The following is a 51,358-nucleotide window of genomic DNA, read 5'->3' on the forward strand; positions in this document are numbered from 1 at the left end:
CACCACCATCAGCAACCTCCGGCCGAAGTGCCGCAGGCACCACCGGATGAAGCACGAATCCAACTGGAAGTGCGAAAACCTCGAAGACGGACGGCACGTGTGGACCACACCCAACGGGAAGACCGCCGAGACCGAAGCGGAACCGATCGCGGAACCCGCCCCCTTCTAGGGCCTCAATAGGCTGCGGACATGGAAGCGGCGTTGGCGTGGGCGGAAAGCGCGGTCGGCCAGCGGGTGGTGGATTCGCGAGGTCTCCGTGAAGGCGGTGCGCCGTGGTTGCTGCGGTTCGACGACGGCGCGGAAGCGGTGCTGCGCGGCGGGGACGGGTTCGACACCGAAGTGGCGGCGCTGCGGTTGGCGGAAGAGAACGGAGATCCTGGCGCCGAGGCTCATCGCGGTCGGCGAAGGGCTGATGCTGCTGACGGTGGTGGCGGGTAGCAGCCGGATTCCGGCGGTGGAGGGGCTTCGCGAACCAGCGTCGGCGCGGGTGTTCGTGCACGGGGATCTTACGTCCATTGTGGACTGGGACTGTGCGGGAGCCGGGCATCCCGGGGTGGACCTGGGGTCACTGCGGTGCGACGTGGAACTGATGTTCGGCAGCGGAGCGGCGGAGGTCGTGTCGGCGGGGTGGCGGGAGCGGGCCGGGCTTGCCCCCGGCGGACGAGCCCTACTGGGACGTGGTGGCGGCGCTGGCCACGCCCCCGGACCTGATCGACTGGGAATCGACGATCCAGGACCAGGGGCGCGACGACCTTGACGGCGCGACGCTGACCGCCCGGCGGGACGCGTTCCTGCGGGCGGCGCTGGACCGGCTCGACCGAGGAACGACGTGACCCGAGCTACCAGGTGACCGGCAGCGACGCGAGGCCGTAGACGATCGAGAACGTGCGGAACTCCACCTCGTCCACGGGCACGGCGGGACGCAGCTTCGGGAAGCGCCGCAGCAGCGCGGGGTAGGCGACGCGCATCTCCATCCGGGCCAGCGGCGCGCCGAGGCAGTGGTGCACGCCGTGGCCGAACGCCAGGTGCGGAGCGGTCTTGCGGCCGATGTCCAGGGCGTCCAGGTTCTCGCCGATCGCCGGATCGCGGTTGCCCGCCGGGATCGAGAACACCACCAGGTCACCCTTGGCGATCCGCTCGCCGCCCAGCTCGGTGTCCTCGACCGCCCAGCGCGGAGCGATGGAATGGGTGATCGACATGTAGCGCAGCAGCTCCTCGACGGCCGCCTCGATGTGCTCGTCGGACTCGGCCAGCGCGCGCTGGTCCGGGTGCTGGAGCAGCTTGAGCGTGCCGAGGCCGAGCATGTTCGACGTGGTCTCGTGCCCGGCGAGCAGCAGCAGATCGGCGACGCCCACCAGCTCGGCGTCGGTGACCTTGTCGGCGTGCTCGCGGATCAGCATGCCGATCATGTCCTCGCCCGGCGCCGACCGCTGCCCCTCGACCAGCTTCGCCATGTAGGCCAGCGAAGCCCTGGTCGCGGCGATCCGCTCCTCCATCGGCAGTGACATGTCCAGCCGCAGGCCGCTCAGCCGCTGGAAGTCGTCGCGGTCCTCGTAGGGCACGCCCAGCAGCTCGCAGATCACCAACGAGGGAATGGGCAGCGCGAACGCCTGCACCAGGTCCACGGGCGGCCCGGCCTGCTCCATCGCGTCGAGGTGCTCCTCGACGATCGCCTCGATCCGCGGCTGGAGCCTGCGGATGCGCCGCACGGTGAACTCCGGGGTGAGCAGCCTGCGCAGGCTGGTGTGCTCCGGCGGGTCGTAGTTGAGCAGCATGCCCGCGGAGCTCTCCGGCTGCACGAAGGGCGGAACCTCGACGGCGTGGCGGGCGTTGTTGGCGAACCGGGCCGCGTCGCCGAGCGCCTCCCGGATCAGGTCGTATCGGGTGACCAGCCACGCTTCGCCGCCCCACAGGGTGCGGATCTTGCTGACCGGGCTCTTCTCCCGCAGCTCGGCCAGCTCGGGGACGGGGTCGAAGGCGTCGCGCCGGATGTGCACGGGCGCTTCGGTCATGGCGGACATGGTGCTCTCGGTCATCGCGGTCCCGTTCGTGTGGAGGGGTCAACCGCTAATCCGATATGGAACTCTCGGTTAGCTCCTCCCCGAAGCTAGCACAACTGATAGCCAGCTCTCATCTGATACCGTGCCGCGCATGAACGACCCAGGTCAGCGCCCCCTCCGCGCGGACGCCCTGCGCAACGCGGAACGCCTGGTGCTGGCGGCGCGGCAGGCCTTCGCCGAGGACGGGCCGGAGGTCTCGCTGGAGGAGATCGCGCGCCGGGCCGGGGTCGGCGTGGCCACGCTCTACCGCCGCTTCCCGAGCAAGGACGACCTCGTGCGCGCGGTGCTGCTGTGGCGCTACGAAGAGCGGGTCGCCCCGGTGCTGGAGACCGCGCTGGTGGACCCGGACCCGTGGCGGGGAGTGGTGTCCTCGCTGGAGGCGGCGATGGGCCTGGCCTGCGAGGAGCAGTGCACGTTCCTCGCGGCGAAGAGCATGCACAACCTCGCCGACGGCATCCAGGACCACTACTTCGCCAACTTCACCAAGATCGTCGCGCGCGCCCAGGCGGCCGGTGCCGTCCGCGCCGATCTCACGCCGGAGGACCTGCCGCCCATCGCCTACATGCTGCTCGGCGCGCTGCGCATCGTGCGCGCGCCGGACTGGGATTGGCGCCGCTACCTCGGGTTGCTCCTCGACGGGCTGCGCCCGGAAGGCGCGACGCCGCTGCCCGAGCTGCGCGGCTAGCGGGCGTCCAGCTCGGCCGCTTCCTCCGGGGTCGGCGCGGAGCCGCCGAGGTGCGCGGGCTGCCACCACGTCTGGTCCGGCGCGGGGGTTTCGGGGTAGCCGCGCTGCGCCCTGTCCAGCAGCTCCGCCATGCGCGCGCGCAGTTCGGCGGTGACCTCGTTCGGGTCCTGCTCCGGGGTCGGGTGCAGCGGCTCGCCGATCAGGATGGTGATCGGCAGGTGCCGCGTGCCCAGCGCGCGCGGGCGGCCCTTGGTCCACATCCGCTGGGTGCCCCAGACCGCCATCGGGATCAGCGGGGCGCCCGAGGCGGCGGCCATCCGGACCGCGCCGGACTTGATCTCCTTCACGGTGAACGAGCGGCTGATCGTGGCCTCCGGGAAGACGCCGATCACCTCGCCGGAGCGCAGCGCGGCCAGGGCCTGGTCGTAGGCGGCCTCGCCGGCCTTGCGGTCGACCGGGATGTGGTGCATCCCGCGCATCAGCGGCCCGGCCACGACGTTGTCGAAGACCTCCTTCTTCGCCATGAAGCGGACCAGCCGGTTCGCCGGTTGGGCGCCCAGGCCGCAGAAGATGAAGTCCAGGTAGCTCACGTGGTTGCTCGCCAGCACCGCGGCGCCCTCGTTGGGGACGTGCTCCGCGCCCTCGACCTTGATCCGCAGGTCGAGCACGCGGAACAGGGTCTTCGCCAGTGTGATCACCGGGGGGTAGACGATCTCAGCCATGTGTGTTTGTCGACCGATCTGGAGCAGGGGAAACCGGACATCACGAAGTTAGGGTGTGCTGAGCCGCGTGCACTATGGCCTGGGTCACGTTACCGCCAACCCCGAACCCCCGGCGACGTCCACTGATCGTGGAATCCAAGACTCGCAAGGTTGTCGTCGTGGTCTGCGCGGTGGCGCTCGTCGCCGTGTTCGCGCTGGTCATGGTACGGATCGCCGGGCTGGACGCGGGCACCTCGCTGGCCCTGCCCGTCTCCGGCCTGCCCTACGCGGCGGTCGGAACCTTGATCGTCTTCCCCGCGGTGCTGGCGGTGCGCGCCCGGTGGCTCACCCTCGCCGCGGCGGCCCTGGTCGCGCTCCAGGTCTTCTGGCTCGCACCGCGGTTCGTGGCCAACGGCGCGGAGATCGCCGCCGACGCGCCCCGGCTCCGAGTGGCCACCAGCAACGCCCTGCGCAGCAACGTGGACATGCGCGCCTTGGTCGAGCTGGTGCGCGCGCAGAAGGTGGATGTCCTTGCGGTGCAAGAACTCGGGCCGAAGGGCGTCGGCATGCTGGACGACGCGGGGATGCGTGAGCTGATGCCGCACCGCGAGCTGCACCCGGACATCGACACGTCGATCTACTCGCGGCTGCCGCTCACCGCGGGCGGTCTGGTGAACCAGCCGACGACCTGGCCGCAGACCACCGCGACGGTCGTGGTCGGCGGGCACCCGGTGCGGATCATCGGCGTGCACACGCTCTGGCCCGTGGAGAAACCCGCGGCCTGGACGGCTGATCTCCGCGCGCTGCGCGCCGAGGCCGGGCCGAACGTGGTGATGCTGGGCGACTTCAACGCCACCTTGGACCACACGCCCATGCGCGAGCTGCTCGCGGCGGGTCTCGTCGACGCGCACGCCGAACTCGGGCGGGGGTGGGCGCCGACGTGGCCCGCGGATCGACCGGTGATCCAGATCGACCACGTGCTGCACGGGCGGGCGCTGCGCGCGGTGTCCGCCTCCGAGCACACGCTGCCCGGGACGGACCACCGCGCCGTGGTCGCGGAGCTGGCCTACCAGGCCGAGGGCTCGTAGTCCTTCATGAAGCAGCCGTAGATGTCCTCGCCCGCCTCACCGCGCACGATGGGGTCGTAGACCCGCGCGGCGCCGTCCACCAGGTCCAGCGGCGCGTGGAAGCCCTCCGTGGCGAGGCGGATCTTGGTGGGGTGCGGGCGTTCGTCGGTGATCCAGCCGGTGTCCACCGCGGTCATCAGGATGCCGTCGTTGTCCAGCATCTCCTGCGCGCTGGTCCTGGTGAGCATGTTCAGCGCGGCCTTGGCCATGTTCGTGTGCGGGTGGCCCGGCCCCTTGTAGGCGCGGCTGAACTGGCCCTCCATCGCGGAGACGTTGACGACGTACTTGCGCCGCGCGGTCGAGGCGGCCATCGCCGGGCGCAGCCTGCTGACCAGGATGAACGGCGCGGTGGCGTTGCACAGCTGGACTTCGAGCATCTCCAGCGGCTCGACCTGCTCCACCTTCTGCGTCCAGCTGTTGACCTCGTGCAGGTCCGGGACCAGCCCGCCCGCGTCGATCGCGGTGTTGTCGGCGATCCGCTCCAGGGAGGCCGAACCCGCGCGCAGCGCCAGGCTCGTCACGTCCAGGTGGCTCCTGCTGGTGAGTTCGGTCAGCGCCAACGGGTGCGCGTCGCTGATGTGGCCGAAGGCGATCATCTCCGGCAGTTCGCCCGCGGGCAGCGGGTCGGACTCGGCCGCCACGAGCGGGGCGTAGGAGCCGGGGGAGCGGCGCACGGTCTGCGCGGCGTTGTTGATCAGGATGTCCAGCGGGCCCTGCTCGGCCACCGAGTCGGCCAGCGCCACCACCTGCGCGGGGTCGCGGAGGTCGATGCCGACGATGCGCAGCCGGTGCAGCCAGTCCGCGCTGTCGGGCATCGCGGCGAAGCGGCGCACGGCGTCGTTGGGGAAGCGCGTGGTGATCGTGGTGTGCGCGCCGTCCCGCAGCAGCCGCAGCGCGATGTACATGCCGATCTTCGCCCGCCCGCCGGTGAGCAGCGCGCGGCGCCCGGTGAGGTCGGTCCGCGCGTCGCGGCGGTCGCGGTTGAGCTTCGCGCACGGCGGGCAGAGCTGGTGGTAGAACGCGTCCACCTCGTGGTAGCGGTTCTTGCACGTGTAGCAGGCGCGGGCGCGCAGCAGGGTGCCCGCGGTCGCCCCGGTGGCGTTGGAGACCAGCGGAATGCCCTCGGTCTCGTCGTCGATGCGCGTGGGGGAGCCGGTCGCGGTCGCGGCGGTCACCGCGTTGTCCGCGGCGGTCACGGCATCGCGCCGGACGGTGCGCTTGCGCTTCTTGACGCCCTTGTAGAGCCGCGATGTCGCGCGTTGGAGCCGGACGACGTCCGGGTGATCCGGCGGCAGGTCGTCCGCCTCCGCCAGGACCTTGAGGCAGTCCTCAAGCCTCGCCGGGTCGATGCCCACCGTCTCCACGTCCGCCGTCGTCATAACCACTTACCGTCGTCTCGAATCCCGTACCTGCCGCAAAGACTGTACGGGGTCCGAGACGACGGCCGTCCAGGTCACGCCGTATGCAGCCTCAGCCCATAGGCGTTGAGCACCTCGGTCAGCGGCTGGAACCAGGTCTCCCCGCCGGAGTTGCAGTCGCCCCAGCCGCCGGAGGTCATGCCCTGGGCCTGGTCGCCGGTGACGAACGAGCCGCCGGAGTCGCCGCCCTGGGCGCATGCGCTCGTCTTGATCAGCTGGTGCACCAGCTGGCCGTTGCCGTAGTTGACGGTCTCGTTCTTGCCCAGCACCTGCCCGCAGCGCCAGTGCGTCGTCGAACCGGAGCGGCAGGTGGAGCTGCCCACCGGCGCTTCCCACTGGCCGCGCACCAGGACGTCGGACACCGCGCCCCAGCCGAGCACGACCGGCACCGTCCACCAGCCGTGGCCGGTGCGGACGAAGGCGTAATCGTTGCCAGGGAAGGAAGATCCGGCGAACTGACCCTGGGTCGACCAGTCCCAGCCCTGCGTGTTGGCGCCCGCGCCCGCGCAGTGGCCCGCGGTCACGAAACCGCCGTGCACGGAGAATCCGATCGAGCAGCGGACATACCCGCCGGACACCGGCACGTAGTACGGATCGCCGCCGACCGTGCCCGCCGCATAGGTTTTCGGTTGCGGCGCGGTCGTTCTGCGCACCGTGACCGGCCCGGCCTTGCGGGCTTCGGTGAGGAACGACTCGACCTCCGGCGTTTCGGCGCTCACGGTCACTACGACGCTGCCCGACTTCGGGTCCGGGTGCCAGCTGTGCACCGCGTCGGGGGCTTTCCTGCTTCTCGCGGCCGCGTCGACTTTGCCTTGTGCGGCATTGAGTTCCGCGGCGGTCCGGCCCACCTTCGTCGCCTCGGCACCCGTGGCGCGCACCGCGTTCGCCGCTTTCTCGTCGGTCACGCCGACGACGAGCTTGCCCTTCGCCGCGTCGAACCAGGAACCGCCGAACGCGGCTCCGGCGGCTCGTTCCGCGTTGGTGTCGATCGCGCGGATCTGAGCTTCTTGGCGGATGCGTTGCCGGGCTTGGAATTCGGTGAGCCCGAGGTCGCGCTGCATCGCCGGGACCAGGCCGGGGGAGAGTTCCTGTGCGTTGGCCGGGACGGTCATCACGGACGTCACGGCCAGTACGGACATGCCAAGGAGAACGTGCCGCTTCATGATGCTCCTCATGTAGCAGGGGATGAGGAGCGCATACCCGGCGCGGCGGCATCACGCCGGGGCTGGCTCGTAGTGGGGAGATTAGCCGCCGAACCTCGTTGGTGGCTACCGAACCAACGACCGAACGATCGACAACGCCTCGGCCACGCGCTCCGGTTCGGTGCGATGGCTGAGCACGCACAGCCGGAGCAGGTACTCACCACGCAAACGGGTGCTGGACAGGAAAACCCTTTCCGTGGCATTGATCTGCTCAAGCAGTCGCCGGTTCTCCTCGTCGCCGCCCTCGCGCAACCGGAAGACGTTGACGGTGAGGTCCGGGTGCACTGGGACGTCCACTTCGGACAGTGCGCTGAGTTCGCGGTGCACCACCTGGGCGAGGTCCAGCTTCTGATCCAGCGCACGGCGGAACGCGGCTACTCCGTGCAGGTGCAACGGCAACCACATGCGCAGTCCGCGGAACTCCCGCGTCAGCTCCGGGCCGAAGTCGCAGTAGTCCGGCGGCCACGGATCACGTTGGAGGTCTTGGAGATAGCTCGCGTCGGCCGTGTGCGCGGCGCGCAGGGTCTCCTGATCGCGCACGAGCAGCACTCCGGTGCCGTAGGGCAGGAACATCGTCTTGTGCGGGTCGATCGTGATCGAGTCCGCGCGCTCGATTCCCCGCAGTTTCGCCCGCCCGCGCTCCGTCAGCTGGAAACCGCCGCCGTAGGCACCGTCGACGTGGAACCACATGCCGTGCCGCTCCGCGATCGCGGCGAGCTCGTCCAGCGGGTCGACGGTGCCCGTGCTCGTGCTGCCCGCCGTGCCGACCAGCAGGAACGGCGCGGGGTCCTTCGCGATCATGTCCTCGGCGGCTTCGGGGTCCATGCGGTGGTCCTCCGTCACCGGCACCACCCGCAGCTGGTCGGGGCGCAGCCCGGCGATCCGCGCGGCCTTCGCGACGCACAGGTGGGTGTGCTCGGTGACGTAGATCGTTCCGGTGCCGTGCTGTTCCCCCAGCCTGCTTTGCCGCGCCGCCACGACCGCCGAGAGCGTGGCCAGGGAGCCGCCCGTCGTGATGAACCCGCCCGCGCTCGCCGGGAGCGCGAACTCCCGGCAGAGCCAGTCGACGACGCTGTCCTCCATCGCCACCAGGTCCGGGGCCATCGACGCCACGCCGGTAAACCTGTTGACCAGCAACGACAAGAACTCGCCGAGCGCCGAGGAGACCAGCCCGCCCACCGGGAAGTACGCGAGGTACCCGGGCCCCGCCGTCTCCACCGCGTTGCCCGCCGCCTGTTTGAAGATCTCCAGCAGCTCGGCGAACTCGCCCGGTTTCTCGCTCGGCGGGTCGAACGGTTTCGTGCGGGGCCGAAGGTTCGACGCGGGCGCGCTGGGCAGCCCTTCGAGGAAGTCGGCGGCGAGCTCACCGACGCCCGCCATCATCGCGGCCAGCTCGGCGCGGTCCGGGTCCCAGGACTCGAAGATCATGCCCGCGAGGCTAGGAACCCCGCGCGCCCGCCGTCTTGTACGTTATTGCGCGGCCGGATTACCGGGGATACTCGACGATCATCGACTTGATGTCGAACTGCTGGTTCTGGCTGAGCATGCCGAAGATCTTCATGAGTTCGACCACCCGCTGGAGCCGACTCTGTTCGAGGTTCATGGGGTAGCTGCCGAAATGCACCAGACTCGCCGTCTGCGGATCGATTTTCGCGTAGTGCGGAAGAACGGCCTCCACTTCCGCGCGGCGGTTCGCGTCCGCCTGCCCCTTCAGCAGCGCGCGTTGGAATGCGGCCACCGTCTTCGGGTTTTCCTTGGCGAACTTCGCGTTGGTGGCATATCCCGCGACCGGAATGTCCTGGGTCGGTCCCGCCGCGGTGTCGACCACCGGAACCGCGCCGATGCTCCGTTCGGCCTGGGTGATGAACGGCTCGATCATGAGCGCCGCGTCAATGTTTTTCCTGACCAGCTGGGCGTGCATGTCCGGATACGGGAACTCCTTGAACGTGACCGATTTCGGGTCGACCCCGTACGCGTCCAGCGTCGAGCGGGCGGTCAGCTCGGTGATGTTGGCCATGGTGTTCAGGGCGATCCGCTTGCCCGCCAGGTCCGCGGGCACCCTGACCGGGGAACCGGGCACGGTCATGATCATGAACATCCGGTGCCGCGCCTGGTAGCCGTCGGAGACCAGCCTGAGGTCGATCCCCTTCGACTGGGCGAGGAAGAAGGACACCCAGTTGCCGATGGAGAAATCGAGACTGCCACCGGCCAGCCCCGGAATACCGGCCGCGCCGCCCTGGATGGTCCTGCTCTCGATGGTCAGGCCCTCCTGGGCGAAATACCCTTTCTTCAGCGCGATGTGCACCGGGGCCACATCGATGATCGGCATCAGGCCGACCGTGATTACGGGCTTCTCGACCTTCGCGGTGCCGTCCTCGGGCGAGTGTGTTGTCCCGGCAAGCAGTCCGCAGCCGGAAATCGAACCGAGCAAGGCGATGGTGCCCGCCAGGCCGAGGGCAAGACGACCACGTCGTCCAAGCATAGTGGATACTCTCCCGATAAGATGCCAGTCGCATTTGCTTGGTCGCTGGCCTCCAGCGGGCTAAGCTCAATTCGCGCATTTATACCGGGTCCGAGCACGGGAGTGGATGTTGGCTCAGTACCATTCCGTCCAGGCGGATACCGTCGCTACGGACATCGTGATCATCGGTGCCGGACCGGCCGGACTCGCGCTCGCGAACCTGTTGCGCGGCACCGGTGTTCGCTGTGTCGTGCTGGAAAGGCAGTCCCGCCACTACGTGGAGAACCGGGCTCGGGCCGGGCTGTTGGAGTACCGCGCCGTGGAGGCACTCCGGCGCCACGGCCTCGCGGATCGGTTGCTGGAACTCGGTGCGCCGCACGGTGTCTGCGAGTTCCGGATCGACGGAAAGCGCTTCACCCTGCCGTACAGCGATCTCTACGAAGGGCGCACGCACTACGTCTATCCCCAGCAGGAGCTGGTCAAGGACCTGATCGCGGCCTTTGTGGACAGTGGCGGCGACATCCGGTTCGAGGCCAAGGACGTTGCCCCGCACGACATCGCCGGACCGAACCCGTCGGTGACGTGGACCGACGCAGACGGCGAACAGCACCGGCTCGGCTGCGAGTTCATCGCGGGCTGCGACGGCTTCCGCGGGGTGTCCAGGTCGAGCATTCCCGCCGGGGGCATCCGGGAGTTCTCGCATCAGCCCGGGATCGCGTGGCTGGGAGTGCTGGCGGAGGTGCCGCCGTCGACGGAGCACGTCATCTATTCGTTGCACCCCAAGGGTTTCGCCGGACACATGCTGCGCAGCCCCACCATCAGCCGCTTCTTCCTCCAGTGCCCCGCCGACGACAGCGCGGCGGCGTGGCCCGACGAACGGGTCTGGGCGGAGCTGCACGAGCGGTTCGCCGTGCCCGGCTCCGACTGGGCGCTCACCGAGGGGCGGATCATCGAGAAGGGCGTGGTCGACATGCGCGGCCACGTGACGGAGCCGATGGCCTACGGGCGGCTGTACCTGCTCGGCGACGCCGCGCACGTGATCACCCCGGTGGGGGCGAAGGGGATGAACCTGGCGCTGCACGACGCAGAGGTGCTCGCGGGGGCGTTGGTCCAGCACTACCAAGGAGATGACTCGGGCCTGGCCGGGTACTCGGAGACCTGTCTGCGCCGGGTGTGGCGGTGCCAGGAGTTCTCGCAGTGGATGACCACGGCGATCCACGGCACCGGGGACACGTTCGGGGACCGGACGGCGCGCATCCGGCTGGAGAACCTGTTCAGTTCCGCCACTTCGGCTGCTTGGTTCGCGGAGAACTACGTCGGGCTCATGTGAGCTCAGCGGCCGCGGAGGTAGGCGCCGGGAGCCACGCCCAGGATGCGGCGGAAGTGGCGGGACAGGTGGGCCTGGTCGACGAAACCGACCTCGGTCGCGGCTTCGGCGGGGCGGCGGCCGGAGTCGAGCAGCGCGCGGGTGCGGCGGACGCGCTCCTGGTTGAGGTACGCGTGCGGGGGCAGGCCGAAGCGTTCGCGGAAGCCTCGGAGCAGCGCGAACCGGCCGAGCCCCACTTCGGCGGCCAGCTCGTCCAGGCTCGGTGGGGCGGCCATGCGGTCCATCAGTACTTGACGGGCACAGTCAAGTACTCGGTTGCCGGGGCGGCTCTGCGAAGCTGCGCGGGCCTGGGTGCCGCGGCTTCGCCACAGCAGCTGAATCGCTTGGTACAGCAGGGTTTCCGAGGTGAGGTGGTCATCATGCTCGGCCGCCCGGTGCGCGCTCAGGAACGCCTCGCCCACGGTGCGGTCATAGCTCGTCTCGCCGGTGAACGCGGGAGTTCCCGCCGGACCACCGAGCTCCCGCACGACCCCTGACACCAGCTCGACGGTCGGGTAGAGCACGCGGTAGGCCCACCCGCTCGCGTCGGCGGCGTGGCCGCCGTGCACCTCGCCGGGGTTGATGCAGGTGATCCCGCCCGCACCGATCCGCCGAGTCCCGGACCCGACCAGCAGCAGTTCGACCCCGCTCTGCACGACGCCGATCGCGTAGGTGTCGTGGCTGTGCCTGGTGAAGGCGTGCCGGACGAACCGAGCGGCCAGCAGGTCCAACTCGGGCACGCTCGGATGCCGCCAGTAGTGCGCGGGCTCGGCGATCGCCATGTGCACACCGTACGTTCGGCGGCCACCGAACCGTTTCCGGCCTACTGTCTCCACATGCTCGTTCTGAGGACATACGACCAGGTCAGCGCCGCTTTGGCGGATGACCGCCTGACCGTACCGCCGCCTCCCGGACGCGACTCCGCGCTCGGCTGGCTGCGCTCCGCCGTGTGCCGCTTCAGCTCCGGGGCCGCGCACTCCCGCCGTCGCGCCCTGGTCGAGGCGCCGCTCCGCGCGCTCTCGCCGGACGCTCTCCGGCGCAGCGCTCGCGGGCGCGCCCCGGAGACCGCGGCCGTGGAGGTGCTGGCCGAAGCGCTCAGCGTCATCGTCGACCCGGCGGTCGTCGTCGCGGCGGCGCGCGCCTACCTGCCGCCGGTCGAACCGACTCCCGCCGACGACGCGGCGGTCGCGGCTCTCCTCGCGGCGCTGGGCGGGGTCCGCGACGAGCCCACCGCCGCGCGCGCCTGCCTGCTCGTCCAAGCCTGCGCGTCGACAGCGGGACTCATCAGGAATGCGTTGCCGTACAAGGACTTCGGTGAACCCGAAGCGGTGTTGGCGGAGACGCTTCGGCATTCGCCGCCGATTCCCGTGCTGCGGAGACAGCGCCCGGACGGCACGCTTGTCGAGCTGGATCTCGTTGCGGCGAACCGAGATCCGACGGTGTTCGCCGATCCTTCGACCTTCGACGTCCGTCGTCCGAGCAACAAGCGGCACCTGACCTTCGGCGTGGGGTTGCGGCCCTGCCCCGGTGACAACCACGCGCTGGCGATCGCCGCCGGTGTCCTGGAAGGGAGTTCCCGATGAGCGCGTTCGCCGACCTGCACCGCCGCGGTGCGCCGCTGTTGCTGCCCAACGCGTGGGACTACGCGTCGGCCGCCGCGCTGTTCGACGCGGGTTTTCCGGTGGTGGGCACCACGAGCCTCGGCGTGGCCGCGGTGCACGGCCTGCCCGATGCGACGGGTGCGGCGCGTGCCGAGACGATCGCGCTGACCGAGCTGATCGCTGGCCTGGGCATGGTCACGGTGGACATCGAGTCGGGGTTCAGCTCCGATCCGGCCCAGGTCGCCGAGCTGGCGGTGCGCCTGTCCGACGCGGGCGCGGTCGGGGTGAACCTGGAGGACGCGATGATGGCGCCGGAGATCCTGTGCGGCCTGATCGAGGCGATCAAGCACAGCGTCCCCGGGCTCTTCGTCAACGCGCGCACGGACACCTACTGGCTCGGCGACTCCTCGCTCGACGAGACCCTGGTGCGCGCTGAGTCCTATGTGGACGCCGGAGCTGACGGGATCTTCGTGCCGGGCATGACCGATCCCGACGAGATCGCCACCGTGGTCGAGCAGGTGGACGCTCCCTTGAACCTGCTTTTCCTGCCGGGCAAGCACACCGTCGCCGAACTCGCCGCGCTCGGGGTGAGCCGGATCAGCACCGGCTCGCTGCTGTTCCGCGCCGCCGTGCACGCGACCGTGGCCACCGCGCTCGCCGTGCGGGACGAACGGCCGGTGGCGCCCGGCGTCCCCGGCTACGGCGACGTCGTGGAGATGCTGGGACTATGACCGGTGTGGGACCGGAACTGGCGGCTTTGGCCGGGCTGCTCGCCGACGAGACGCGAGCAGCCATGTGCCTGGCCCTGCTCGACAAGCGCGCGTGGACCGCGGGCGAGTTGGCCCAGCTCTGCGGGGTCGCGCGGTCGACCGCGAGCGAGCACATCTCCAAGCTCGTCGCCGGAAAGCTCCTTGACGAGCGCCGTCAAGGGCGGCATCGCTACGTCCGCCTCGCCGACGACGACGTGGCGCGCTTGATCGAGACGATGTCCGCGCACGTGCGGCCCGCTCCGGTTTCCGGACTCCGCCAGCACCGGGCGAGCGCCGCGCTGGCCAGGGGGCGAACCTGCTACGACCACCTCGCCGGTCGGCTGGGCGTGGCCATCACCGACGCGATGTCCGCGCGCGGACTGCTGCGCCGCGACACCGGCTTCGCGCTCACCGGCGCCGGGCTGGACTGGTTCGCCGTCCTGGAGATCTCCTTGCCCAGCAAGGAGAAACGGCCACTCGTCAGATCCTGCCTGGACTGGACCGAGCGCCGCGACCACCTCGCCGGTCCCGCCGCCGCGCACCTGTGCCGCGCCGTGTTGGAGCGCGGGTGGGCTGTGCGCATCGGCTCCCAACGCGCCGTGCGCGTGACCCCGCTCGGCCTCGACGAACTACACCGTCACCTCGGCGTCGAGCCTGCCGAGCTGTAGGCGATGCCGAGCCGCGATGCCAGTCCCCGCAGGTGTTCCTCGAAGACGGGCGCCATGTCGGAGTAGGCGAAGTCCAGCTGGTGCAGGACTTCCATGCACACCAACCCGTAGAGGCCGCTCCAGCAGGTCAGGACGACGTGCACGGCCGCGGGGGGAAGCTCGCCGCCGATCACCTCGGAGTAGCTGACCAGCTGCTCGCGCAGGCCGGGCGCCAGGTCGGCGAGATCGGGGACGGGGAACGGTTTCTCCCGCCACAGCGCGACCACCTGGTCCCGGATGACCTGCTCGAAGCGCATGCCCGCGGCGTAGCGCGCGGCACCCGCCACGACCGGTCTCGTGAAGATCCACCCGAACTCCGCGGGATGCGCCACCGCCCAGTCGCGCAGCGCGCGGCAGGTGTTCAGGAACCCGTCCGCGGTCCGCAGCTCGTCGGTCAGCTCGTCGAGGAAGGCCACGGTCATCGCGTTCACCAGCTCGTCGTGGCCGGAGAAGTAGTGGTAGAGCGCGGGCCCGCTGATGCCGACCTCGCGCCCGACGGCGTTGATCGTCACGGCTGCGGGGCCCTTCGTGGTGAGCAGCCTGCGCGCGGCGTCGTGGATCTCGTCAAGGGTCGCCTTGCGGACGCGGTCCCGCCTGCTCGTGGTCACGTTGACATCTTAGGCGGTCTATGTTTGCTTAATAGCCCTAAGGAAACCTAGAGGCTCTAAGGGGACACATGAGGGCGGTCGTGGTCGGCGGTGGGATCGGCGGGCTGGCCAGCGCGGTGGCGCTGACCAGGAGCGGGTGGCAGGTCGAGGTGCTGGAGCGCGCGGCGGAGTTCGGCGAGGTGGGCGCGGGCCTGGCGGTACAGCCGAACGCGCTGCGTGCGCTGGACGCGCTCGGGCTCGGCGACGCGGTCCGCGAGCGCGCCTCCACCGAGGCGCCCGCGGGAATCCGGGCTCCCTCCGGGCGCTGGCTCTCCCGCACGGACCCCGGTGAGCTCCGGCGGCGCTACGGGCAATGGGCCATGGTGCACCGCGCTGACCTGCTGGAAATCCTGCACGCGGCGATCCCGGCCGACGCACTGCGCCCCGGCGTGGACGTGCACGAGGTACGGCGCGACGGCACGGTGCTGCACTCGGGCGGCACATCGACCGGGGACCTTGTGGTCGGCGCGGACGGCATCCGCAGCATCACCCGGCGCTCGGTCTGGGGCGAGGCACCGGCGCCGCGCTACGCGGGCTACAGCACTTGGCGGGCGATCTCGAACGTGCCGGTCCGGGAGTCCGTCGAGACGTGGGGGCGGGGCGAGCGGTTCGGGTACTCGCCGCTGCCGGACGGGCGGACCTACTTCTACGCGGTGGTCAACGCGCCGGAAGGCGAAGAGGGCGGTGCCGACGAGCTGCGCCGCCGCTTCGCGCACTGGCACGATCCGATTCCGGCGCTGGTCAACGCGGTGGAGGGGACGGCCTTGCTGCGGCACGACACCTACGAGCTGCCGAACCTGAGCTCCTACGTGGCGGGCAAGGCCGCCCTGGTCGGGGACGCCGCGCACGCCATGACGCCGAACCTCGGGCAGGGCGCGTGCCAGGCACTCGAAGACGCCGTGGTGCTCGCGGCAGCGGACGGGCTCGCGGAGTACGACCGGCTCCGCAGGCCGCGCACGCAGATGGTGGTGCGCCGCTCGCACCGGCTCGGCGTGATCGCGCACTGGGCGGCACCCGCGCTGGTCGGGGTCAGGAACACGGTGCTGCGGATGCTGCCGCGGTCGAGCTTCTCCCGTTCCATGGCGCCGGTGCTGGACTGGGCGCCGTGACGAGAAAGTTCGTGAGTTCCGCGGCTCCAGCAGGCACGATCGGGGCATGTCCCGGAGTGAGTCCTCGTTGCGCGGCCTGGCGCTGGGCGACGCGTTCGGGCAGACGTGGTTCGCGCCGGAGGGCGACCTCCGGCGGCGCCGGGTCGCGCCCGCACCCTGGCCGTGGACGGATGACACGGCGATGGCGCTCGCCCTGTTCCGGGTGCTGCGCGAGCACGGCGCGGTCAACCAGGACGCGCTCGCGGCCGAGTTCGCCGCGACCTACACGGCCGAACCGCACCGCGGCTACGGCGCCACGATGCACGACGTCCTCGCGGCTATCCACAGTGGACAGTCATGGCGGGACGTGGCCCGGCGGCAGTTCGACGGCCAGGGCTCGTGGGGCAACGGGGCGGCCATGCGGGTGGCCCCGCTGGGCGCGTGGTTCGCCGACGACCTCGACGAACTCGTTGTGCAGGCGGGAAAATCGGCCGGAGTGACGCACGCGCACTCGGAAGCGATCACCGGCGCGGTCGCGGTCGCCGTCGCGACGGCACTGGGCGTGCGCGGAGTGGCTGGGGTGGACCTGCTCGGTGAGGTGGTCTCACGGTTGCCGGAGAGCGAGGTGCGCGCCGGGCTCGTGCGAGCGGGGCGCATCCGGTTCGACACGGACTCCCGCAACGCGGGCGGAACGCTCGGCACCGGACGCCGGATCTCCGCTGTGGACACGGTGCCGTTCGCCCTGTGGTGCGCGGCCAGACACCTCGACAACCTCGTGGAAGCCTTGTGGGCCACCGCGGCGGCCGGGGGTGACGTCGACACGACCTGCGCGATCGTGGGCGGGGTCGTCGCGGCCCGCACCGGCCTCGACTACGTGCCGCGGGAGTGGCTGGAGTCGTGCGAGCCACTGCCGCCATTCAGCTGAGGTCCAGCACCGCCCGGACCGCCTCGGGGGTGCGGGCGACGCTGGCCGTGCCGTCCTCGGCGGTGATGATCGGGCGTTGGATCAGCTTCGGGTTCGCGGCCATCGCCTCGACCCACCGCGCCCGCGCCTCGGGAGTCCGCTCCCACGACTTCATGCCCAGCTCCGCCGCGACCGGCTCACCGAGGCGCGCGACGTCCCACGGCTCCAGGCCGAGCCGGTCCAGCACGCGCTCCAGCTCCGCCACGGTCGGCGGGTCCTGGAGGTAGTAGCGCACGGTGTAGTCCGCGCCCTCGGCGTCCAGCAGGGACAGCGCGGAGCGGCACTTGGAACACGCCGGGTTGATCCAGATCTCCATGCTCACACGCGGATACTATTCGCTGGCGCGGTGTTCGTCCGCCGCGCGCTGGACGCGCTCGACGTAGCCGTTCCACCAGTCCTCGCCGCCGACGCCGTCCTGGTCCCGCCCGCCGCGCCCGTCGATCGTCTCGCGGACGATGTCGGCGTGCCCCGCGTGCTGCGCCGTCTCGGCGACAACGCGGACCAGCAGGTGCCCGAACGTGGTCTGCCTGCGCTCCTCCGGCCACCACGGCACGCTCGCCGGCGCGTCGAGGGGGAGAGTGCTGATCGACTCGTCCGCGTGCCGCCACGCCGTCCGGTACAAGTCGGTCAGGTACTCGCGGCTCTCGTCGGCCTTCGCCCACATGTCGCCGTTCTCCCACACCGATCCGTCCTCGTTCCACGGCAGCGCCACCGGCGCCGGGCGGCCGACCGAGTCGCCGAGGTAGCCGAGCTCGATGCCGACGAGGTGCTTGACGAGGCCGAGCAGGTTGGTACCGCTGGGCATCACCGGGCGCCGGATGTCGTACTCGGAAAGGCCGTCGAGCGAGCGGAGCAAGGAGTCGCGGGAGGCTTGGAGGTAGCGCTGGAGGTCGGCTGCGATCGGTGTCATGCGTCGCAGGCTAGCCGCTTTTTCTTGCGGTTGGACCGGGGTCGCGTTTGGCTTTGGACGGGGCAGCCTGGATGGGTTGGGTTGTTTGGCTTGCGTTGCGCTTGGCTTGCGAATGCCTTGGGGCGCCTGGGAATTCATCCTTTAGAGCCATGATCGACTATTCATCCACCATGGAATGTGGTTATGCCCCATGGTGATTTGCTTGATGAAGCATGAGTCCAGCTGACGCTGCGAAAACCTCGACGACGGACGGCACGTGTGGACCACGCCCAGCGGCAGGGTCCACGAAACGGAACCGATCGCCGAACCCGCACCCTTCTGACGCGGACGACGTCATCCGGAGTCGTGCGCCAAAGCTCCCTAGTCCGTGTCCTGCAAGTGGTCCCCAGCAACCGTCACGCCCCCGTGCTCGCCGTCCCAAACATCGCCACCGCAGCCCAAATTCCCGTTTCGTACTCAAAACGGGCTATGGGAGCGCTCTTTTTCCCGTTATGAGTACGAAACGGGGTTCTCTAGACGGCGCGCGCGGGGGATGGGGTGGCCGGGCGCGTGGGGTGCATGGGTTCAGTTTACGTGGTGTGCGGAGTGCTTGAGGACTTACAGGACAGGCCTAACTGGGCAGCAGGTTCAGCTCGACCAGAACCTCCCGCAGGCGCGGCAGCTTCTCGGGAACGGCCACACCGGACAGGACGTAGTCGTTGTCGCGAGAGGAAACGGCAAGATGCGCCCACTCGCCGGTGATCTCGTACGACGTAGGGGACACGCTTCGGACAGACCAGTAAGCACGGGCGAACCTGCCTGCGATCTGGGTGAGATCGGGGCCGGACAGGGCGAAGTCGACGTTCGGGGCGAGACCCCAGAACGCGCGGGCGAGCGGCGAGCCGGTGGGCGACAAGAAGCGTCGGGAGATCAGCCACTGCACCAGTTCCGCGCTACGGACGAGCGGGAGCTGATCGCCCTGCCTGGAAGCGAGGGAACCGTCGAGGTGGAGGACCAGGGTCTCCGTCGACGGGCCGTGAACGACGAACTCCAAGTCGCCCCAGCACATGCAGAGGAACGCCTCGGCGGTGTCGTCCACTTCGAGCAGGTGCGCGAGAGCGGCGATCTCATCCTTGCCTTGTGCGACAAGCACTCCCTTGTCGCCTGAGCCACGCTCCCGCACGCGGACTGAACTCCATGACACGACGGGCATCACTTTCGCAGTCCGCCGAGGAGTTCCGCGAAAGGGGTCACGTTCGCGTAGCGGTCGGGCTTCGCGGACGGGGCGCGGTGCGCGAGCAGGTCGGCGAGTTCCTTGCCCGCCAACGCGATCCGCTTCTCCAAGCCGGAAGCGCCACCCCAGTCGGAGGTGGCCGCGTACACGGCTGTGGGCACCACGACGGCCCTGAGGTAGGCGAACATCGGCCGCAGCGCGTGCTCCAGCACCAGTGAATGCCGCTCGGTCCCGCCGGTCGCACCCATAAGAACATGTTTCCCCGCAAGGGAATCAGTCTCCAGGATGTCGAAGAACGACTTGAACAGGCCACTGTAGGAGGCGTTGAAGACCGGCGTGACGGCGATCAGCGCGTCGGCGTCGGCGACGGTGCGCACCAGCCCGCCGAGCGCGCCGGTCGGCACGCCGGTGAGCAGGGCGTTGATCACGTCGTGGGCATGCTCGCGCAGGTCGACCATCTCGACGGAAGCCTTGTGCGGCAACGAGTCCTGGACGGCGGACGCGAGCTTGCCCGCGAGCAGCCGCGTGGAGGAGCGCTCGCTCAGGCCGGCGGACACCACCGCGATCGTGGTCATCGGACCGGGCCCGCGGGAACGTGCGCGGGGCGGAGTGCGGCGAACTCCCTGCGCAGCACGGGAAGGACCTCCTCGCCGAGGATGTCCAGCTGTTCCAGGACCGTCTTCAGCGGCAGTCCGGCGTGGTCCAGCAGGAACAGCTGGCGCTGGTAGTCGCCGAAGTACTCGCGGAAGGTCAGCGTCTTGTCGATGACCTCCTGCGGGCTGCCGACCGTCAGCGGGGTCTGCTCGGTGAACTCCTCCAGCGACGGACCGTGCCCGTACACCGGGGCCTTGTCGAAGTACGGCCGGAACTCCCGGACCGCGTCCTGCGAGTTCTTCCGCATGAACACGTGCCCGCCGAGCCCGACGATGGCCTGGTCGGCGCTGCCGTGGCCGTAGTGCTCGAACCGCTGCCGGTACAGCTCGATCAAGCGCTGGAAGTGCTCCTTGGGCCAGAAGATGTTGTTCGCGAAGAAGCCGTCGCCGTAGTGGGCGGCCTGTTCGGCGATCTCCGGGCTGCGGATGGAGCCGTGCCAGACGAACGGCGGCTTGCCGTCCAGCGGGCGCGGGGTGGAGGTGAAGGAGTGCAGCGGCGTGCGGAACCGCCCTTCCCAGTCGACCACGTCCTCCCGCCACAGCCGGTGCAGCAGGTGGTAGTTCTCGATCGCCAGGTCGATGCCGTCGCGGATGTCCTTGCCGAACCAGGGGTAGACCGGGCCGGTGTTGCCCCTCCCCAGCATCAGGTCCACCCGGCCGTCGGCGAGGTGCTGCAGCATCGCGAAGTCCTCGGCGATCTTCACCGGGTCGTTCGTGGTGATCAGCGTGGTCGCGGTGGACAGGATCAGCTTCTCGGTGCGCGCGGCGATGTAGCCCAGCATCGTGGTCGGCGAGGACGGCACGAACGGCGGGTTGTGGTGCTCGCCGGTGGCGAAGACGTCGAGCCCGACCTCCTCGGCCTTGAACGCGATGGCCACCATCGACTTGATCCGCTCGGCCTCGGACGGGGTCCGCCCGGTGGTGGGGTCGGTGGTGACGTCGCCGACGGTGAAGAGGCCGAACTGCATGACAGCTCCCTGGGACTCGAACAGGTAGTAGAAAGTTCAACTACTGCCGAGGTCAACAGTACCGCTCTCCCGGTTGTTCCACATACCCAGGTGTCACACACCGGGGCCCGGCCTCGTCATGGGGATGTGAACGATCGTGACGAGCTCGCCGCGCGGTTCGAGGCGCAGCGCGCACACCTGCACGGGGTCGCCTATCGGATGCTCGGGTCCCCGGCCGAGGCGGAGGACGCCGTACAAGAAGCCTGGCTGCGGCTGAGCCGGACGGACGGCATCGACAACCTCGCGGCCTGGCTGCGCACGGTGGTGTCCCGGGTGTGCCTGGACATGTTGCGCGCCCGCAAGAACCGCCGCGAGGACCCCACCGGCCACCCGCCGGAGCTGGCCGACCCGAACACGCCGGAACACGACGCGGTACTGGTCGACTCGGTCGGCCGGGCCATGCTCGTGGTGCTCGACACCCTGAGCCCCGCGGAGCGGATCGCGTTCGTGCTGCACGACCTTTTCGCGGTGCCGTTCGACCAGATCGCGTCGACCCTGGAGCGCTCACCGGCCGCGGCGAAGAAGCTCGCCAGCCGCGCGCGGTCACGCGTTCATGGGACACCCGAGCTGTCCGCCCCCGACCTCGCCCGCAACCGGCACGTGGTCGAAGCGTTCCTGGAGGCGGCTCGCGGCGGCGACATCGACGCGCTGCTCGCGGTGCTGGCCCCCGGCGTGGTCCGCCGGGTCGCCCCGGAGACGGGCCTGCCGGTGGAGGTCCGGGGTGCTCGCGACGTGGCGGAGGAGACGCGGATCTTCGGTCGCCGGGCGCGCTTCGCCGAAGTCGCGTTGGTGAACGGGCAGGTCGGCGCGGTCGTCGCTCCGCACGGGCGACTGCTGCTCGCGCTCGCGGTCACCGTCGAGGGAGATCGGGTCACCGGTTACGACGTGATCGTCGACCCGAACCGGCTAACCATCCGCGTCCTGGGCGGCTGAGCGGGCCTTGGCGCGGCGCTTGCCCTCCTGCATCGCCTGGACGCGGGCGACCGGGATGGTGTGACCCTCCGCGATGAGGTCGTCAGGAAGGCGTTGCGGCTTCGGCAGTTCGTCGTCCCACGGATCGCGCACGCCCAGTGATCCGAGCACCGACCGCATGGTGAACTCCGCGGGCGTGACCTGGTCGAGATCGTTCCAGGACAAGGGAAAGGACACCGTGGTCCCCGGTCGCACGCGTGGGCTGTAGGCCGCGACCACGGTGGCGCCGCCCGCCCTGGTCGAGTCGAGGAACACCTTGCCCGCGCGGTCCTCGCGGATGAACGCCGTGGTCGCGAGCACCGGGTCGATGCGCTCCGCCCGCGCGGCGACCGCCCTCGTCGCGGCGGCGACGTCGTCGACCGGAGCGTGGTCGTCGACGGGTACGAACACGTGAACTCCCTTGGAGCCACTGGTTTTCACCGCGCCGGAGAGCCCGGAGTCGGCCAACGCCTGGCGGATCAGCAGCGCGGCCTCGACCACGAGCCGGAAATCACCGCCCTCCGGCGGGTCCAGGTCGAGCACCAGGTGTGTCGGCCGATAGATGTCGGCGGAGAAACCGAGCGTCGGGTGGTACTCGACGGCGCGTTGGTTGGCGAACCACAACAGCGTCCGCCGGTCGTCGCACAGCGCGTAGGAGATCCGCCGCTTGGACGCCTCCGCCCACATCTGCGTGGTCCGCACCCACGGCGGCGTGTACTTCGGGACGTTCTTCTGCATGAACGGTTTCTGGCCGCGCAGCACGCGGACCACCGACAGCGGGCGGTCGTTCACGTGCGGCAGCAGGCGCTCGCGCACGCCGTCGAGGTAGTCGACGAGATCCCGCTTCGTCGCCTCGGCGCCCTCGAACAGCGGCTGGTCGAGATTGGTCAGCTTGACCTCGTCGCGCACCTCTTCACTGGCCATCGGCCCACCATGCCCACGGTGTCGCGCGGAGGCAACCTCAACGGGGCGGCGCTCCGCCCGTTCTCCGCTAGGTTGGGAACGACTCGGGGAGGTCACGGTGTCAGACAGCGGTGCGGCCGCGAAGCGGGCGGCGATGTACGGGGATGTGGATCTCGGCTCGTTCGAGCTGTTCTCCGGCAACTTCATCAACTACGGCTACTGGGAGTCGGTGCCGGACGGCCGCCCGATCACCCTGGAGGAGCGCACCGAGAGCCAGGCCGCGCTCTACCGCAAGGTCGTCGGCGGGCTCGGCGTCACGGGCTCGGACGCGGTGCTGGAGGTCGGCTGCGGCATCGGGGTCGGCGCGGCGCTGACCCTCCGCGAGTTCCGGCCGGGCGCGCTCGTCGGCCTGGACTTCTCCGAGGCGCAGCTCGAACGCGCCCGCGCCCGCAACGAGGAGCAGCTCGACCTCCGGCAGGGCGACGCGCTGGACATGCCCTTCGAGGACAACAGCTTCGACAAGCTCTACACCGTCGAGGTGGCCCAGCACTTCGAGGATCTCGCCGCCTTCGCCGCCGAGGCCCACCGCGTGCTCCGCCCCGGCGGGAAGCTCAGCCTGGCGACGTTCTTCGCCACCACCGACGAGGCGCCGGGCGAACTCCGCTCGCTGATCGAGACCATCGACGACGAGATCGACTTCGCGGTGCCGATCGAGCGCTTCCGCGCCGACCTCGCCGCGGCGGGTTTCACCGACGTCCGGATCGAGAGCATCGGCGAGAACGTCTGGTTCGGCTTCGACACCTGGGTGGCGCAGACGCAGTACCACGACAGCTGGGGCCGGAACTGGCTCAAGGCGTACCGCGCCGGGCTGGCCGACTACTTCGTGGTGAGCGCCACGAACTGATCCACCAACGGGTTCTGGTCGGTGGAGCGCCAGCAGACGGCGACGACGGTGCGCGCCGTGTCGGGGTCGAGCCGCCGGTAGACCACGCCGCTGAGCCGCGTCCGCCGGACGCTCGCCGGTGCGACGGAGACGCCCATCCCGGCCGCCACGAACGCGCAAGCGGTCTGCCACTCCACCGCCCGTTGCCCGATGGTCGGCTCGACACCGTTGTCCCGGAACAGGTTCACGATGCGGTCGTGCACGCCCGCCCCGGCCGAGCGGGGGAGCAGCACCAGTTCCTCCCCGGCCAGCGCGGTGATCGGGACGGCGCGGAGGTCGGCGAGCGGGTGCCCGGTCGGCAGGACGGCGACGAAGCCCTCGGACAGGACCGGCTCGCACGCCAGCCCGGGTTCGGCGACGACCTCGCGGACGAAGCCGACGTCGATCGCTCGCTCGCGCAGCGCGGTGATCTGGGGCGCGGTGGTCATCTCGTGGATTTCGGTCTCCACGGCGGGAAACCGTTCGCGGTAGGCGCGCACGAGCCCGGGGAGGATGGTCAGCGCCAGCGACGCGGCGAAGCCGATCCGCAGCCGCCCCACCTCGCCCCCGCCTGCCCGCCGGGCCGCGACGAGGCCGGACTCGGTGGCGTCGAGGGCCCGCCGCGCGGCGGGCAGCAGCTCGGCGCCCGCGGGGGTGAGCTCGACCCGCCCGGGTGCCCTGGTGAACAGCGGGAACCCGACCTTCTCCTCCAGTCTGCGGATCTGCTGGCTCAGCGGCGGTTGCGCGATGCCCAGCCGGTCGGCGGCGTGGCCGAAGTGGCGCAGCTCGGCGAGCACCACGAACGCGTGCAGCTGGTGGAGGGCCAGCTCGGGACGGTCCATATCTCAAGGGATATCACAGGTGGCACATGTGCGTATTGGACGTATCAGTACTGGTCACTTAGCGTTCCACGGGTGAGGCAACGACGAGTGATCCGCAGTTCGGCGCGGTTCGAGGACGAGATCGGCTACGCCCGCGCGGTGGTCGTGGACGGCTGGGTGCACGTCTCCGGGACCACCGGGTTCGACTACGCGACGATGACGATCTCCGAGGACGTCGTCGAGCAGGCCGAGCGGTGCCTGGACAACATCGGGGCCGCGCTCGCCGAGGCGGGCTGCACGTTCGCCGACGTCGTCCGCGTCCGGTACCTGCTGCCTGACCGGGCCGACTTCGAACCGTGCTGGCCCTCGCTGCGCCGCCGCTTCGAGGCGGTCCGGCCCGCCGCGAGCATGCTGGTGTGCGGGCTGGCCGACCCGCGGATGAAGATCGAGATCGAGGTGGACGCGCGCGTGCCGGACGCCTGACGGCTACCGTCAGGGTATGAGCTGGCGTGAGATGTCGTCGCCGGGCATGCCGCAGGTGTGGTTGGCCGCGGAGGACCGGGGCGTGGTGCGCGCGGACCTGGTGATGGCGCTGCGGGTGGCCAAGGAGCACCCGCCCGCCGGGACGACGGTGCTGGCCGCGCACCGGTTCACCGTGCTGGCCCGGCTGCTCGGCGATCCGGCCGAGGAGTACGTCGTCGGCCGCGCGGAGAGCCAGGAGACCGCAGAACAGATGATGACCGCCCTGCTCGCGGAGATCGCCTCCGCGCTGGGCGGCCACAAGGACGGGCTGATCGAGCTGGGCCCCGGCGGGCCGAAGCTGGTCCGGCTCAGCAAGGGCATGCAGTAGGCCGCGGCGGCGGCGGTCGGGGCGCCGCCGCGGCGAGGATCAGGACCTGCTGGCGGTGACGTAGTAGGCGCCGCCCCACTCGCTGTCGTCGTTGGTGTAGCCCACGCCCATGGCCCGGTCGGTGCCCGGCAGGTAGGCGACGCCGAGCACCTGGCCGTCCTTGCCCGCGAGGGCGGCGGGCTGCTCGTGACTGGTCCACGCCGTGCCGTCGAAGGTGGCGTACTGGCTGATGTTGCTCGTCAGGGTCGGCCAGCCGCCCGCGACCAAGGCGCGGTTGTCCGAGCGCACCGACAGGTCGTTGATCTCCGCGAGGCCGCGGCCGGTCCACTCCGTCCACGCCTTGCCGTCAAAGCGGTAGCCCGTGGTCAGCGTGCCGTCCTCGTAGAGGGAACGGCCGGACACGTAGACGGTGCCGCCCATGGTGACGATCTGGTCGGCGTTCCAGCCGTTGGGGAACGTCGCGGTGACCGGCAGCTCGTGCACCGTCCACGTCGTGCCGTTCCAGTGCGCGGCGTACGGGGTGTCCTTCTCCGGCGTGACGAACGCGCCGGAGATCCAGACGTCGTTGGCGCCAGCGCCCGTCACGCTGAACACCGCGCTGGGCTTGGCGGTCAGCTCCGTGGGCAACGCCAGCCGCTGCACCGCGCCACCGGCGTAGCGATCGAGGAAGCCCACCTGCTCGGAGGGGACACCGGTCTGCGGGTCGATCTTGCGCTCGAGGCCGACCGCGAGCGCGTGGTCACCGACCCGCTCCAGGTCCGAGACGAGCGCGTCCTTGTCAGCGCCGGGCTGCGGTGCCGCGACGGTGGCCCACTTCTGCCCGTCCCAGCGAGTCAGGGCGTAGGGCGTGCCCACCGCCGACACCAGTCCGGCCTGGAGGCCGCGCTGCCGATCGCGGAACGGCAGGGCCGAGGCGGGCCGCGGCGAGCGCGTCGCCTTCCGCAGCTGCGCCACGGAGATGGGCACGCCCGCGGCCCAGGCGTCGGTCCCGCTGACCGCGGCGACCTGGGTCAGCGTCACGTCCTTGCCCGCGAGATCGCCGATGGCCGAGTCCGACCACTTCGCGCCGTCCCACCGCTTGATGTGCGCGGTCATCTTCCCGCTGGCGTGGTCGGTGTGATCACCGACGACCCATCCGCTGCTCGCCGAGTCGAAGTCGATCCCGGACGGGGACTTGCCGTGCTCCTTCGACTGGTTGTCCATGGCCACCCAAGGAGCACCGGGGGTCGCGAACGCTCCGGCCAGTGCGACGACGGTCAGCAGTTTCGAGATGCGTGACAGGGACACAACGGCAGTCCTTTCACTGGAAAACCCCAGGCCCGTGACGCTAACGACCCGCGATACTCGCTTTCTACAATCTGATTGCGCTGAACAACAGTTGGGCGCTGCCCATAAAGGCGATTCCTGCGCGGAGGGGCGGCAAGCGTGTCGAAGTGCTCGACAAGCGCACGGAGACCTCGCAGGTGTCCGCCAATCCCAACGGCACGTTCACCCTGGAGGCGGACCGCAGGCCCCTTCGAGGAGGACCAGGACCAGGTGCCCCGAACCTCACGTAAACTGTGCCCATGCGCCACAACCGCCCCCACACCCCACCCATGGCGGGCGTGGACTAGAGAACCCCGTTTCGTACTCATAACGGGAAAAAGAGCGCTCCCAAATCCCGCTAAGAGTACGAAACGGAAGATCTCTAGCCACCTCAGCGCAGGATGCGAGGGTGCGCGGGCGGGGCGGACTCGTGGGACAGGGCCCTACTCCGTGGTGAATGTTGTTCGGCCGTAAGGGAAAGGGCCCGCGGCCGACTCCTGGGGGTAAGTCGGACCGCGAGCCCCTTCCGTGAAGGCCGGGTGCTCACGCCCCCGGCCGGACCTGGATCTTGCGGCCTTCGCCGCGCTTGAACGCCTCCAGCGCGGACGCGTACTCGCTCAGCGGCAGCCGGTGGCTGATGAAGATCTCCGGGTCGAGCGCGCCCGCCGCGAACAGGTCGGCGGCCCGCTCGTAGGAGTGCAGCACGGCCATCGAACCGGTGATCGTGATCTCCTGATTGTAGATCTTGTACGGCTCGATGGTCGCACGCGCGGCGTAGTCGGACACCCCGAACTGCAGGAAAGTTCCGCCCTTGGCGACGCGGCCGAGACCGTCCTGGATGGCCTTCTCGTTGCCGGTCGCGTCGATCACCACGTCCCAGCCCTCCGGCCGGTCCAGCTCGTCGGCGCTGGTGGCCGCGGCGGTGCAGCCCAGCCGCCGCGCGGTGGCCAGCCGGTCGGGGTTGATGTCGATCACCTCGATGCTGGCCGCGCCGGTGAGCTTGCCCAGCTCCAGCATCATCAGCCCCATCGTGCCGGAACCGTAGATCACCACCCGGCTGGCCAGTTGCGCGCGGAGGATGTCGTAGCCGCGGACGGCGCAGGACAGCGGTTCGATCAGCGCGGCGTCCTCGGTGCGCACGTGGTCGGGGAGCTTCACGCAGTTGGCCACCGGAGCGACGGCGTACTCCGCGGCGCCGCCCGCGGTGGTGACGCCGATCGCGGCCCACCGCTCGCACAGGTTGTTGCGGCCCGCGCGGCAGTAGCGGCATTCGTAGCAGTACAGCGACGGGTCCACCGCGACGCGGTCGCCGATCGCGAGCTCGGTGACCGCGCTGCCGATCTCCACGACCTCACCGGCGAACTCGTGGCCGGGCACCACGGGCAGCGTCGGGGCGAATTCTCCTTGCAGGATATGCAGATCCGTGCCGCACAGCCCGCAGGCCGAGACCTTCACGACGACCTGCCGCGCGCCGGGCGCGGGGTCGGGCACCTCGGTGACCTCGACCTCGCCGGGCGCGGTGATGACGGCGGCTCTCATTACTTCACGGCTCCTAGCGAGAGGCCCTGGACGAGCTTGTCCTGGGCGGCGAATCCGGCGACCAGTACGGGCAGCGACACGATCGTCGCCGCCGCGCACATCTTGGCCAGGAACAGGCCCTGGCTCGTGACGAAACCGGTGAGGAAGACCGGCGCGGTCCCGGCGACGACACCGGTCAGCACACGGGCGAACAGCAGCTCGTTCCAGCTGAAGATGAAGCAGATCAGCGCGGTCGCGGCGATCCCGGGGACCGCGACCGGCGCGACGACCCGGCGCAGCGTGGTGACCAGTCCGGCCCCGTCCAGCGCGGCCGCCTCCAGCATCTCCTTCGGGATCTCGGCGAGGAAGGAGCGCATCAGCCACACCGCGATCGGCAGGTTCATCGAGGTGTAGAGCACCACCAGGAACGAGATGTTGTCCAGCAGGCCGCTGTACTGGGCGATCAGGTAGATCGGCAGCAGCCCGGCCACCACCGGCAGCATCTTGGTGGTGAGGAAGAAGAACAGCACATCCGAGGTCTTCTTCACCGGCCGGATGGACAGCGCGTACGCGGCGGGAATGGCCAACAGCAGAACGAGCACAGTCGAACCCACGCTCGCGCTCACCGAGTTGATCAGCGGTGGCCACGGGCTCTGCCCGGTGCTCGCGCCGAAGAACTCCTCGTAGCCCTGCAACGACAGGCCCGCGAACAACGACGGCGGGTTGGTGGCCGCGTCGGACTCGGTGTGGAAGGAGGTCAGCACCATCCACAGCACCGGCAGCACGAACAGGATGCCGGACAGCCAAGCCAAAGCGCCCCAAGGCTTCCAAGCTCTTCTCATCACTTGACCTCGTCTCGGAGCAGGGAGGACACCGCGCGCAGGGCGAAGCTGGCGATCAGGATCGAGCCGATCACCACGACGACCCCCGCGGCGGAGGCCTGGCCGTAGTCGTGCGCCTGGTAGAAGGTCTGGTAGATCGTGTACGGCAGGTTCGCGGTGCCCAGGCCACCCGAGGTGATCGTGAAGACCGCGTCGAAGTTCTGCACGATGTAGATCGAGCCGAGCAGCCCGCCCAGCTCCAGGTACTGGCGCAGGTGCGGCAACGTCAGGTAGCGGAAGACCTGGAAGCCGGTTGCGCCGTCGATGAAGGCCGCCTCCACCGCGTCCTGCGGGCGGCTTTGCAGTCCTGCCAACAGGATCAGCATCATGAACGGGGTCCACTGCCAGACCAGCGCGGCGATCACCGCGGTCAGCGGCATCGTGCTGATCCAGTCGGGTTGCGCGGCGGACTCACCGAAGATCCACTTCAGCACGCCGTTGAACAGACCGTACTCCGGGTTGTAGAGCGCGTGCTTCCACAGCAGCGCCGCGGCGACCGGCACCACCAGGAACGGCGCGATCATCATGGTGCGCACCAGGCCGCGGCCGCGGAACTTCCGGTCCAGCAACAGCGCGATGCCCAGGCCGAGCAGCAGGCTGATCAGCACCACGCTCGCGGTCAGCAGCACCGTGGTCAGCACCGAGGACCGCAGGTTCGGATCGGTGATCACCGCGATGTAGTTGTCCAGCCCGGCGAAGCCGCGGTTCTCCGGGGCCAGCGAGTTCCACTGGAGGAACGAGATGATCAGCGTCGCCACGAACGGCAGCTGCGTCACGGCGATGGTGAAGATCAGCGCTGGCAGCAGCGGAGCCCGCCGGGCCCAGCGCGCCGCGGCGCCGATTCCCTTTGGTGGGGCTTGGGTTGGCATCGGATCAGCCCTTCCGGTATTTCGCCGCGACCTTGTCGGCCAGCCGCTGCGCCGCGCGCAGGGCGTCCTCGACCGAGCCGCGCCCGGCGATGGCCGCGCTGACCTCCTGGGAGACCTGCGTGCCGAGGTTGGTGAACTCGGGGATGCCGACGAACTGGATCCCGTTGGCGGGCCTGGGTTGCACGCCGGGATCGCGCGGGTTCGCCGAGGAGATCGCGATCCTGGTCTGCTCCGCGAAGGAGCCGGTCTCCTTCAGGTACTCCGGGCGCGCGTAGGTGGAGGCGCGCTTGCCGTCCGGGATGCTCGACCAGCCCTTCGCCTCGCCGACCACCCGCTCGTAGTCCTTGCCCGCGGCCCAGGACAGGAACTTCCACGCCGCCTGGTGCTTCTTGCTGGCCTTCTGCACGGCGAAGGCCCAGGTGTAGAGCCAGCCCGAACTCCTGGTCTTCACCACGGGCGCCTGCGCGAACCCGAGCTTGCCGCGCACCGGCGAGTCCGCCGCCTCCAGCAGCCCCGCCGCGGAGGTCGCGTCGTACCACATGGCGACCTTGCCCTGCGTCATGTTGTTGAGGCACTCGGAGAACCCGGCCTGCGGGGCACCGGCCTCGCCGTGCTCGCGCACCAGGTCCACGTAGAACCTGGTGGCCTCGACGAACTCCGGCGCGTCCACCTTCGCCTGCCAGTCCTTGGTGAACCAGGTGCCGCCGAAGGTGTTGACCACGGTGGTCAGCGGCGCCATCAGCTGACCCCAGCCGGGCTGGCCGCGCAGGCAGATCCCCTTCATGCCCGGCTGCGCGCCGTCGACCTTCGCCGCGGCCTCGGCGACCTGCCGCCAGGTCGGCCGCTCCGGCAGCGTGATGCCCTTCGCGGCGAAGATGTCCTTGCGGTACATGAGGAACGAGGACTCGCCGTAGAACGGCTGCGCGTAGACCTTGCCGTCGGCGGCGGTCAGCGACTGCCAGATCGGCTCCAGGACGTCCTGCTGGTCGAAGCCGGGATCGGCGGCGAGGTAGCCGTCCAGCGGTTCCAGCCAGCCGTTCTTCGCGTAGATCGGGACCTCGTAGTTGCTCAGCGTCGCCACGTCGTACTGGCCGGCCTGGCTGGTGAAGTCCTGGCTGATCTTGTCCCGCACGTCGTTCTCCGGCAGCACGGTGTAGTTCACCTTCACCCCGGTGCGCCTGGTGAAGTGCTCCGCGGTCAGCTTCTGGATGTCCAGCATCTGCGGGTTGTTGACCATGAGCACGTTGATCGACTCGGGGTCGTCCGGGTCGCCGATGCCCCCGGCGCCCGCGCACGCCGTCGCGCCCAGCAGCACGGCGAGAGTGGCGGACAACCGCGTGAATGACGTCATTGTCTTTCCTTCCGGCGGGGTCTTTCCTTCCGGCAGCGCGGAACAGGGGCCACCGCGCACGGCGGCCCCACGCGACGGACGGGGCCGCTAGGTCCTGAGCACCTTCGGCCCGAGCGCGGCGTAGCGGTGCGCCTCGGCCGGGGTGAGCGTGGTGTCGGTGATGATCGCCTCGAAGTCGGAGACGGCGGCGAAGCGGCTGAAGCTGGCGACGCCGAACTTGGTGTGCACGCCGACGAAGATCCGCCGCCGCGACACCTGGGCCGCCTGCGCCTTCACCGCGCTGACCACCGGGTCCGGGGTGGTCAGCCCGTGTTCCCTGGAGATGCCGTTGGCGCCGAGGTAGGCCAGGTCGATGACCATGTCGGCGAGCATCCGCAGCGCCCAGTGGTCGACCGTTGCCAGGGTGCGGCCCCGGACCCGGCCGCCGAGCAGCAGCACCGTCGTCGACGGCGAGGTGGACAGCGCCGCCGCGGTCGGCAGCGACGCGGTGATCACGGTCAGCGGCCGCGTCGTCGGCAGCGCCTCGGCGATGAGCTGCGGGGTGAAGCCCTCGTCGATGAAGACGGTCTCGGCGTCGTCGAGCCGGTCCGCCGCGGCGCGGGCGATCCGGCGCTTCTCCGGGACCATCGAGGCGGAGCGGAACTCCAGCCCGGTCTCGAAGCCCGCGCTCTCCACCGGGAACGCGCCGCCGTGGGTGCGCCGGACCAGGCCGTGCTCGCCGAGCGCGCGCAGGTCCCTGCGCACCGTCTCCGGGGCCACCGCCAGCTCGGCGGCCACCTCCATGACGTCGACCTTGCCGTCGGCGCGGGCCTTGGCCAGGATTCGGCGCTTGCGCTCCTCGGCTTGCATCAGCAAGACCCCTCCGCCCACATGACCGTTCGGACTTCAGCCCCGCCCGTTCGGGCTGGGAACAGGTCTAACACCGCGCACGAGGTGTGGCCAGTGCCACACCCGCTTCGGTGATGCCCGAATTCTGCCCGGTTCGTGAGAGCGCGACCAGGCCTGATCAGGCATCTGAACGCGCAGGTCGGCGAGCGGGTGCCCGAACCGGTCCGGCGGGCGGCCCGGCCCGGCCGTGAGGCCGTCGTTTTTTCCCCACCCAGGCAACTTTTCGGGCCACGATCGGGCCGATCCGGTCACCCTGAGTTCAGGGCTCGCCACTCGTTCGATAGCGTCCGCAACCCCGTGAAGTGGGGTGGAACCGGTCGTCGCATCTGGTCGACCGGGCGGCGTGCTCACCCACGCGTGTTACGCCGATCTCGCTATGGTTTGCCATTCCCGCAAGAGAGGTGTCCGTGATGCAGCCACCGGCCACACAGCCACCGGCGACGACGCAACCGGCCGAGAGCCAGCCCCGGCAGTTGCACGTGCTCGTCGCGGGGGCCGGGATCGGTGGGTTGTGCCTGGCCCAGGGCCTGGCCAAGTCCGGTATCGGGGTGACCGTCTTCGAGCGCGACGCGCACGCGCGCGACGGTGACCAGGGCTACCGAATGGTCGTCAACGCCGACGGCGAACGCGCGCTGCGGGACTGCCTTCCGGGTGCGCTGGTCGAGCTGTGCGAGCGCTCCTCGATCGCCCCGGCAACGCTGATGACCTTCCTGACCACCGACCTGGAGCCGAAGTTCGCCAAGCCGCTGCCGAGGGCCGACTCCGGCTACGTGCTCAACCGGCTGACACTGCGCGAGATCCTGCTCGCGGGCCTGGGCGACCGGGTGCAGTTCGGCCGCACGCTGACCGGCTACGACCAGGTCTCCGGCGGGCGGGTCCGGGCCCAGTTCGCCGACGGGCTCACCGCGGTCGGGGACCTGCTCGTCGGCGCGGACGGCACGGATTCGGTGGTGCGCGGGCAGGCGGTGCCCGACGCGGAGTTCGACGCGGTCGGCTACTCGCTGCGCGGGCGGACCATGCTGCGCCCGGACTTCGCCTCCTGGCTGCCGGAGATCCTGGTGGACACCGTCTCGCGGGTGCTCGGCCCGGACGGCATCTCGATGTCGGTCGCCACCTGCCGGGTGCGCCGCGTCCCCGGGCTGACCGCCGTCCCGGACTACCTGTCCTGGTCGATCTCGCTGCACGGTGATCCCGGTGGGCTGTCCCCGCACTGGGCCGCCCGCGACCTCGTCGCCGACTGGCACCCCGCGCTGCGCCGGATCGTCGCCGAGGCGGACCCCGTCGAGACCGTGGGCACGCCGATGCGGCTGGCTCGCCCGATCGAGCGGTGGAGCGTCGGCAACGTGACCCTGCTCGGCGACGCCGTGCACACCGTGCCGCCCGGGCGGGGCGAGGGCGCCAACGTCGCGCTCCGCGACGCGGCCGTCCTGCGGCACCGCCTGATCGACGTCGTTCGCAGGCGCATCCCGCTGACCAGGGCGAAAGTGGAGTACGAGAACGAGATGCTGGCCTACGCCTTCGCCGCAGCCTCCACCACCCGCGCCACCAAGCCCTACGCCCCCCGCGCCAACCCCTGAACACACCCCAAACCCACCCGGGGTATCCCGTTTCGTACTCATAACGGCTTTTGGAGCGCTCCAAAACGCGGCCAAGAGTACGAAACGGGGTTTTTTGGGCGCGCTGAATCGCGAAGGGGGTGAAGTGTCGAACCCAGTTTAGTTGGCGAAGGCGGGTGCGCGCGAAGAAGGGGCGTGGTTGCCGGGGGGCCGAAACGCTGTTACGGTTCATTCAAAACAGTGTTACGGAGGTTGTGATGACCCTTGCCCCAGTGGAGAACCCCTACCTCGCCGGGAACCAGGCGCCGGTGGACGTCGAGACCACGGCGTACGACCTGGAGATCACCGGAGCGCTGCCGGAGGAGCTGGACGGCAGGTACCTCCGGATCGGGCCCAACGCGATCGGCGAGCAGGACCCGGTGCACTACCACCCGTTCATGGGCGCGGGGATGGTGCACGGCATCCGCCTGCGGGACGGGGCCGCGCAGTGGTACCGCAACCGCTGGGTGCGCACGCCGAGCGTGACCGGGCTGCTCGGCGAGGCACCGGTGCTCGGCGCGACCACGGCGACCCACGACACGGCGAACACCCATGTCATCCGCCACGCGGGCAAGCTGATGGCGGTGTCGGAGGCGGGCGCGCTCCCGGTCGTGCTGGACGATCAGCTGGCGACGGTGTCCTACAACGACTTCGAGGGCAAGCTGCCGCACGGGTTCGCCGCGCACAGCAAGCGCGATCCGAAGACGGGGGAGCTGTTCGCGGTCACCTACTCGGCCGCCGGGACAGGCGGGCAGCTCGTCGTGGTCGGCGCGGACGGTGTGATCACCGGGATCGAGCGCATCGAGATCGACGACAGGCCGATGATCCACGACACCGCGCTCACGGTGAACCACGTGATCGTCTACGACCTGCCGGTGACCTTTTCCATGGCGGCCGCCCAACAGGGCCACTACCCCTACGTCTGGGAAAACGGGCGCCGGGCCAGGATCGGGCTGATGCCGCGCTACGGCACGAACGCCGACATCCGCTGGTTCGAGATCGAGCCGTGCTACGTCTACCACACGGCCAACGCCTACGAGGACGGCGATCGCGTTGTGCTGGAAGCGTTCCGGCACGAGCGCGTGTTCGACTCCGCGTGGTGGAAGCCGATCGAGGTGCCGCCGGTGCTGTGGCGCTGGACCTTCGACCTCGCCACCGGAACGGTCCACAGTGGACAGGTCGACGACGTCGCCGGTGAGTTCCCGAGGATCGACGAGCGGCTCATCGGCGCGGAACACCGCTACAGCTACGGGGTCGCGCTGCACCACGGCGAGGTCGGCAACCTCGCCGGACGCGGGATCGCCAAGCACGACCGAGTCTCTAAGACCACGCAGGTGCACGACTTCGGAGCCGCGCGCTACGCCGGTGAAGCCGTCTTCGTGCCGCGCGCACGGGATTCCGCCGAGGACGACGGGTGGCTGCTGAGCCTGGTCCACGACGCCGAGCGCGATCGGACGGACCTGGTCGTGCTGGACGCGGGCACGCTCAGCGCCGAGCCGGTTGCCGTTGTGCACCTTCCGGTTCGGGTTCCCGCGGGCTTCCACGGCGAGTGGTTCCCGACCCTGGGCTGAACCGCTCCAAGGCGCCGCGCAGCCGGTCGCGCTGGGCGAGCTGGGCATCGATCCGCCGCTCCAGCACGCCCAGCCGCCGTCGCACCACGCCCAGCGCCGCTTCGGACGGCGGCCCGGCCAACAGGTCGCCGTCCAGGCAGTCCTTGAAGAACCCGGCGTCCTCCAGCGTGAGCCCCAGATCGAGCAGGAGGCGGATGTTGCGCACGCGGTCCACAGTGGACTCCGGGTAGTCGCGGTAGCCGTTGGCGAGCCGGTGCGAGGTGATCAGCCCGGCCTGTTCGTAGTGCCGCAGGGCGCGGGGCGTGACCCCGGTCGCCCCGGCCAGCTCGCCGATCCTCATCGCACCCCCGCTTTCACGCCACCACGGCACCGCCGTCGACCGGCAGCACGACGCCGGTCACGAAGCCCGCACTCGGCGAGGCCAGCCCGGTGATCGCCCACGCTACTTCCTCGGCGGAGCCGACGCGCTTGAGCGGGGTGTGCTCCATCTGCCAGGCCCGCGTCGCCGCGCGTTGTTCTGGGGAGAGCCCCTGGTGCTCGGCGATCGGCGTGTCGATCGCGCCGGGCGCCACGGCGACCACGCGGACGCCCAAGGGCGCCAGTTCCACCGCCCAGCTCCGCGTGAAGGTGTCCACCGCGGCCTTCGTCGCCGCGTAGACCGAACTCGTCGGCCAGCCCCGCAGGGCGACCGCGGTGGACACGTTGACCACGACGCCGTTGTCCCGCCGCAGGTGCGGCACGGCGGCCTGCGTCAGCAGGACCGGGGCGGTGAAGTTCGTGGCCAGCTGCGCGGAGACCGCATCCGGGGTGATCCCGCCCATCGGTTCGTCGCGGACGATACCGGCGTTGTTCACCAGCACGTCGAGCCCGCCGAAGCGCTCGACCGCCTCGGCGACGATCCGCTCCGGGGCGCCGGGGCCGGTGATGTCGGTGGCGATGGCGTGGATGGCCCCGTCGTGCACGGCAACCTCGGCGAGCGGCTCGGCCCGCCTGCCGACGATCACGACGTTGTCGCCCCGCTCGGCGAACAAGAGCGCGGTGGCCCGGCCGATTCCCGTTCCGGCCCCGGTGATCAGGACTGTTCTGCTCATGGCGGTGATCGTCCGACCCTGCCGCCAACGGCAGGGTCAAGCGCGGTCGAGCCGGAACGTGGCGAGGTCGAGTCCGGGCGCCGGGCTGATCGTGCCGGTGCGCGCGAAACCCTTGCGCTCGTAGAGGGTGATCGCGGGCGTGTTGGCGGCCCCGGTGGAGACGACCACCGGTCCGTCCTCCCGCAGCACCTCGTCGACCAGGGCGCTGGCCAGGCCCTTGCGGAACCAGGCGGGATCGACGCAGAGGCGGTCGATGTCGACCTCGCCCTCGGGAGTGCGCTGCCACGCCAGGAACGCGACCGGCTCGCCGTCCGGGGTGACCGCGCCCAGCCAGCGCAGCGGTTCGGCGCGCATCTCCGCCAGCGTCTCGTGCAGCGCGGGGATTCCGTCGAAGCCGATCAGGTCCGCCTCCACGCGGTAGGCGAGTAGCCCGATCCGGTGCACGGCTTCCGCCGTTCGGTCGTCGCCGAGGTCCAGTGCGCGCATGGTCCAGCTCACCGGGGAGTTCTACCAGCACATGTCGCGATGTTGCCAACGATTCACGTTCGGGAGACCATCCCGGTCACCACTTCACGCAGGAGGTCCCATGCGCACTCGGCAGGTCCTGAGCGTCCTCGCGGTCACTCTCGCGGCGGGCGTGTCGCTCGCCCCGGCGGCGGCCGCGGCGACAGCCGTGAAGGTCCTCCAGCTCAACCTCTGCCACAGCGGCCTCGCCGGGTGCTACACCGGTGACCGGGTGATGGCCAAGGCCAAGGAAGTGATCACCTCCGTCAAGCCGCAGGTGTTGTCGCTCAACGAGATCTGCTCCGGTGACGTCGCCCCGCTCGGCGCCGCGATGGGCCAGGTGAAGTCGTTGTTCGTGGCCGCGCGCAGCAACGGCAACCCGGTGAAGTGCAAGAACGGCCAGGACTACGGCAACGCGATCCTGGTGGCCTCCGCGCTCGCGGGCTCGTCGGCGGGAGCGGGCGGCATCTACCAGAACCAGGACGCGGGCTCGGAGAAGCGCAGCTGGGGATGCCTGCCCGGAGGGCGGGTCAGCGCCTGCACCACGCATCTGTCGGCCAGGGACGGCAACGTCGCGCTGGCGCAGTGCAAGGAGCTGATGTCCCGCGTCGAGGGCTACGCGCGGACCGCGCCCGCGCTGTTCTCCGGCGACATGAACCTGCGCTACAAGGGCAATCCGGACGCGCAGAGCTGCAACCGAACGGGCTTCTACCGCAAGGGCGACGGCGCTCTACAGCACGTGTTCGCCTCGACGAAGCTTGCCTTCGCCAAGAGCAGCACGATGAGCATGGCTGGCACTACCGACCACCCGGCCCTCATCGTCGATCTCAGCATCCCCTGACCCGCAACGCCCCCCCCGCCGTAGTGGGTGCGTCTTCAAGTACCACGAACCCGGCCCGTCACCGTCTTAAACCGCCCCCAACCCCGCTGGCATCCCGGGGTTGGGGGCGGTTGAAGACTTCTGGAGAGGGGGTTGGTGGTACTTGAAGACGCCCGTACCTCGGCTAGCGGGTGGCCCACTTCGCGGAGCCGGGGGTCTGGGCGGCGGGGTGGCCCGCCGAGCCCGCGAAGGTGGCCAGGTAGCCGTTCTCCCCGCTGAACTGGATGCGGACGAGCGTCACCTCGGACGTGATCCCGGCGGTGCAGCGCGCGACGCCCCGCGCGTCGGTGACCGCCTCGCACAGCGGGCCGTTGTCCCACTTCGTGGTGAAGGTGATCTTCGCGCCCGTCCCGACCCCGGTGAGCGTGCCGGTCAGGGTGACCGCCGCCTGCCACAGCGGCTGCGAGGCGTCCCGCGCCAGGCTGGCCGAGGTGGTCAGGGACGTCGGGGCGGCGGCCGTGGCGGCGGGGGCGAGCACCACGGTGGCGGCGAGGGCGAGACTGGTCAGGGCGGCGGAACGCACGGAAGACTCCTCCGGGATATATCGGGCATAACGGACATCCATAAGAGAAGCGTTCCCGCCCGCCCGCCGCACGTGAAGATCAAAAACGTCGATCCGCTCAGGACTCCCGGAACTCCGCGGCGTTCGCGGCCAGCCAGGCGTCGAAGTCCTTCAGCGCCGGGTTCAGCTCGCGCACCGCGTCGAGGTCGCGCGCCCCGGTGAACTCCGCGTCGAAGTCGCCGTAGTACTGGAACATGTTGGCGATCTCCACCGCGCCCGGGAAGTCGAACGTGCGGAACACGTCGTAGGGGATCGACTGGAACCTGACCGGCTCCCCGAGGGCCGCCGAGAACTTCTCCGCGTACTGCGCGCCGGTCAGGTGCGCGCCCGCGATGCTGACCGTGCGGCCGATGAAACCCTTGCCCCGCTTGAAGATTCCGAACGCGGTGCGCCCGATGTCCTCGGAGTCGATCCCGGCGAGCAGCTTGCCGTCCGCCAACGGCAGGCCCAGCACGAGCACGCCGTCCTCGCCGCGCTTCGGCGCGAAGAAGGAGACGAACGACTGAAAGTAGTAGGTGGTGTTGAGGAAGGTCGTCGGGACGCCCGCCTCGACGAACAGCTCGTTGGCCGCGCCCTTCACGTCGAAGTGCGGCACGTTGTAGCTGTCCTGGAGCACCGGCATCCGCGGGTCCTCCAGCGGCAGCAGTTCGCGGGTGTCCTCCAGGGTCGACCAGACCACGTGCTGGAGATCCGCGGCCTTCGCGGTGCGGACCAGGACCTCGACCTCCTCGCGCTCCTTGTCCGCGGAGCCGTGCGCCCAGAAGTTCGTCACCAGGTAGGCCCCGTAGGCGCCCTCGAACGCGCGGCGCACGCTGGCCTCGTCGTAGAAGTCGGCGCGCACCACCTCGGCGCCGAGCGCGGCCAGTTCCTTGGCGGGGGCCGACTCCGGGTCCCTGGTCAGCGCGCGCACGGTGAAGCCGGAGCCCGGGTCGGCCAGGATCGCCCTGGCGATGCCGCCGCCCTGCGCCCCGGTGGCCCCGGTGACCGCGATGATCTTCTGCTCGCTCATGTCCGTGCTCCGCACCTCGGATTGATGTGTCAACCTGAACGTAGCGAGCGTGAGGGTGACGCGTCAACCCGGGGAGTAGGCTGCGCCCGTGACCGAACCCGTATGGCTGACCGAGGAGCAGCACCGCGCGTGGCGCTCCTTCAAGGCGATGGAGACGATGCTCAACTCCCGCCTCGGCGCGAGCCTCCAGCGCGACTTCGGGCTGTCCCCGGCCGACTACCGGATCCTGGTCGAGCTCTCCGAGGCGCCGGACGGGCGGATGCGCGCCTTCGAGCTGGGGGAGGCGACGCAGTGGGAGAAGAGCCGCATCTCCCACCAGCTCAGCAGGATGGCGCAGCGCGGGCTCGTCGAGCGGCAGCAGTGCTCCGAGGACAGCCGCTACTCCGACGTGGTGCTCACCGAGGCGGGCCGCGCCGCGATCGTCGGTGCCGCGCCGCAGCACGTGGCCAACGTGCGCGAGCTGTTCATCGACGCGCTCACCCCGGAGCAGCTGAAGATCTTCGGCGAGGCCTGCGAAGCCGTTCTGACCCGCATCAAGTCACAGGGCTGAGGCGAGCAGGGCGCGAACGCGGGGTTCGGGGACGTCCACCTGAGCGGCGACGAGGGCGGCGGCCTCCGACAGGTTCGCGGGAGTGAAACCGATGTCCGCCAAGGAAGTGGGGGCGTCGACCCGCCGGGCCAGTGCGCGCAGGCCGTCCGCGGCGGTGGGAGCGTTGAGGGCGGACGCGATCGGGGCGAGCGCGGGGCCGTCCATGAACTCGGCGACGTGAGGTAGCACCACGGTGTGCGTCGCCGCGTGCGGCAGGTCGTACGCGCCGCCGAGCACATGACAGATCTTGTGGTGCAGCCCCGATCCCGCCACGGCGAACACCGCGCCGGCCAGGTACGCCCCGTAAAGCAGCGACGTGCGCGCCTCCACATCGTCTGCCGCCACCAAACCCTTTGCCAGGGCGCGAACGCTCTCCTCGGCCATCAGCGAGCTGATCGGGTTCGCCCCCGCCGCGTAGACGCCTTCGACGCTGTGCGCCATGGCGTTCATCGCACTGGTCACGGTGAGCGTGCGCGGCAGGCCAACGGTCAGCGACGGGTCGTAGACCACGACCGCGGGCAGCACGTCCAGGCTCCGGCCGGTGCGCTTGCCGGACGGGGAAGTCATGCCCCACACCGGAGTCATCTCCGAGCCCGCGTACGTCGTCGGCACCGCGACGATGGGCAGCCGCAGCTCCAACGCGATCGCCTTGGCAGTGCCCACAGTGGACCCACCGCCGATCGCTAGCAGGCAGTCCGCCCCGACCGAACGCGCGACCTCGACGGCCTGTGAAGCGACGGCGACCGGAACGTGTTCGCGCACCGACGTGAACTCACCGGCGACGCGATCACCGAGGGGCTCCGCCAGGCTGCGGGCGAGGGGAAGTCCACGCGGAGTGGCGAGCACGAGGACCCGCTGCCCACTGATCTCTTCCGCGACGGTGAGCGCGCTGTCCACGCCGAACACGACACGGCCGGGCAGGGACTCGTAGCGGAACGCGCGCATGAACCCAGCCTGCGTCGCACCGAGCCCGATGTCCAATACCGACCTGCCGCCGTTGTCATACTCTGCGCGTATGGAACTGCGGCACCTGCGGTACTTCGTCGTCGTCGCCGAGGAGCTGAACCTGACCAGGGCGGCCGAGCGGCTGTGCATGGCCCAACCACCGCTGAGCGTGCAGCTGCGCAAGCTGGAGAAGGAGCTCGGCGTGCGCCTTCTGGACCGGTCCTCGCGCGGGGTCCGGCTCACCGACGCGGGCGCTCTGCTCTACGACGAGGCCCGCCGCATCCTCGGTTCGGTCGACCAGGCGAGCCAGCTCGTCCGCTCCGTCGGCACCGGTACCGTGGGGCGGCTGGCCCTGGGCTTCGTGCCCTCGGCCGCACTGGAGGTACTGCCGCCGATCCTCCGCGAGTTCAAGGCGAGCCACCCCGAGATCACCTTGTACCTCAACGAGATGCGGCCGGACGAGGTGCTCGACTCGTTGCACGAGCAGCGCATCGACATCGGCCTGTGCTACCTCTCGCGCGGCTTCACCGATCCCGCGCTGCGGACGCGCTGCGTCGCGGAGGACCCGCTCGTGCTCGCGGTCCCCGCCGCGCACCGGCTGGCCGAGGAGTCCACAGTGGACATGAAGGAGCTGGCGGAGGAGCAGTTCGTCCTGCCCACCCGCCACCGCATGCCCGGCCTGCACGCGATCATCACGGAGTCCTGTGCCGCCAACGGTTTCACGCCGCGCGTGGTGCAGCGCGAGGTCTGGCTGATGCAGACGATCGTCGGCCTGGTCGCGGGCGGCATCGGGGTGGCGGTGGTCCCGTCCTCCGCGCAGCGCCTGCACGCCGCCGAGGTCCGCTTCCTCCCGCTGACCGGCACCACCACTCCAGCCCGCATGTCGGCGGCTTGGCGCCCCGACCGGATTTCCCCTGTCCTGGAAGCCTTTCTTCGGCTAGTCCCAGGCGGCCGGGAGTGACCGCACGCCGTAGACCAGCGCGTCGTGCTTGAACCGGATCTCCTCGAACGGCACCGCCAGCCGCAGCCCCGGGAGACGCGAGTAGAGCCGGGTGAATACCTCCTGGAGCTCGACCCGGGCCAGCTGCTGGCCGAGGCACTGGTGCACCCCGTGCCCGAACGCCAGGTGGGCGCGCGCGTTGCGGGTCAGGTCGAGCCGGTCCGGGTCGGGGAACACCGACTCCTCGCGGTTGCCCGCGGACAGCGCGGCGACCAGCCACTCGCCCGCCCGAACGGTCTCGTCGCCGATCTCCACGTCCTCGGTGGCGTAACGGAAGAGTCCGAAGTGGACGATGGAGAGGTAGCGCAACAGCTCCTCGGCGGCGCTCGGCGCGATGGCGGGGTCCGAGCGGAGCGCGGCCAGCTGGTCCGGTGACCGCAGCAGGGCCAGCGTGCTCAGCGCGATCATGTTCGCCGTGGTCTCGTGCCCGGCGACGAGCAGGGTCACCCCGAGCGAGACCAGCTCCTCCACGGTCAGCGGCTGACCGGTCTCCGCCGCGCGCCGGATCAGCCTGCCCAGCAGGTCATCCGTCGGACGTTCCATTTTGGACAGCACGAGCTGCGCCATGAACTGCTGCACCTCCATCGCGGCCACGGCGGTCGCGCCGGGGTCCCCGCCGACGCCGACCAGCAGCGTGCTCTGGTGCTGGAAGGAATCTCGGTCGGCGTAGGGAACACCGAGCAGCTCGCAGATCACCAGCGACGGGATCGGCAACGCGAAGTTGCGGTACAGGTCGACGGGCTCGGTGCTCGCCAGCATCGCGTCGATGTGCTCGTCGACCAGCCGGGCGATCGCCGGTCGCAGCGCCTCGATCCGCCGCACGGTGAACTCCGGGATGAGCAGTTTGCGCAGCCGCGCGTGCTCGGGGCCGTCCAGCCGTAGCAGCACTCCGGGGGACACCGGCTCGTCCGGGTCGGCGCCGGGCACGACGTGGTTGGACGGCGCGCCGCGCGAGCTGAGCCTGCGGTCGGCGAGCGCGGCCCGGATGTCGGAGTGCCGGGTGAACACCCTCGCCTCCACCCCCATCGGGCAGGACACCGGCGCCGCCCGCTCGCCCAGTTCCCGGTAGCCGGGGGCCGGGTCGAGCGGCCGGGCCGGATCGCGGTCGACGGGGAAGGCGCCCCTGGTCGCGGTCATCGCCGACTCCTCTCGCGAAGTGGCAGCCACTGCCACATGGCCAAGACTGCCAGCGCGCGGACTCCTTGGCAACGCTGGTAACCTGCCCGCCCCGGGGCAGGAGGAGGCGGCGGTGGGGCTTCGCGAGACCAAGATGGAGCGCACCCGGCAGCTCCTCGCCGACACGGCCTTCGAGCTGTTCACCGCCCAGGGCTTCGCCGCGACCACGATGGAGCAGATCGCCGCCGCGGCCGAGGTCGGCCCGCGCACGCTCTACCGCTACTACGCGACCAAGGAAGCGCTGCTGTTGACCTTCGTCGAACAGCGGCTCGACGAGGCGCTGGACGTGCTGCGGGCGCAACCGCCCGATATGCCCGTTCCGGAGGCGTTGTACAAACTCCTTGACTACGTTCTGCGCACCGTCGCCGAATCCGGTGATCGCATTATCGCCGTGTACGAGCTAGCGTGGCGGACCCCGTCGGCCCGCGCCCAGCTCTCCGACAACACCTCGCGCTGGCGCGGTGAATTGGCAACCGAAATCGCGCGGCGAATGGGCGGGCGTTCCGCCGAGCTGGCCGCGACTTTGGCATCCGCCAATACGATGACCGTGATCGAGGTGTCCGTGCGCACCTGGGTGGAGAGCGGGGGCCGGTCGAACATGCGCCGGATCACCCACCGCGCCCTGGAACTGCTCCGCGGCTCCGGGGTGCCGGTTGCCACCCCGTGACCGCTGTTCCCCCACTCGGACCAGCGCTTACCCGCTCGGCGGAGTCGACGGTCAGCGCCCGTCCACCCGCATGTCCTAACGCCGTGGTCGCTGTCCGTGATCCCCGCCGGAGCGCCCGGCGGCGGGGCCAGTCGAACGAGTGGTTGTGCACCGGATAACCGTATTGTGACGTGCGTTCGCGAGTCACTGACACGGGTGACTGTACGGATTTGAAAGTCCGATGCTAACTTCGGTCCCGTCAGCACGTCGTATTTTCGCACGCATTCGGTGCTGACAGATTCCCGATTTACGACCCTGCCGGATTCCCCGGCTTCTTCGCCGTGTTCCAGTAATCGAGATTGGTGGTGTCGGTTGTGACCGAGTCGGTGCAGGCGGACCGGGAGGTCAACGGCGCGAGCGCGCAGCAGAGCCTCGCGACGGCCGCCGCGCGGAACCTCGCGACGACGACCAAGTCGGTCCCGCAGATGCAGGGCATCTCCTCGCGCTGGCTGCTCAAGGTGCTGCCGTGGGTCCGCGCCGCCGGTGGGGCCTACCGCGTCAACCGCCGGCTCAGCTACGCGGTCGGGGACGGTCGGGTCACCTTCACCAACACCGGGGCGACCATCCGCGTCATCCCGCCGGAGCTGTGCGAGCTGCCGCTGCTGCGCGGGTTCGACGACGAGGAGGTGCTGACCGCCCTCGCGGACCGGTTCGTGCAGCAGGAGTACCAGCCGGGTGACGTGATCGTCGAGTTCGGCAACCGCTCCGACCAGGCTTTCCTGATCGCGCACGGCAAGGTGGCCAAGATCGGCCCCGGCGCGTACGGCGACGAGACCGTGCTGGACACCCTCGCCGACGGCGACCACTTCGGCGACGAGACCCTGGCCGCCGACGGCGACATCTGGGAGTACACGGTCAAGGCGAAGACCGCCTGCACCGTGCTGATGCTGCCGCAGAGCGCCTTCGACCAGATCGTCGAGCAGTCCGAGGACCTTCAGGCGCACGTGGCCGCGTTCCGCGAGCGGCTCGGCCAGCCGCACAACGACCACGGCGAGGCGGCGATAGACCTCGCCTCGGGCCAGGACGGCGAGTACGACCTGCCGAGCACCTTCGTCGACTACGAGCTGAAGCCGCGCGAGTACGAGCTCAGCGTCGCGCAGACCGTGCTGCGGGTGCACTCCCGCGTCGCGGACCTCTACAACGAGCCGATGAACCAGACCGAGCAGCAGTTGCGGCTCACCGTCGAGGCCCTGCGCGAACGCCAGGAGCACGAGCTGGTCAACAACCGCGACTTCGGCCTGCTGCACAACGCCGACCTGAAGCAGCGGATGCACACCCGCTCCGGGCCGCCGACGCCGGACGACATGGACGAGCTGCTGTCCGCGGTGTGGAAGGAACCCAATGTCTTCCTGGCCCACCCCAAGGCGATCGCGGCCTTCGCCAGGGAGTGCAACAGCCGCGGCCTCTACCCGCACGCGGTGGACATCGGCGGGAACAAGGTGCCCTCGTGGCGCGGCATCCCGATCCTGCCGTGCAACAAGATCCCGATCAGCCAGAGCGGCACGTCCTCGATCATGCTGATGCGCACCGGAGAGCAGAACCAGGGCGTCATCGGCCTGCACCAGACCGAGATCCCCGACGAGTACGAGCCCGGCCTGTCCGTCCGGTTCATGGGCGTCAACGAGAAGGCGATCATCTCCTACCTCGTCAGCACCTACTACTCGGCGGCCGTCCTGGTGCCGGACGCGCTCGGCATCCTGGAGAACGTCGAGCTCGGCCGGTTCAACTGAGCCATGGTCCCCGCCGCCCGTCCCCAAGGCGGCGGGGATTTTCCCTGACCTAGCAACGGCTTTGACGGCGCGGACAGAAATCGGTGGTGTTTTTCAGTGACACAGACGGACATCGGCGGCACACCGCAGACCCCGCAGCTCAGCCTCGGCACGGCGGCGGCGCGCAACCTCGCGACGACGACCAAGTCGGTCCCGCAGATGCAGGGCATCACGCCGCGGTGGCTGCTGCGGGTGCTGCCGTGGGTGGAGGCGAAGGGCGGTGCGTACCGGGTCAACCGCAGGCTCACCTTCGCGGTCGGCGACGGGCGGTTGTCCTTCAGCAACACCGGCACCGACGTCCGCGTGGTCCCGCCGGAGCTGTGCGAGCTGCCGCTGCTGCGCGGGTACGAGGACGAGGAGGTGCTCAACGCACTGGCCGACCGGTTCCGGCAGCAGGAGTTCGCCGCCGGGGACACCCTGGTCCGCGCCGGTGAGTCAGCGGGCGAGATCTTCCTTGTGGCGCACGGAAAAGTGAACCAGGTCGCGTCCGGCAAGTACGGCGACCCGATCGTGATCGGCACCCTGGTCGACGGTGACCACTTCGGCGACCAGGTGCTCACCGGTGACAGTTCGCCGTGGTCCTACACGGTGAAGGCGGTCACCGCGTGCACCGTGCTCACCCTGTCCGCGCAGGAGTTCGAGCGCCTGGCATCGCAGTCGGACTCGTTGCGGGAACAGGTCGAGCGCTACGTCAACACGCCGAAGCGGCCGCAGAACAAGAAGGGCGAGGCCGCGATCGACCTGGCCGCGGGCCAGGACGGCGAGTACGAGCTGCCCGGCACGTTCGTGGACTACGAGCTCAAGCCCCGCGAGTACGAGCTGAGCGTGGCGCAGACGGTGCTGCGGGTGCACTCGCGCGTGGCCGATCTGTACAACGAGCCGATGAACCAGACCGAGCAGCAGTTGCGGCTCACCGTGGAGGCGTTGAAGGAGCTCCAGGAACACGAGCTGATCAACAACCGCCAGTTCGGGCTGCTGCACAACGCCGACCTCAAGCAGCGCATCACCACCCAGGGCGGCCCGCCGACCCCGGACGACCTCGACGAGCTGCTCTGCCGCAGGCGCAAGTCGCGGTACTTCCTGGCCCACCCCAAGACGATCGCGGCCTTCGGCAGGGAGTGCAACAAGCGCGGCCTCTACCCGGAGGGCACCGTGGTCGACGGCAGGCAGGTGATGGCGTGGCGCGGCGTGCCGCTGCTGCCCTGCGACAAGATCCCGATCACCGAGGCCCGCACGTCCTCGATCCTGGTGCTGCGCACCGGCGAGGACGACCAGGGCGTGATCGGCCTGCGCCAGACCGGGCTGCCGGACGAGTACGAGCCCGGCCTGTCCGTGCGGTTCATGGGCGTCAACGAGAAGGCGATCATCTCCTACCTCGTCAGCGCCTACTACTCGGCTGCGGTGCTGGTGCCGGACGCCCTCGGGGTGCTGGAAAACGTCGAGATCGGCCGCTGAGGGCGGGGGGCGGGCGACGACATGGCCACGGTCGAGGCGATGACCGCGGGCAGGTCGGCACGTGACGTGCTTGCCTGGAGCCGCAACATGGTGGACCCCGTCCTGCGCGAGGTGGTCGAGGCGATGCCGCCGTCGATGGCGCTGATCGCCGGGTACCACTTCGGGTGGTGGGACGAGCACGGGAGACCGACGAGCGCGGACGGCGGCAAGGCGCTGCGCCCGGCGCTGGTGCTGCTGTCCGCGGCGGCGGTCACCAGCGACGCCTACGGCGAGTACGAGTGCGTCCAGGCGGCGCTCCCGGCCGCGGCGGCGGTGGAGCTGGTGCACAACTTCTCGCTGCTGCACGACGACGTCCTCGACGGTGACCTGGTCAGGCGGCACCGGCCGACCGCGAACCGGGTTTTCGGCTCCAACGCGGCGATCCTGGCCGGTGACGCGTTGCTCACGGCGGCGTTCGCGGTGCTCGCGAAGAGCGGGCACAACGCGGCGCAGCCGGGTCTCGGCGTGCTCGCCGCGGCGGTGATGGACCTGATAGACGGGCAGAGCAAGGACCTCTCGTTCGAGGAGCGCGCCGACGTCGACCTGGCCGAGTGCGTGGCCATGGCCGAGCGGAAAACGGGCGCGCTGCTGGGTTGTGCGGCCCAGCTGGGCGCGTTGTTCGGAGGTGGGACGCCGGAGCGGGTGCGGTCGCTGCGCCGGTTCGGCGACCACCTCGGGCTGGCCTTCCAGCTCGCCGACGACCTGCTCGGGATCTGGGGCGACCCCCGGCGCACCGGCAAGCCCGTGCACTCCGATCTGACCAACGGGAAGAAGTCGCTGCCGGTGGTGGCGGCGTTGAGCTCCGGCACCCCGGCCGCGCGCGAGCTGGCCGGGCTCTACCTCAGGGACGATCCCCTCACCGAACCCGAACGGGCCCGCGCCGCCGAGCTGATCGACCTGGCTGGCGGCCGGGAGTGGGCCCGCGACCAGGCCGAGCAGTTGACCAACCGCGCGTTCGCCGAACTCGCCGCGGTCACTCCTGCGGCGCGTCCCGCGGCGGAACTCCGATCGTTGGGCACACTGGTGGTCACCCGCGATCACTGAGAAGCGCCCTGCGCGCGTTCGACGGGCAGTCCCCCGCCAGCAGGTGGGGGACTGCCCCGTTGGAGTTCACTGGCCTTGAGGAGTTCGTGTGTCCCACCGCGGCAGGATCGGCGTCGTCCTGGCCCGGACCGGCAGGCTCGCCCTGCTCGGCGATCCGCTGGACTACGTCGTGCACCGCTTCCGAGCCCTGTTCCCCTGGCTGGACTTCGTCATCGCCGACAGCGAGTCCACTGTGGAGGGCGCGCGGGCCGCGACGCGGCGGCTGGTCGAGCGCGACGGCGTCCGCCTGGTCGCCTGCCTCGGCGGGACGAGCGTGCTGCCTGCGATCACCGAGACCTGCGAGCAGCTGCGGACCCCGTGCGTGTCCACGGCACTGCCCTGGCAGGTCTACCGCTACGGCAGGGATCGCGGCTTCGACTGGACCTACCACTTCTGCTGGGGGCTCGACGACATCGCCGCGACCTTCGCCGACCTGTGGCGTCACGCGGGTGACTCGGTCGGTCTGCTGTGGAACGACGGCCCACAGGGAAGAGCGCTGCGCGATCCCGATCTCGGCTTCCTGCCGGTGACATCCCACGCAGTGGTGGACGCCGGTGCCTACCGCGAGTCGGAATCCGACTTCGCCCGGCAGGTCGAGGTGCTGCGACAGTCCGATGTGGACATTGTCAGCAGTGCGGCGACCACCGGTGACCTGATCCGGTTCCTCTCCCGTGCTCAGGGAGCGGGCTTTCGGCCGAATCTCGTGACGTGTTCCCGCTGGCTCGCTTATCCGTTCGGCGCTGATCACCCGTCGTTGGATCGCGTCGCCACAGTGGTCGCCTGGGCTCCGCAGCACCGGTATTCGTCCAGTGTGGACGGCACTTCGGCTGAGCACCTGGGTGACGACTACCTCCGCGAGACCGGTCGGCCGTGGCTGCCGTTGCTCGGCCTCGCGCACGCGTTGCTTGAGGTCGCGGTGCACGCGGTTACGGCAGGGGAGGACCGCTCCGCCGTCGCGGACGTGCTCGCGAAGACCACTGTGGACACGATCGCCGGGCGGCTGGACTGGACGAGCGGCCCGGTGCCGTGCGTGGCGACGCTTCCGCTCGCCGCGGGTCAGTGGCAGAACGGCGTGCTTCGCGTGGTGGACAACGACAAGGTCCCCGCCGCGGTGTGCGACGGGGACCTCGTGCTCGGTGTCAGGAACTGATCGTGATGGTGAACTTGTAGGACACCGGCGCGGCCGGGTCGAGCAGCGCGCCGCCCTGCTTCGCGGTCTTGGCTTCGCCTCGCGCGTCCTTGTACGCGCCGGTTCCGCCGATCACCGCCATCGTCGAGTCCTTGAAGCTGCTGGTCCCGCCGATCGTGTAAGTGCGCAGGCTGGACAGGTGGATCTCGCCCTTGGCCAGCCGGAAGGCGCTGGTGCAGTGCGAGGTCAGTTCCGGTGGCGCGAGCCTGGCCACCGTGCAGGTGGAGTAGCCCTCACCGACCTTCGCGCCCGCCTCGTCGTACAGTTCGCCGCCGCCGAGGAAGGACAGGCCCACGGTGGGCACGGCGGGCAGGCTGAGCACGGACCGCTTGGCGGTCACGATGATCGTCTCGTCGGCGGGCGCCGCCGGGGCGGCGCTCGCGGTGAGCACCGGGAGCATCGCGACGGCCGCGGTGAGGCCGAGCAGTCGTTTCCAGGACATGTGCCTTCTCCTCGAACGGTTTACGGAAGGGGCGGTGTTTGCCCCATCTGCGACAACGCGATGCGGAACGCCTCGGGGGAGACCGCGGCGGCTCCGGTGAACGGGTGGTCCATGAGGTGTGTGAACAACAACGACGCCGATACGAGCATGGCCAGCACGCCCACCATCAGCGCGTGCGGCAGGAAGCGCTCGGTGCCGAAGAACAGGGCGAAGCCGATCAGCAGCCCGCCGCCGATGAGCAGCCCGATCCAGAAGAAGCCCGGGATCGACGGCACCGCCTCGTTGAGCCGGTCGCGGCGCGCGCTGCCGATCGTGTTGACCCGCTCGATCATGGCGCTGTAGAGCGCTTCCTGGCGGGAGCCCTCGACCTCGATCTGCACGATCGCCCTGCGCATCCTCTTGGCGACCTCCTCGACCTTCGGGCTGCCCTTGCCCTGGGCCAGCAACGGCCACTCGTCGACGATGACCGCCTTCGCGTAGGAGACCGCGATGTCCTGGAAGGCGGCTTTGTCCTTGTCGGAGAAGGCGGTCGAGGCGAAGTAGAGGCCCGGCAACGCGTTCGCCTCGGTGTAGGTGTTCGCCCGCGCCGCGCCGAGGTCCTCCCACACCGCGACCACGACGAAGGCCACCAGGATGGCGTAGAAGGCGCCGCACGCCGCGAAGAAGTGCCCCGAGACCTCGTTGTACTTGGCGCGGGACGTGAAGGGGACGAGCCTGGTGACCACGTACGCGGCGAGCACGCTGACGAGCACTGTGCCGCCGACCACCAGGACGCTTTGCAGCAGCAAGAAAGAGGGCCCTTCGTCGGCTCGGCAGGGGATAGCTCGAAGGTAGTTCCAGGGCCGGAGGACCGACCACTACACGAACAGGCGGAGACCAGGGAGAAAACCGGTAGGAAGATCGCGTAGCGTCAACGCATGGCCACTTTGGTGTCGTTTCACGCCCACCCGGACGACGAGTGCATCGGGTGCGGCGGCGTCATGCGCAAGGCTCACGAGGAAGGTCACCGCGTCGTGCTGGTGGTCGCCACCCGCGGTGAGGTCGGCGAGGTGCCTGACGGTTTCCTCGCCGAGGGGGAGCAGTTGTGGGAGCGCCGGGTCACCGAGACCCACGCCGCCGCCGAGATCCTGGGGGCCGAGCGCGTGGAGTTCCTCGGCTACCGGGACTCCGGCATGATCGGCGAGCCCACCAACGACCTCCCCGGTTCTTTTTGGACCGCCGACGTCGAGGAGGCGGCGCGGCGGCTCGCGACCATCCTCCAGGAGGAGAACGCGGACGTCCTGACCATCTACGACGACAACGGCGGCTACGGCCATCCCGACCACATCCAGGTCCACCGCGTCGGCAAGCGGGCCGCCGAGATCGCGGGCACGCCCCGCGTCTACCAGAACACCATGAACCAGGACCACATGCGCCGCGGCATGGAAGCCATGGCCGCTCAGGCCGAGAACGTGGACATGCCCGACGTCGAGTCCGAGGGCCAGTTCGGCAAGCCCGAGTCGGAGATCACCGCCGCCGTCGACGTCACCAAGTACCTGGAGGCGAAGCGGGCCGCGATGCGCGCCCACGCCAGCCAGATCGGCGAGGACTCGTTCTTCCTCGCCATGCCGGACGAGGGCTTCGCCTACGCCTTCGGCACCGAGTGGTTCATCCGCGAGGGCCAAGGCCCCGGCATCACCGAGACCGACCTCATGGAGGGCCTGTAGCACCGCACCGGTCCCAGCCCGTCCACCCCTCACGGGTGGCGGGCCTCCCGTGCCTTCCCGTCAGAACGGCGCCGGTTCCGCGATCGGTTCCGCTTCTGTCTCGGCGGTCTTCCCGTTGGGTGTGGTCCACACGTGCCGACCGTCGGGGAGGCTTTCGCACTTCCAGTTGGATTCGTGCTTCATCCGGTGGTGCCTGCGGCACTTCGGCCGGAGGTTGCTGATGGTGGTG

55 protein-coding genes are annotated in these 51,358 nt (G+C 70.0%); 25 read left to right on the forward strand and 30 right to left on the reverse strand.

Annotation, left to right across the window (positions count from 1 at the left end):
• The first annotated feature begins 189 nt into the window (after positions 1 to 189).
• Positions 190 to 438: a hypothetical protein gene (locus NLX83_RS38375; RefSeq protein WP_254240201.1), complete on the forward strand. Its 249-nt coding sequence runs from the start codon at positions 190 to 192 to the stop codon at positions 436 to 438.
• A 209-nt stretch (positions 439 to 647) separates the two neighbouring features.
• A complete protein-coding gene (locus tag NLX83_RS38380; RefSeq protein ID WP_254240202.1) occupies positions 648 to 833 on the forward strand; it encodes a hypothetical protein in 186 nt (61 codons plus the stop codon).
• Positions 834 to 839: 6 nt separating this feature from the next.
• Here the strand turns inward: NLX83_RS38380 and NLX83_RS38385 are convergent, their stop codons facing one another.
• On the reverse strand, positions 840 to 2,012 hold the full coding sequence (locus NLX83_RS38385) for a cytochrome P450 (protein ID WP_308209454.1): 1,173 nt from the start codon (positions 2,010 to 2,012) through the stop codon (positions 840 to 842).
• A gap of 139 nt (positions 2,013 to 2,151) precedes the next feature.
• On the opposite strand from NLX83_RS38385, the gene NLX83_RS41685 reads away from it, so the two are divergent.
• Positions 2,152 to 2,745: a TetR/AcrR family transcriptional regulator gene (locus NLX83_RS41685; RefSeq protein WP_305884230.1), complete on the forward strand. Its 594-nt coding sequence runs from the start codon at positions 2,152 to 2,154 to the stop codon at positions 2,743 to 2,745.
• Here the strand turns inward: NLX83_RS41685 and NLX83_RS38395 are convergent.
• The gene (locus tag NLX83_RS38395) at positions 2,742 to 3,467 is read right to left on the reverse strand and encodes a lysophospholipid acyltransferase family protein (RefSeq protein WP_254240203.1); all 726 of its coding nucleotides are present in this window, start codon (positions 3,465 to 3,467) and stop codon (positions 2,742 to 2,744) included. The two genes, NLX83_RS41685 and NLX83_RS38395, sit on opposite strands and share 4 nt — an antisense overlap.
• A 128-nt stretch (positions 3,468 to 3,595) precedes the next feature.
• Here NLX83_RS38395 and NLX83_RS38400 point away from each other — a divergent pair, with 128 nt between their 5' ends.
• Entirely contained in the window at positions 3,596 to 4,534 is a 939-nt protein-coding gene (locus NLX83_RS38400; protein ID WP_254240204.1) for an endonuclease/exonuclease/phosphatase family protein, read from the forward strand.
• Here the strand turns inward: NLX83_RS38400 and NLX83_RS38405 are convergent.
• The 4 genes from NLX83_RS38405 to NLX83_RS38420 all read right to left on the reverse strand — a co-directional run bounded on the left by NLX83_RS38405 (position 4,513) and on the right by NLX83_RS38420 (position 9,675).
• Complete coding sequence (locus tag NLX83_RS38405; RefSeq protein ID WP_254240205.1) at positions 4,513 to 5,952, reverse strand: SDR family oxidoreductase; 1,440 nt, start codon at positions 5,950 to 5,952, stop codon at positions 4,513 to 4,515. The two genes, NLX83_RS38400 and NLX83_RS38405, sit on opposite strands and share 22 nt — an antisense overlap.
• 74 nt (positions 5,953 to 6,026) lie before the next feature.
• The gene (locus NLX83_RS38410) at positions 6,027 to 7,154 is read right to left on the reverse strand and encodes a S1 family peptidase (RefSeq protein WP_254240206.1); all 1,128 of its coding nucleotides are present in this window, start codon (positions 7,152 to 7,154) and stop codon (positions 6,027 to 6,029) included.
• Positions 7,155 to 7,259: 105 nt separating this feature from the next.
• Entirely contained in the window at positions 7,260 to 8,621 is a 1,362-nt protein-coding gene (locus NLX83_RS38415) for a pyridoxal phosphate-dependent decarboxylase family protein (protein WP_254240207.1), read from the reverse strand.
• A gap of 58 nt (positions 8,622 to 8,679) precedes the next feature.
• Positions 8,680 to 9,675, reverse strand: a complete 996-nt coding sequence (locus NLX83_RS38420) for an ABC transporter substrate-binding protein (protein WP_254240208.1) — start codon at positions 9,673 to 9,675, stop codon at positions 8,680 to 8,682.
• A gap of 157 nt (positions 9,676 to 9,832) precedes the next feature.
• Between NLX83_RS38420 and NLX83_RS38425 the strand changes: the two genes are divergently transcribed.
• Positions 9,833 to 10,984, forward strand: coding sequence for a 4-hydroxybenzoate 3-monooxygenase (locus NLX83_RS38425; protein ID WP_254240209.1), 1,152 nt, complete (start codon positions 9,833 to 9,835; stop codon positions 10,982 to 10,984).
• A gap of 2 nt (positions 10,985 to 10,986) precedes the next feature.
• Here the strand turns inward: NLX83_RS38425 and NLX83_RS38430 are convergent, their stop codons facing one another.
• Complete coding sequence (locus NLX83_RS38430) at positions 10,987 to 11,802, reverse strand: AraC family transcriptional regulator (RefSeq protein ID WP_254240210.1); 816 nt, start codon at positions 11,800 to 11,802, stop codon at positions 10,987 to 10,989.
• Positions 11,803 to 11,856: 54 nt separating this feature from the next.
• On the opposite strand from NLX83_RS38430, the gene NLX83_RS38435 reads away from it, so the two are divergent.
• The 3 genes from NLX83_RS38435 to NLX83_RS38445 are packed head-to-tail and all read left to right on the forward strand — an operon-like array spanning position 11,857 to position 14,038.
• On the forward strand, positions 11,857 to 12,603 hold the full coding sequence (locus NLX83_RS38435) for a cytochrome P450 (protein ID WP_254240211.1): 747 nt from the start codon (positions 11,857 to 11,859) through the stop codon (positions 12,601 to 12,603).
• On the forward strand, positions 12,600 to 13,352 hold the full coding sequence (locus tag NLX83_RS38440; protein ID WP_254240212.1) for an isocitrate lyase/PEP mutase family protein: 753 nt from the start codon (positions 12,600 to 12,602) through the stop codon (positions 13,350 to 13,352). Before NLX83_RS38435 ends, NLX83_RS38440 begins: the two co-directional genes overlap by 4 nt.
• Positions 13,349 to 14,038, forward strand: a complete 690-nt coding sequence (locus NLX83_RS38445) for an ArsR/SmtB family transcription factor (protein ID WP_254240213.1) — start codon at positions 13,349 to 13,351, stop codon at positions 14,036 to 14,038. The genes NLX83_RS38440 and NLX83_RS38445 overlap by 4 nt, the downstream gene beginning before the upstream one ends.
• Here the strand turns inward: NLX83_RS38445 and NLX83_RS38450 are convergent.
• Positions 14,008 to 14,685, reverse strand: a complete 678-nt coding sequence (locus NLX83_RS38450) for a TetR/AcrR family transcriptional regulator (RefSeq protein ID WP_254240214.1) — start codon at positions 14,683 to 14,685, stop codon at positions 14,008 to 14,010. The genes NLX83_RS38445 and NLX83_RS38450 overlap by 31 nt on opposite strands.
• A gap of 68 nt (positions 14,686 to 14,753) precedes the next feature.
• On the opposite strand from NLX83_RS38450, the gene NLX83_RS38455 reads away from it, so the two are divergent.
• Positions 14,754 to 15,833 carry an FAD-dependent monooxygenase gene (locus NLX83_RS38455; protein WP_254240215.1) on the forward strand — a complete coding sequence of 360 codons (1,080 nt, stop codon included), beginning with the start codon at positions 14,754 to 14,756 and terminating at the stop codon, positions 15,831 to 15,833.
• A gap of 46 nt (positions 15,834 to 15,879) precedes the next feature.
• The gene (locus tag NLX83_RS38460) at positions 15,880 to 16,737 is read left to right on the forward strand and encodes an ADP-ribosylglycohydrolase family protein (RefSeq protein ID WP_254240216.1); all 858 of its coding nucleotides are present in this window, start codon (positions 15,880 to 15,882) and stop codon (positions 16,735 to 16,737) included.
• Here the strand turns inward: NLX83_RS38460 and NLX83_RS38465 are convergent.
• From NLX83_RS38465 to NLX83_RS38485, 5 genes are all read right to left on the reverse strand, one after another.
• Entirely contained in the window at positions 16,730 to 17,092 is a 363-nt protein-coding gene (locus NLX83_RS38465; protein WP_254240252.1) for an ArsC/Spx/MgsR family protein, read from the reverse strand. The two genes, NLX83_RS38460 and NLX83_RS38465, sit on opposite strands and share 8 nt — an antisense overlap.
• A gap of 15 nt (positions 17,093 to 17,107) precedes the next feature.
• Positions 17,108 to 17,686 carry a DinB family protein gene (locus tag NLX83_RS38470; protein WP_254240217.1) on the reverse strand — a complete coding sequence of 193 codons (579 nt, stop codon included), beginning with the start codon at positions 17,684 to 17,686 and terminating at the stop codon, positions 17,108 to 17,110.
• Positions 17,687 to 18,296: 610 nt separating this feature from the next.
• Positions 18,297 to 18,848, reverse strand: coding sequence for a hypothetical protein (locus tag NLX83_RS38475; protein WP_254240218.1), 552 nt, complete (start codon positions 18,846 to 18,848; stop codon positions 18,297 to 18,299).
• A gap of 29 nt (positions 18,849 to 18,877) precedes the next feature.
• On the reverse strand, positions 18,878 to 19,474 hold the full coding sequence (locus tag NLX83_RS38480; protein ID WP_254240219.1) for an FMN reductase: 597 nt from the start codon (positions 19,472 to 19,474) through the stop codon (positions 18,878 to 18,880).
• Entirely contained in the window at positions 19,471 to 20,520 is a 1,050-nt protein-coding gene (locus NLX83_RS38485) for an LLM class flavin-dependent oxidoreductase (RefSeq protein WP_254240220.1), read from the reverse strand. Before NLX83_RS38485 ends, NLX83_RS38480 begins: the two co-directional genes overlap by 4 nt.
• Before the next feature lie 126 nt (positions 20,521 to 20,646).
• Here NLX83_RS38485 and NLX83_RS38490 point away from each other — a divergent pair, with 126 nt between their 5' ends.
• A complete protein-coding gene (locus NLX83_RS38490) occupies positions 20,647 to 21,492 on the forward strand; it encodes a sigma-70 family RNA polymerase sigma factor (protein WP_308209456.1) in 846 nt (281 codons plus the stop codon).
• Here the strand turns inward: NLX83_RS38490 and ligD are convergent.
• Positions 21,466 to 22,434, reverse strand: a complete 969-nt coding sequence (gene ligD / locus NLX83_RS38495; RefSeq protein ID WP_254240221.1) for a non-homologous end-joining DNA ligase — start codon at positions 22,432 to 22,434, stop codon at positions 21,466 to 21,468. The genes NLX83_RS38490 and ligD overlap by 27 nt on opposite strands.
• Positions 22,435 to 22,531: 97 nt before the next feature.
• Between ligD and NLX83_RS38500 the strand changes: the two genes are divergently transcribed.
• Positions 22,532 to 23,317, forward strand: a complete 786-nt coding sequence (locus NLX83_RS38500) for a class I SAM-dependent methyltransferase (protein ID WP_254240222.1) — start codon at positions 22,532 to 22,534, stop codon at positions 23,315 to 23,317.
• Here NLX83_RS38500 and NLX83_RS38505 read toward each other — a convergent pair.
• Positions 23,290 to 24,177: a LysR family transcriptional regulator gene (locus NLX83_RS38505; protein WP_254240223.1), complete on the reverse strand. Its 888-nt coding sequence runs from the start codon at positions 24,175 to 24,177 to the stop codon at positions 23,290 to 23,292. The two genes, NLX83_RS38500 and NLX83_RS38505, sit on opposite strands and share 28 nt — an antisense overlap.
• 72 nt (positions 24,178 to 24,249) lie before the next feature.
• On the opposite strand from NLX83_RS38505, the gene NLX83_RS38510 reads away from it, so the two are divergent.
• Both NLX83_RS38510 and NLX83_RS38515 read left to right on the forward strand, forming a co-directional pair.
• On the forward strand, positions 24,250 to 24,639 hold the full coding sequence (locus tag NLX83_RS38510; protein ID WP_254240224.1) for a RidA family protein: 390 nt from the start codon (positions 24,250 to 24,252) through the stop codon (positions 24,637 to 24,639).
• A gap of 16 nt (positions 24,640 to 24,655) precedes the next feature.
• On the forward strand, positions 24,656 to 25,006 hold the full coding sequence (locus tag NLX83_RS38515; protein WP_254240225.1) for a hypothetical protein: 351 nt from the start codon (positions 24,656 to 24,658) through the stop codon (positions 25,004 to 25,006).
• A 39-nt stretch (positions 25,007 to 25,045) separates the two neighbouring features.
• On the opposite strand, the gene NLX83_RS38520 is transcribed toward NLX83_RS38515, so the two are convergent.
• From NLX83_RS38520 to NLX83_RS38545, 6 genes are all read right to left on the reverse strand, one after another.
• Positions 25,046 to 26,293 (reverse strand): hypothetical protein, encoded by a 1,248-nt coding sequence (locus tag NLX83_RS38520; RefSeq protein WP_254240226.1) that lies wholly within the window; start codon positions 26,291 to 26,293, stop codon positions 25,046 to 25,048.
• Between the two features lie 561 nt (positions 26,294 to 26,854).
• A complete protein-coding gene (locus tag NLX83_RS38525) occupies positions 26,855 to 27,850 on the reverse strand; it encodes a zinc-dependent alcohol dehydrogenase family protein (RefSeq protein WP_254240227.1) in 996 nt (331 codons plus the stop codon).
• On the reverse strand, positions 27,850 to 28,671 hold the full coding sequence (locus tag NLX83_RS38530) for a carbohydrate ABC transporter permease (RefSeq protein ID WP_254240228.1): 822 nt from the start codon (positions 28,669 to 28,671) through the stop codon (positions 27,850 to 27,852). Before NLX83_RS38530 ends, NLX83_RS38525 begins: the two co-directional genes overlap by 1 nt.
• On the reverse strand, positions 28,671 to 29,579 hold the full coding sequence (locus tag NLX83_RS38535; protein WP_254240229.1) for a carbohydrate ABC transporter permease: 909 nt from the start codon (positions 29,577 to 29,579) through the stop codon (positions 28,671 to 28,673). Before NLX83_RS38535 ends, NLX83_RS38530 begins: the two co-directional genes overlap by 1 nt.
• A gap of 4 nt (positions 29,580 to 29,583) precedes the next feature.
• Complete coding sequence (locus tag NLX83_RS38540; RefSeq protein WP_254240230.1) at positions 29,584 to 30,930, reverse strand: ABC transporter substrate-binding protein; 1,347 nt, start codon at positions 30,928 to 30,930, stop codon at positions 29,584 to 29,586.
• An 87-nt stretch (positions 30,931 to 31,017) separates the two neighbouring features.
• Positions 31,018 to 31,779: a DeoR/GlpR family DNA-binding transcription regulator gene (locus NLX83_RS38545; protein ID WP_254240254.1), complete on the reverse strand. Its 762-nt coding sequence runs from the start codon at positions 31,777 to 31,779 to the stop codon at positions 31,018 to 31,020.
• Positions 31,780 to 32,228: 449 nt separating this feature from the next.
• On the opposite strand from NLX83_RS38545, the gene NLX83_RS38550 reads away from it, so the two are divergent.
• Positions 32,229 to 33,395 (forward strand): FAD-dependent oxidoreductase, encoded by a 1,167-nt coding sequence (locus NLX83_RS38550; RefSeq protein ID WP_254240231.1) that lies wholly within the window; start codon positions 32,229 to 32,231, stop codon positions 33,393 to 33,395.
• Positions 33,396 to 33,631: 236 nt separating this feature from the next.
• Positions 33,632 to 34,984, forward strand: a complete 1,353-nt coding sequence (locus NLX83_RS38555; RefSeq protein WP_254240232.1) for a carotenoid oxygenase family protein — start codon at positions 33,632 to 33,634, stop codon at positions 34,982 to 34,984.
• On the opposite strand, the gene NLX83_RS38560 is transcribed toward NLX83_RS38555, so the two are convergent.
• Genes NLX83_RS38560 through NLX83_RS38570 form a run of 3 tightly spaced genes read right to left on the reverse strand, consistent with a single transcriptional unit; the run spans position 34,899 to position 36,573 of the window.
• Positions 34,899 to 35,324, reverse strand: a complete 426-nt coding sequence (locus NLX83_RS38560; protein ID WP_254240233.1) for a MerR family transcriptional regulator — start codon at positions 35,322 to 35,324, stop codon at positions 34,899 to 34,901. The genes NLX83_RS38555 and NLX83_RS38560 overlap by 86 nt on opposite strands.
• Positions 35,325 to 35,337: 13 nt before the next feature.
• Complete coding sequence (locus NLX83_RS38565) at positions 35,338 to 36,075, reverse strand: SDR family NAD(P)-dependent oxidoreductase (RefSeq protein WP_254240234.1); 738 nt, start codon at positions 36,073 to 36,075, stop codon at positions 35,338 to 35,340.
• 36 nt (positions 36,076 to 36,111) lie between these two features.
• Positions 36,112 to 36,573, reverse strand: coding sequence for a GNAT family N-acetyltransferase (locus tag NLX83_RS38570; RefSeq protein WP_254240235.1), 462 nt, complete (start codon positions 36,571 to 36,573; stop codon positions 36,112 to 36,114).
• An 88-nt stretch (positions 36,574 to 36,661) separates the two neighbouring features.
• Here NLX83_RS38570 and NLX83_RS38575 point away from each other — a divergent pair, with 88 nt between their 5' ends.
• Positions 36,662 to 37,420 carry an endonuclease/exonuclease/phosphatase family protein gene (locus NLX83_RS38575; RefSeq protein ID WP_254240236.1) on the forward strand — a complete coding sequence of 253 codons (759 nt, stop codon included), beginning with the start codon at positions 36,662 to 36,664 and terminating at the stop codon, positions 37,418 to 37,420.
• Between the two features lie 163 nt (positions 37,421 to 37,583).
• On the opposite strand, the gene NLX83_RS38580 is transcribed toward NLX83_RS38575, so the two are convergent.
• The gene (locus NLX83_RS38580) at positions 37,584 to 37,982 is read right to left on the reverse strand and encodes a hypothetical protein (protein ID WP_254240237.1); all 399 of its coding nucleotides are present in this window, start codon (positions 37,980 to 37,982) and stop codon (positions 37,584 to 37,586) included.
• A gap of 97 nt (positions 37,983 to 38,079) precedes the next feature.
• Positions 38,080 to 39,030: an NmrA/HSCARG family protein gene (locus NLX83_RS38585; RefSeq protein ID WP_254240238.1), complete on the reverse strand. Its 951-nt coding sequence runs from the start codon at positions 39,028 to 39,030 to the stop codon at positions 38,080 to 38,082.
• 88 nt (positions 39,031 to 39,118) lie between these two features.
• Here NLX83_RS38585 and NLX83_RS38590 point away from each other — a divergent pair, with 88 nt between their 5' ends.
• Positions 39,119 to 39,580, forward strand: a complete 462-nt coding sequence (locus tag NLX83_RS38590) for a MarR family winged helix-turn-helix transcriptional regulator (protein WP_254240239.1) — start codon at positions 39,119 to 39,121, stop codon at positions 39,578 to 39,580.
• Here the strand turns inward: NLX83_RS38590 and NLX83_RS38595 are convergent.
• Positions 39,569 to 40,564, reverse strand: a complete 996-nt coding sequence (locus NLX83_RS38595) for a maleylacetate reductase (protein WP_254240240.1) — start codon at positions 40,562 to 40,564, stop codon at positions 39,569 to 39,571. The genes NLX83_RS38590 and NLX83_RS38595 overlap by 12 nt on opposite strands.
• A gap of 70 nt (positions 40,565 to 40,634) precedes the next feature.
• Here NLX83_RS38595 and NLX83_RS38600 point away from each other — a divergent pair, with 70 nt between their 5' ends.
• Complete coding sequence (locus NLX83_RS38600; protein WP_254240241.1) at positions 40,635 to 41,525, forward strand: LysR family transcriptional regulator; 891 nt, start codon at positions 40,635 to 40,637, stop codon at positions 41,523 to 41,525.
• On the opposite strand, the gene NLX83_RS38605 is transcribed toward NLX83_RS38600, so the two are convergent.
• On the reverse strand, positions 41,502 to 42,701 hold the full coding sequence (locus NLX83_RS38605; protein ID WP_254240242.1) for a cytochrome P450: 1,200 nt from the start codon (positions 42,699 to 42,701) through the stop codon (positions 41,502 to 41,504). The genes NLX83_RS38600 and NLX83_RS38605 overlap by 24 nt on opposite strands.
• Positions 42,702 to 42,813: 112 nt before the next feature.
• Here NLX83_RS38605 and NLX83_RS38610 point away from each other — a divergent pair, with 112 nt between their 5' ends.
• From NLX83_RS38610 to NLX83_RS38630, 5 genes are all read left to right on the forward strand, one after another.
• Positions 42,814 to 43,407 (forward strand): TetR/AcrR family transcriptional regulator, encoded by a 594-nt coding sequence (locus tag NLX83_RS38610; protein ID WP_254240243.1) that lies wholly within the window; start codon positions 42,814 to 42,816, stop codon positions 43,405 to 43,407.
• A gap of 353 nt (positions 43,408 to 43,760) precedes the next feature.
• Positions 43,761 to 45,176 carry a family 2B encapsulin nanocompartment shell protein gene (locus NLX83_RS38615; RefSeq protein ID WP_254240244.1) on the forward strand — a complete coding sequence of 472 codons (1,416 nt, stop codon included), beginning with the start codon at positions 43,761 to 43,763 and terminating at the stop codon, positions 45,174 to 45,176.
• 96 nt (positions 45,177 to 45,272) lie between these two features.
• Positions 45,273 to 46,670 carry a family 2B encapsulin nanocompartment shell protein gene (locus NLX83_RS38620; RefSeq protein WP_254240245.1) on the forward strand — a complete coding sequence of 466 codons (1,398 nt, stop codon included), beginning with the start codon at positions 45,273 to 45,275 and terminating at the stop codon, positions 46,668 to 46,670.
• A 21-nt stretch (positions 46,671 to 46,691) separates the two neighbouring features.
• Positions 46,692 to 47,753: a family 2 encapsulin nanocompartment cargo protein polyprenyl transferase gene (locus tag NLX83_RS38625; protein WP_254240246.1), complete on the forward strand. Its 1,062-nt coding sequence runs from the start codon at positions 46,692 to 46,694 to the stop codon at positions 47,751 to 47,753.
• A gap of 88 nt (positions 47,754 to 47,841) precedes the next feature.
• Complete coding sequence (locus NLX83_RS38630) at positions 47,842 to 48,942, forward strand: ABC transporter substrate-binding protein (protein WP_254240247.1); 1,101 nt, start codon at positions 47,842 to 47,844, stop codon at positions 48,940 to 48,942.
• On the opposite strand, the gene NLX83_RS38635 is transcribed toward NLX83_RS38630, so the two are convergent.
• Entirely contained in the window at positions 48,932 to 49,423 is a 492-nt protein-coding gene (locus tag NLX83_RS38635) for an allene oxide cyclase barrel-like domain-containing protein (protein ID WP_254240248.1), read from the reverse strand. The genes NLX83_RS38630 and NLX83_RS38635 overlap by 11 nt on opposite strands.
• 20 nt (positions 49,424 to 49,443) lie before the next feature.
• Positions 49,444 to 50,211 (reverse strand): bestrophin-like domain, encoded by a 768-nt coding sequence (locus NLX83_RS38640; protein ID WP_254240249.1) that lies wholly within the window; start codon positions 50,209 to 50,211, stop codon positions 49,444 to 49,446.
• Between the two features lie 129 nt (positions 50,212 to 50,340).
• On the opposite strand from NLX83_RS38640, the gene NLX83_RS38645 reads away from it, so the two are divergent.
• Positions 50,341 to 51,129 carry a PIG-L family deacetylase gene (locus NLX83_RS38645; protein WP_254240250.1) on the forward strand — a complete coding sequence of 263 codons (789 nt, stop codon included), beginning with the start codon at positions 50,341 to 50,343 and terminating at the stop codon, positions 51,127 to 51,129.
• The last annotated feature ends 229 nt before the right edge of the window (positions 51,130 to 51,358 follow it).

Origin of the sequence: Allokutzneria sp. A3M-2-11 16, from assembly GCF_024213555.1 — a bacterium.
Taxonomy (GTDB): Bacteria; Actinomycetota; Actinomycetes; order Mycobacteriales; family Pseudonocardiaceae; genus Allokutzneria.

Excerpts from the sequence above, each read along its gene's own strand:
- NLX83_RS38375 (WP_254240201.1), top strand. The coding sequence starts at position 190 with ATGGAAGCGGCGTTGGCGTGGGCGGAAAGCGCGGTCGGCCAGCGGGTG.
- NLX83_RS38385 (WP_308209454.1), bottom strand. The coding sequence starts at position 2,012 with ATGACCGAAGCGCCCGTGCACATCCGGCGCGACGCCTTCGACCCCGTC.
- NLX83_RS41685 (WP_305884230.1), top strand. The coding sequence starts at position 2,152 with ATGAACGACCCAGGTCAGCGCCCCCTCCGCGCGGACGCCCTGCGCAAC.
- NLX83_RS38395 (WP_254240203.1), bottom strand. The coding sequence starts at position 3,467 with ATGGCTGAGATCGTCTACCCCCCGGTGATCACACTGGCGAAGACCCTG.
- NLX83_RS38405 (WP_254240205.1), bottom strand. The coding sequence starts at position 5,952 with ATGACGACGGCGGACGTGGAGACGGTGGGCATCGACCCGGCGAGGCTT.
- NLX83_RS38410 (WP_254240206.1), bottom strand. The coding sequence starts at position 7,154 with ATGAAGCGGCACGTTCTCCTTGGCATGTCCGTACTGGCCGTGACGTCC.
- NLX83_RS38415 (WP_254240207.1), bottom strand. The coding sequence starts at position 8,621 with ATGATCTTCGAGTCCTGGGACCCGGACCGCGCCGAGCTGGCCGCGATG.
- NLX83_RS38420 (WP_254240208.1), bottom strand. The coding sequence starts at position 9,675 with ATGCTTGGACGACGTGGTCGTCTTGCCCTCGGCCTGGCGGGCACCATC.
- NLX83_RS38430 (WP_254240210.1), bottom strand. The coding sequence starts at position 11,802 with ATGGCGATCGCCGAGCCCGCGCACTACTGGCGGCATCCGAGCGTGCCC.
- NLX83_RS38435 (WP_254240211.1), top strand. The coding sequence starts at position 11,857 with ATGCTCGTTCTGAGGACATACGACCAGGTCAGCGCCGCTTTGGCGGAT.
- NLX83_RS38440 (WP_254240212.1), top strand. The coding sequence starts at position 12,600 with ATGAGCGCGTTCGCCGACCTGCACCGCCGCGGTGCGCCGCTGTTGCTG.
- NLX83_RS38445 (WP_254240213.1), top strand. The coding sequence starts at position 13,349 with ATGACCGGTGTGGGACCGGAACTGGCGGCTTTGGCCGGGCTGCTCGCC.
- NLX83_RS38455 (WP_254240215.1), top strand. The coding sequence starts at position 14,754 with ATGAGGGCGGTCGTGGTCGGCGGTGGGATCGGCGGGCTGGCCAGCGCG.
- NLX83_RS38460 (WP_254240216.1), top strand. The coding sequence starts at position 15,880 with ATGTCCCGGAGTGAGTCCTCGTTGCGCGGCCTGGCGCTGGGCGACGCG.
- NLX83_RS38465 (WP_254240252.1), bottom strand. The coding sequence starts at position 17,092 with ATGGAGATCTGGATCAACCCGGCGTGTTCCAAGTGCCGCTCCGCGCTG.
- NLX83_RS38470 (WP_254240217.1), bottom strand. The coding sequence starts at position 17,686 with ATGACACCGATCGCAGCCGACCTCCAGCGCTACCTCCAAGCCTCCCGC.
- NLX83_RS38480 (WP_254240219.1), bottom strand. The coding sequence starts at position 19,474 with ATGACCACGATCGCGGTGGTGTCCGCCGGCCTGAGCGAGCGCTCCTCC.
- NLX83_RS38485 (WP_254240220.1), bottom strand. The coding sequence starts at position 20,520 with ATGCAGTTCGGCCTCTTCACCGTCGGCGACGTCACCACCGACCCCACC.
- ligD (WP_254240221.1), bottom strand. The coding sequence starts at position 22,434 with ATGGCCAGTGAAGAGGTGCGCGACGAGGTCAAGCTGACCAATCTCGAC.
- NLX83_RS38505 (WP_254240223.1), bottom strand. The coding sequence starts at position 24,177 with ATGGACCGTCCCGAGCTGGCCCTCCACCAGCTGCACGCGTTCGTGGTG.
- NLX83_RS38515 (WP_254240225.1), top strand. The coding sequence starts at position 24,656 with ATGAGCTGGCGTGAGATGTCGTCGCCGGGCATGCCGCAGGTGTGGTTG.
- NLX83_RS38525 (WP_254240227.1), bottom strand. The coding sequence starts at position 27,850 with ATGAGAGCCGCCGTCATCACCGCGCCCGGCGAGGTCGAGGTCACCGAG.
- NLX83_RS38530 (WP_254240228.1), bottom strand. The coding sequence starts at position 28,671 with ATGAGAAGAGCTTGGAAGCCTTGGGGCGCTTTGGCTTGGCTGTCCGGC.
- NLX83_RS38535 (WP_254240229.1), bottom strand. The coding sequence starts at position 29,579 with ATGCCAACCCAAGCCCCACCAAAGGGAATCGGCGCCGCGGCGCGCTGG.
- NLX83_RS38540 (WP_254240230.1), bottom strand. The coding sequence starts at position 30,930 with ATGACGTCATTCACGCGGTTGTCCGCCACTCTCGCCGTGCTGCTGGGC.
- NLX83_RS38545 (WP_254240254.1), bottom strand. The coding sequence starts at position 31,779 with ATGCAAGCCGAGGAGCGCAAGCGCCGAATCCTGGCCAAGGCCCGCGCC.
- NLX83_RS38550 (WP_254240231.1), top strand. The coding sequence starts at position 32,229 with ATGCAGCCACCGGCCACACAGCCACCGGCGACGACGCAACCGGCCGAG.
- NLX83_RS38555 (WP_254240232.1), top strand. The coding sequence starts at position 33,632 with ATGACCCTTGCCCCAGTGGAGAACCCCTACCTCGCCGGGAACCAGGCG.
- NLX83_RS38560 (WP_254240233.1), bottom strand. The coding sequence starts at position 35,324 with ATGAGGATCGGCGAGCTGGCCGGGGCGACCGGGGTCACGCCCCGCGCC.
- NLX83_RS38565 (WP_254240234.1), bottom strand. The coding sequence starts at position 36,075 with ATGAGCAGAACAGTCCTGATCACCGGGGCCGGAACGGGAATCGGCCGG.
- NLX83_RS38575 (WP_254240236.1), top strand. The coding sequence starts at position 36,662 with ATGCGCACTCGGCAGGTCCTGAGCGTCCTCGCGGTCACTCTCGCGGCG.
- NLX83_RS38585 (WP_254240238.1), bottom strand. The coding sequence starts at position 39,030 with ATGAGCGAGCAGAAGATCATCGCGGTCACCGGGGCCACCGGGGCGCAG.
- NLX83_RS38595 (WP_254240240.1), bottom strand. The coding sequence starts at position 40,564 with ATGCGCGCGTTCCGCTACGAGTCCCTGCCCGGCCGTGTCGTGTTCGGC.
- NLX83_RS38600 (WP_254240241.1), top strand. The coding sequence starts at position 40,635 with ATGGAACTGCGGCACCTGCGGTACTTCGTCGTCGTCGCCGAGGAGCTG.
- NLX83_RS38605 (WP_254240242.1), bottom strand. The coding sequence starts at position 42,701 with ATGACCGCGACCAGGGGCGCCTTCCCCGTCGACCGCGATCCGGCCCGG.
- NLX83_RS38625 (WP_254240246.1), top strand. The coding sequence starts at position 46,692 with ATGGCCACGGTCGAGGCGATGACCGCGGGCAGGTCGGCACGTGACGTG.
- NLX83_RS38635 (WP_254240248.1), bottom strand. The coding sequence starts at position 49,423 with ATGTCCTGGAAACGACTGCTCGGCCTCACCGCGGCCGTCGCGATGCTC.
- NLX83_RS38645 (WP_254240250.1), top strand. The coding sequence starts at position 50,341 with ATGGCCACTTTGGTGTCGTTTCACGCCCACCCGGACGACGAGTGCATC.